Source organism: Allosphingosinicella deserti (assembly GCF_003012735.1).
Classification (GTDB): Bacteria; Pseudomonadota; Alphaproteobacteria; order Sphingomonadales; family Sphingomonadaceae; genus Allosphingosinicella; species Allosphingosinicella deserti.
The window spans coordinates 1-57048 of the sequence record NZ_PXYI01000007.1 but is presented as its reverse complement, the minus strand read 5'-3'; the positions used below and the strand labels follow the sequence as shown (position 1 = coordinate 57048).

Sequence of the window (57048 nt, the reverse complement as noted above, 5' to 3'; positions counted from 1 at the left end):
GGCCAGGGCGCCGGATTCTACGTCGACGCCACCCAGGCCCCGTACGATGCCCATTATCGCATGGAGCGCTACATCGTCGAGGAACTGCCGGAGATCGTCGCATCGGCCTTTCCCATCGACCGCGACCGCCAGGCGATTACCGGCCACTCGATGGGCGGGCACGGCGCGCTTACCCTCGCCCTGCGCCATCCTGGCCGCTACCGAAGCGTCTCCGCCTTCGCGCCGATCGTCGCACCGTCACAGGTGCCATGGGGCGAGAAGGCGCTCGGCGCCTATCTCGGACCGGATCGCGCGGCTTGGCGCCGGCACGACGCCGTCGCGCTGATCGAGGACGGCGCACGCGTGCCGGAAATCCTCGTTGATCAGGGCGGCGCCGACACGTTCCTCGAGCGGGAGCTTCGCCCGGACCTGCTCGAGGCCGCGTGCCGCGAGGCCGGTATTCCGCTCACCCTGCGCCTGCAGCAAGGCTATGATCACAGTTATTATTTCATCTCGACCTTCATGGAGGATCATCTCCGCTGGCACGCCGCCCGGCTGACGGCATGAGCGCGCCGTCTGATATGCTCCGGACGATGATCGACGCCGCCCTGGCCGCGGGCGAGGAGATCGCCTGCATCTATGCGGCGGGCTGCACGATCGAGGAGAAGAGCGACGGATCGCCGGTGACGATCGCCGATCGGCGCGCCGAGGCGATCATCCTCGATCGCCTCGGCGCCGCTTTTCCCGAAATCCCCGTGCTTGCCGAAGAGGAAGCCGCAGCCGGGCGCATTCCCGAGCTGGACGGACGCTTCTTCTGCGTCGACCCGCTCGACGGCACCAAAGGCTTCGCGCTGCGCAACGGCGAGTTCACCGTCAACATCGCCTTGGTCGAGGCCGGAGTGCCGGTGGCAGGAGTCATCTACGCGCCGGTCCCGGATCTGCTCTATTACGGCGCCCGCGCCGAAGGCGCGTTCCGCGCCCGCGGCGGCGCCCCGGCCGAGGCGATAGCGACCCGCGCTCCCCCGGCACATGGCCTCACCGGCATCGGCAGCCGCAATCACGCCGCGTCCGACACCGACGCGCGCGCTGCCCGGCTCGGCATCGTCGACTATCTGCCCTCGGGCTCCTCGCTCAAATTCTGCATGCTCGCCGAAGGCTCGGCGGACGTCTATCCGCGCTGGGGCCGGACGATGGAATGGGACACCGCCGCCGGCCAGGCGATCCTCGAAGCCGCCGGCGGCCGCGTCCTCGCCCTCGACGGGGATCGCGAAACCGGCCCCTTGCGCTACGGCAAGGCTGACCGCGGCTTCGACAACCCCCATTTCATCGCCTGGGCTCGCTGACCCCGCGCGCGCGGATCAGCCGAACCTCCTCTGCTATTCCTGAGCCTCCCTCGATCGGGAGGTTGGTGGGGGACTTCCACCGGCACTGCGCCCGTGGTCTGGCGAGCGACCGTGGGTCCTCACTCCGTCCCCACGGAACGCCGCAACGACGCCACGCACAGCCGAGCCGTCTCGGACCCTACAGTCCCCACCACGGCATCGTGCCCCAATAGGAGCTCACCCGTTCCTGATAGTCGCGATCGATCGGACGGTCGGTGTCGTCGAGGCGCATCGCCGGCGCCTTGGCGAGCTGATCCTTGGTCATGTCGACGACATAGCCGTCATGGTCGACATCGTAGGTCAGCAATTGCCAGGGGATCGGGTGGACGTGGGTGCCGACGCCCATGAAGCCGCCGAATTCGAGCACCGCATAGGGCACGCTGCCGTGCCGTTTCTCGATCATCACGCTGTGGATCTGCCCAAGCCGTTCGCCGGACCGACCGAAGACCGGCGTTCCCTCGACCCGCCGCGACGAGATCAGCTCGTGCCCGTAATCGATGCTCTGACCGCGTGGATCGATCCTCTCCTGCAGCGGCTCCACGACATGATGTTCGCCCATGACGCTCTCTCCTCGGCGCATCCGGCCGCAGAACCGCTTTCGTCGCCTCAGGTCGTTGCCCCGAGGTAGAAGCGGCAGAAGCGCCCCGGCCGAAGCCGGGACGCTCCCGAAGCCGCCATGCGGCGGTGCTTGTGCGTTTCTCGACCGGTTCCTGTGGAACGAACCGGAGTGCAGAGAGTTCCGCCGCGCGGGGTCCGGCGAGGAAAGTTCCGCATCGATGCGCTGCGCGTATTGGCCGCCCGGCTTGAGTGCGCTCGAAGGGCGCGCTATCCGATTTACGTAATCGTAAGGGAGAGGATATGGCCGAGGCCTATATCGTCGCCGCCGCGCGCACTGCGGGCGGCAGGCGCGGCGGCGCGCTCAAGGATTGGCATCCGGCCGACATGGCCGCCGAGATCCTCGACGCGCTCGTCGCGCGCGCCGGCATCGATCCCGCCGCAATCGAGGATGTCGTGATGGGCTGCGTCGGACAGGCCGGCGAGCAGGCTTTCCACGTCGGCCGCAACGCCGTGCTCGCGTCGTCGCTGCCGCAGAGCGTCCCGGCGGTGACGATCGATCGCCAATGCGGATCGTCGCAGCAGGCGATCCAGTTCGCGGCTCAGGCGGTGATGAGCGGTACCCAGGACGTGGTGATCGCGTCAGGCGTCGAATCGATGACTCGCGTGCCCATGGGCCTTCCCTTCACTTTGCCGATGCAGCAGGGGATCGGCACCGGTCCCTTCTCGAAGCGGATTCAGGACAAGTTCGGCGTGACCATGTTCAGCCAGTTCGACGGCGCCGAGATGATCGCCGAAAAGTACGCTTTCTCGCGCGAGATGCTCGACGCCTTTGCCCTGGAGAGTCATCGCAAGGCGACCGAGGCGGCGACGGCCGGAGCGTTCGACGACGAAATCGTTCCGCTCGAAATTCTCTCGGCCGACGGGATGACGAGTCTCCACCGGCGAGACGAGGGCATCCGCGCGGACGCCACTCTGGACAGCATTGGCTCGGTCAAGCTGCTGCGCGAGGGCGGCCGGATCAGCGCCGCCAACGCTTCGCAGATCTGCGACGGGGCGAGCGGCGTGCTGGTCGTCAGCGAACGCGCGCTCCAGACTCACGGCCTGACCCCGCTCGCCCGCATCGTCAATCTCACCGTCACCGGCGGCGATCCGGTGATCATGCTCGAGGAGGTGATCCCGGCGACGCGGCGCGCGCTCGATCGTGCCGGCATGACCATCGGCGAAATCGATCTCTACGAGGTCAACGAGGCTTTCGCGCCGGTGCCGATGGCGTGGCTGCAGGAGATCGGCGCGGATCCCGCGCGGCTCAACGTCCATGGCGGCGCGATTGCGCTTGGACATCCGCTCGGCGCGTCGGGCACCAAGCTGATGACGACCTTGCTCTACGCCTTGAAGCGACGCGGCGGTCGCTACGGCCTGCAGACGATGTGCGAAGGCGGCGGGCTCGCCAATGTCACGATCGTCGAAAGCCTCGGCTGAGAAACGTCCTCAGGCCTCCAGCGCGGGCTGACGGGTGTCAGGCGGCGAGCGCCTGATCTACGGCCGGCAAGCCCTCCCAGGCAACGGCAGTGGCAAGCCTGTCCGCCTCCACGACGGCATCGGCAATGGCGTCGCCCAAGGGCCCCGGTGCGGTCCAGCCGCAGCGTGCACAGCTTTCGTCGTTTCTCACCATGCCGTGGATGCCCCACGGCCGCTCGGTCGAACATTCAAGGCTCATCGTCACATCCCGCAAGCGTACAACCCCTCTACACGTCGGATGTATAATTATGCATTGAGGTGCATACAAGTAGTTGATGCACATTAGGTACTAGTACGGACCGCCCGCGGTGGCTCCGGGTTCAGTTCGGCCGTCCGCCTGGATTGGCCAGGCTCGGGCGCTGATCCGCCCATTGCTGGTCGTCCTTCTTCCACTGCCGCAGCATGCAGCCCGTCGATCCCCCGGGCCCGACCGCCGAGCAGCTCCCGATCCCGGTGTCGCCATGATCGAGCAGGCTGTTCCGCTCGCGCGAGACGCTCGCCGTGCTACCGCCGGGATCGAAGCGGTCCGGCGGCTCCGGAATACGATAGGGCGAGCGCTTCTCCTCCCGCCGGGCGCAGACGACGATCTCCTCGCCAACCCCGCTGCGGCACGGTCGACCGAGGCTCGGAACGATGGGGCGGAGCAGGTTCGGGCCGAGCGCTGGGGCTTGCGCCTGCGCCTGCGCCCCTGCGGCGATCGTCACGAACAGGATCGCCCCCGCTCCGGCACCCACGATCGATCCCACCATGTCGTCCCCCTGCTGACCGCGCAAATGGAGCGCAGGCGCGATGAACCGCCGGTGAAGACCGGACCGGCTTGCCGCGGCGTCACGCTTGCCTCTACAGCGTTCAGCCTATCGGCAGAGGCCGGACGGGATGCCGCGCCTCGGGAGGAACCTGCATGAAGCTCGACACCAGCATCTCCGCAATCGTCACCGGCGCCGCCTCGGGGCTCGGCGAGGCGACCGCACGCGCGCTCGCCGCACGCGGCGTCAAGGTGGCGGTGTTCGATCGCGACCCGAACAAGGGTGCGCAGGTCGCATCCGAGATCGGCGGCATGTTCGCCGAGGTCGACGTAACCTCCGATGCGGCGGTCGAGGCGGGTTTCGCAGCGGCGCGCGCCGCGCATGGTCAGGAAAGGATCCTGGTCAATTGCGCGGGGATCGTCAATGCCGCCAAGACGGTCGGTCGCGACAAGGCGACGGGGGCGCCGAAGCCCTATCCGATCCAGCAGTTCGAGCTTGCCGTGCAAATCAATCTGATCGGCACGTTCCGGATGATCGCCCATTCGGCGCTCGGGATGGTCGGCCTCGATCCGCTCGAGGATGGCGAGCGCGGTCTGATCGTCAACACCGCCTCGGTCGCCGCGCAGGACGGGCAGATCGGCCAGGCGGCCTATTCGGCATCGAAGGCGGGGGTGCTCGGCATGGCCCTGCCGATCGCACGCGATCTGATGAACGACGGTATCCGGGTCAACACCATCCTCCCCGGCGTGTTCAAGACCCCGATGGTCGCCGGGATGCCGCAGAACGTCCAGGATGCGCTCGGCGCACAGGTGCCCTTCCCCAAGCGCCTCGGCCAGGCCGAGGAATATGCGAGGCTGGCGGTGTTCATGGCCGAGAATCCCTACATCAACGCGGAAGACGTCCGCCTCGACGGCGGCATCCGAATGGCGCCGCGCTGACGATAATCACGGATCGCCCTTTGCGCCGGGGCAGGAGCGTCCGGTTACACCCAGAAGTCCGCCGCATTCAGCTGATAGCCCGGCGTCGCGACCACCAGGATCGACAGATCCGCGACGCGGTCGCCATTGGTGTCCCCCTCGACCAGCCAGCCATTGGGGGTACCGGCAGCGGCTGACACCCGCAGCTCGCCCGCGCTGCCGCCGAACGCGGCGGCACCGACGAAGCGGAAGTTCTGGTTGCCGTTGGCGGCGACGCCGTCGGCATCGATCGGCGTCAGGTAGATCTGGTCGCCCTTGGTGAAGCCGATCCTGTCCTGCGCGGCGGCGGTGGATTCGTCGGTCGCGCGATACTCGAACATGTCCTTGCCGGGTCCGCCGCGCAGATTGTCGCCGCCGGTGCCGCCCCAGAGCCGGTCGGCGCCGGCGCCGGCCAGGATCGTGTCGGCGCCGCGGCTGCCGCGGATGTTGAAGCTGCCGTCGGTCTCGGCCGCGCCGTTGAACACGAAACTCTCGCCGGCGAGCAGCCCCTGGGCGTTGACCACCATCTGCTGTCCCGCCGCGACATTGATGTCGTTCATCGTGAGATTGTAGGCATTGGGCGTTGCGGCATTGCCGGAGCTGGCCAGGGCCAGCTTCTCGATCGAGACGAGATCGTCGGCCTCGAACCTGATCGTGTAGGTGCCGGCGAGCGTCACCGTATCGGTGCCGACGCCGCCGTCGAGTGCGTCGGCGTTGGTGAACGCAGCCCCCAGGTAGAAGAGATCATCGCCGGCATTGCCGCTGACCCGGTCGTTGCCGCCATCGTCGAGCGCCAGGAGATCGTTGCCGTCGCCCATGATCGCCAGATTGTCGGCAGCGTTGAAGCGGACACCCTGCCCGGCCGTCGAGGTGCCGGCGAAATTGTCGACATTGGCGGCCAGCACGTAGAGATCCGTGCGGGTCCCGATCGCCGTCCGTACAATGTCGATGCCGTAGCCGACCTGCTCGAGGACGATGTCGTCGACACTGTCCACGATGTAGGTGTCGTCCCCAAGGCCGCCCTTCAGGACGTCGCCGCCGCCACCGCCTTCAAGATGGTCGCCCCCCGCACCGCCATCCAGAAGATCGTCGCCGGCTCCGCCTTCCAGGAAGTCGGTTCCCGCGCCGCCGATCACGGCGAAACCACCATCGCGTTCGGCGCTGCCGTTGAAGCGCAGCGTTTCGCCGGCGGCGAGCGCGGATGCATCGATCGACAGCAAGGCGCCCGCTGCAACGTTCGCGTCTGCCATCGCCAGGGCGTAGGACGTGCCACCGACCAGGGTCAGATGTTCGATGCCGCGCAGCTGATCGGCGCCGAGAGTCAGCGCCGAAGCGCCGACATAGACACCGGCCAGGACCAGCGTGTCGGTGCCGCTGCCGCCGTCCACCTGGTCACCTGCACCGAATGCACTGCCATAAGCGAACAGATCGTTCCCTTCGCCCCCGAAAACGCGATCGTTGCCGCCTTTGGTCATATCGATGCGATCGTCGCCCGACGTCCCGAAGCGCAGGTCGGAACCGGCCGTGTCGATCGTCAGCAGCTTGCCGATGTCGAGCCGTCCGCCCGTCGCCGTGACCCCGGCGAGCGATGCGGTCGCAGCCGTGGAGGCCAGCAAGTTGGCGCGGATCTCGGCGGCGCTCGCGTCGGACACCGCGGAATAGAGTGCGATCGCACCGGTGACGTGCGGCGCCGCCATGGATGTGCCGTTGAGGTTGCCATAGCCTCCGCCCGGCAAGGTCGAATAGATGGACGATCCCGGTGCGCCCAGGTCGACGCTGACGCTGCCGTAGTTGGAGAAGCTCGAGCGTCCGCCCGTCCGCGTGATCGAGGCGACGGCGATGACCGCATCATATCCGGCGGATGTCGTACTGCTGTAGTTCGAAGGGTAGTTCGCGACGACATCATTGTTGTCGCCGATCTGGTCCGGGCCGCCGTTGCCGGCCGCCCCGACGAACAAAATGTCTTCCGCCGCGCCCCGGGCGATCGCATCGGCGATCGGCTGCGAGTAGCCGCCCCCGCCCCAGCTGTTGTTGGTCGCTGCGAAATCCTGCAGCGTCGACGCCTTTGCCGCCGCCGTGAAATAGTCGATCGCCTGCAGCGCCGCCGACGTCGATCCGTTCCCCGATGCGTTCAGGAACTTCAGCGCGACGAGCTGGGTCGACCAGGTCACGCCGGCGACGCCGATGCCGTTCCCGCCGCTGGCAGCGATCGTTCCCGCGACATGGGTGCCGTGGCGATTATCATCATAGGGATCGTTGTCGCCATTGGCGTAGTCCCAGCCGATCAGGTCGTCGACATGGCCGTTGGAATCATTGTCGACGCCATCCTCCCAGCGCACGTCGGCGAGCAGATCGCCGGCGTCGATCCGGGCATTGCCGTTGAGATCGGAGACGTAGAGCGAGTTGGCGGCAGCGTTCAGGTCGAGGAAGGAGATCAGCCCATCGGCATTGGCATCGGCCAGCGACGCGCGGAAGGCGGGCGGAATCTCGAGCGGATTGAGCCAGATGTTGAGGTAGAGATCCGGATGGGTGTAATCGATGCCGGAATCGATCACCCCGACGACCACGCTCGCCGATCCGGTGTAGCCGGCGCTCCACGCCTCCCCCGCCTGGCTTCCGAAGGCATTGGCCGGGCTGGTGGCGTCGCCATACATGCCCCACAGCGATCCGCCGGTATAGCCAGGGTCGTTGCTGACGGCGTCAACCGTCAGCTGACCATCCACGTGGGCATTCCGCACGGCGGAGGCGCCGGAGAGAATGTTCAGCGCTTCGGCCGCCGGGAGATCGCCGGGAAGCCGTACGCGCAACAATGCCGAGCCCTGATCGTCGCCACCCGGCGCATGCACCCACAGGATTTCGGTCGCACGGATGGAGGCAAGGACCGCATCGACGGTCGCCGGGTCGACATCATGCGCAAAGGCGACAAGCAGGTCCGACCCGAGTTCCCGAGAATCGCCGCCGGCCCTCGAAGCATCATCGAGCACCGCCACGAGGGGTGTGCGGGGAGCGCTGCCAGGGCTTGACGAAGCTGCGCCCACGGCATGCCATGTCGCGAACCGGGTCTCGAACCCTTCCGCAACGGCGTCTCGCATGAGGTCGTCGCGCAAACGCGTGATCGTGGGCCGGATGTATCTGTGCATGATGTCGTGATCCGATGCGCGGCCAATCGCCCCGCTTTCGGATCACGACATTAACGATCCGTCACCAGGCCCGGAACTCCGGGCAAGTGCGTATCCAGGCATCCGGATGCCCGGCCTCTTGAGAGGACAGGGTTGATCGGATCAGAAGCCGCCCACCCCGCATTCAGCGTATCGCCCGGCGCCGCAGCACCGCTTCCACGAAGCGCGACCTGGGAGACATGCATCGCCGCCTCGGCTGCAACCCGGCCGGTCTGCACCGCACCGTTCATGTAACCGGGCCAGGCGTCGGACAGCCACTCGCCGGCGAACAGCAGCGGCCCCGCACCGCTGGCACGCGCCGCCTGACCCTCCTCTTCGACCGTCAGCAGGCTGCCGAAGCGGGTGAGTTGGCCGGGGCAGAAGCCGATATAGGCGCCGCGCGTCAGCGGATCGTCACCCCAGCGGGTGCGGCGGACTCGGCCGTTGGGCTGCGGCAGCCCGGGTACGACGCGCGCCGCCATCGCGGTGTAGCGATCGCGCAGCACGGCCGTGTCGGTTCGGGCCTCGGCCGCGACCTGCGCGCCGCCGAGAAAGTAGGTCAGCGCGCCGGGACGATCGGCCGCGCCCAGCCGCGCCGACGCGGCGTCCCAGGCCTCCGAAAAGCCCTCGCTCGCCCAGATCGCACCGTCGCCGCCGAGCGTGTGGCGCCAGGGCTGCCGATCGTAGCCGACGATCACTTTCTCGTTGGCGCCGAGCCGGACCTCGTCGATAAGTTCGCGCCAGAGCGGCGGCAGCGGCGCGTCGATCCGGATCTCGCGAAGCAACGGGGCCGGCAAGGCAAGGATGACGCGGTCGGCATCGGCCTCCTCTCCGTCTGTGAAACGCAGACGGACTGTCCCGCCGACCATCTCGATCCGGTCGAGCCGCTTGCCCGTCCGGATCGACGACGTCATGGGCCGGGCAAGCGCCTCCGCGACGCGGCCGGTCCCGCCCTCGACGAGATAACGCTCGTCCGAGAGGCTGAGGCGGGTAAGCCTCCGGCCGTCGACGGTGGGCAGGTTGAACAGCAATTCCAGCGCCGACGCCTCCTCCGGCTCGAGCCCGTATTCCGTCCGGACCCCGGCCTCCAGCGCATCGCGCGCGTCACCCCGCGCAAGGCCGTGACGATCGAGATAGGCGCTGACCGACAGCGCATCGATCTCCCGCGCGACGCTTTCATAGTCGCGGTCCAGGCGATCGGAATCGGCGGTGATCGTCGCTGCGATCCCGCGCAGGGCTTCGGCGAGCGCCGCCTCCGGCACGGCAGCGCCGTCCCGGCCGATCTGGACCTCGCGGCCTCCCCCGGCGGCGCTGCGATCGATGAGCCGCAGGCCGAGATCGCGGACCAGGCGGCGCATCTCGCCATGGTCGGAATTCACCAATTGTCCGCCTTCGTCGAACGCATATCCCGGTGCGAACACGCCGGTGACGCTGCGCGTGCGGCCGCCGATCGCTTGGCGCGCCTCGTACAATGTCGCGTCGGCGCCGAGCGCGCGCAACCGCCGCAGCGCGGTCAGGCCGGCAAGCCCGCCGCCGATCACGATCACCTTGCGTCGCGATTGCGCCCGGGCAAAGGCCGGACTGCGTGGCAGCACCAGCCCGGCCGCGCCTCCGCCCAGCGCGGCGAGCAGAGTGCGGCGGCTGATCCCGTCGCGACCGACCGCAGCCGGCGCCTCTCCTGCGGCTTCGAGATTGCGCGCCCGTGCCTGATCGAGCGCGCGCCAAAGTCCGATCGCTCCCCGCATCGTCCCCCCTTTCGTGCCGCGACCGGGCGCGGCACCCTCGAATGATTTCAGAATGTCCGGGCTTTGGAAAGGCGAACGTGTCGGCGCGATTGTGTCGAAGTCGCCGCGTGAATAGAAGCAGACGGGCAACGGCCGGCCCGATGCCCCGCCGAAGGAGACGCATCCGCCGATGGAAGATCTCTGGCTCAGCCGCGCCAAGCGCCTGCAGGCGATCGCTTCGACCGGACTCGGCTTCTGCCGCGATCCGTTCGATCGCGAGCGCTACCAGGAAATCGCGGAAATCGCCCATGCCATGCTCGCCGACATCGGCAACGTCCCGATCGACCGGATACCCACTCTCCTCTCCGACTTCGCGCAGGGCTATGCGACCCCCAAGGTCGACGTTCGCGGCGCGGTGATCGAAGGCGGGGAGATCCTGCTGGTTCGGGAGCGCAGCGACGGACGCTGGACCCTGCCCGGGGGCTTTGCCGATGTCGGCCGCTCCGCATCGGAGAACGTCGTCAAGGAGATCGAGGAAGAAGCCGGGGTCAAGGTCCGCGCCCGCACCCTCTACAGCCTCCGCCACAAGGCCAAGCGTCCCTACGAACCGGACGCGCGAGATTTCTACAAGATGTTCTTCCTTTGCGACCGCCTCGATCGGGCGCTGCCGCAGCCGGGGCTGGAGACGCTGGACGTCGGTTTCTTCCCGCCGGATGCATTGCCCGAGCTCTCGCTCGGGCGCATCATTGCGAAGGACATTCACGATGCCTTTGCGCATTCCGGCGAGATCGTCTTCGATTGAGCGCGCAATGCCGGCGCATACGGGCCGCCCCACTCGCCCTCAGGCTTGGCGCGATGCTAAGCTGACCCATTCGCAAGAAAAGGCACGCGCATGAAGATCATCGGAAGCTATGTCAGTCCCTACGTCCGCAAGGTGCTCGCCTGCCTCGCGCTCAAAGACCTGACCTTCGAGATCGATCCGATCACGCCCTTCTTCGGCAATGACGAGTTCGAGCGGCTGAGCCCGCTGCGGCGCATTCCGGTGCTGATCGACGGCGATGTCACCCTGTGCGATTCCTCGGTCATCTGCGCTTATCTCGACGAGGCCTATCCCGGCCATCCGTTGCTGCCCGCCGACACACGGGACCGCGCGCGGGCGCGTTGGCTGGAGGAATATGCCGACACACGGCTCGGCGACGTCTTCATCTGGGGCCTGTTCTACCAGAAGTTCGTCCACAAGGCGGTTTGGGGCGAGGCGGGCGACGAAGAACGGATCGCACGCACGCTCGAAGTGGATGCGCCGGCCGCGCTCGACTATCTCGAGGGCCAGCTGCCGGAGAGCGGCTGGCTGTTCGAAACGTTCGGGCTCGCCGACATTTCCATCGCAACCTACTTCCGCAATGCGTTCTACGCCGGCTTCGAAGTCGATGCCGGGCGATGGCCTCGCACCGCAGGCTTCGTCGAACGCGCGCTCGCACATCCCACCTTCGAGCGCTTCCTGCCGTTCGAACGCACACAGATGAGCACCAATCCGGAAGGCCGCCGCAAGGCCCTGCTCGCCGCCGGCGCGCAGCTCACCTCCGAAACGCTGGGCCTGCGCGCGCCACGCAAGGGCGTCATGCGCCTGTAATGCCTGCTGACGCGTCGCCGCGACGCAACGTCCCGTCTCGTACGCGCATGTCGAAACGGAATGCGATCCGGCCGCGCCTCAGCCGAACCATGGTAACGGGATTGCGACACCGATGACGGATCAGGACTCGTCACCACAGGACGATGCGGTGGCGGAAGCCGCGCTGAGGGTGGTCGAAATCGCCGGCGGCCATTATGCCGCGCGGGCGCTTCATCTCGTCGTGGATCTCGGCCTCGCCGACATGATCGCGGACGGTCGTCTCTCGTGCGTCGAAATCGCGGCCGCCAGCGCGATGGACGAACGCGCAATGCTTCGCATCCTGCGGCTGCTTGCGGTCCACGGCGTCTTCGTCGAACCGGCGGAGCGTGTCTTCGCGCTGGGGGCCCTCGGTCAGGCGCTTCGCGCCGGTCGCAAGCACGGTGCCGCCGCCGCGGTGCGGATGCTCTCCCGATCCGGAATGTGGGAGGCGGCAGGCAATCTCGGAGAAAGCCTGCGCACCGGACAGCCTATGCTCGAATCCCGGCGGCAACGGCCGCTCTACCAGGCGAATTCCTTCGCCCGCGCCGAGGCGCTCGCCGCCGCCATGGCGGGATTTCACGCCGGCATGCACGCAGGCGTCGCCGCGGGCTACGATTTTTCGAATGCCGGCCTCGTCGTCGACATCGGCGGCAGCACCGGCCTTCTGCTGGAGGCGATACTCCGGGCGCATCCCCACCTCCGCGGCCTGCTCTTCGATCGCCCGCCTACGGCGCCAGTCGCCAAGGAACGCCTCGAGGCCGTCGGCCTCGGCGATCGCTGCGGGGTTCTCGGCGGAGACTTCTTCCAGTCGGTTCCGGCGGGCGGCGACATCTACCTGCTCGCGCACGTGATCCATGACTGGCCCGAGTCCGACGCGGTTCGCATCCTGACGAATTGCCGCCGGGTCCTGGCCTCCGAGGCACGCCTGCTGATCGTCGAGCCGGTGTCCGGGGACAGCGTTGCAGAGCTGCACGCAACCTTGATTGATGCGATCCTGATGTCCGCCACCGGCGGCGGTTGCCGGACCTTGCAAGAGCATTCGGCGCTGCTCGCACAAGCGGGACTCGCCCTGCGCACCGTTTCGCCGATCGGCCGCATTGCCTCGTTGATGGAAGTCGTCGCCGCGGACTGAAACGCTCCCATCCTGCTTTAGGCCGCCCCCATCCTGCTTCAGGCGAGGCCGAGAGCGCGGTCGGCCGAGTTGGCGCGGCGTCCTGCAAAGACCCGCTTTCCACCGGCATCCACCGCATGCCCGCCCCGTCACATCGGCAAGTCGCAGATCGCCGGGACCTTCCGCGCACCATGATCGTTGTCGCGTCACTTCCTGAATCAAGAATGGAGATTCCCGTGATGCTGAACAGCGATCATGACGTGACCGTGCTCAATACCCTGATCACCACCACCATCGACAGCGCCAACGGCTTCGAGCGCTCGGCGGAGGACAGCGAAAGCGGCACCTTCGCGACCATGTTCCGCGAATTCGGCAGCGAGCGCCGCGAAGCGGTCGGTGCCCTTCAGGAGCGCGTTCGCGCGCTCGGCGGAACGCCCAACGACGACGGCTCGCTCAAGGCCGACGTTCATCGCCGCTTCGTCGATCTCAAGACCGCTTTCACCGGCGGCAGCGACAAGGCGGTGATCGAGGAGGTCGAGCGCGGCGAGGATTATATCAAGGACAAATACGAAACCGCGCTCCAGGACGAGCAGCTCTCGACCGAGACCCGCGCGGTGATCGAACGCGCGTACCAGTCGGTGCGCCGCGGTCACGACCGCGCCAGCCAGCTCAAGCACAGCATGCAGGGCGCCTGAATTAGGACGGCGCGGCGGAGCCCCCGCCGCGCCGACCTTCTCCGGCTACCAAGGGGAAGCGCGCGCCAGCAACGGCGCGCGCTTTTCGTTTGCGCGGCGGCCTGCCTGACCTGCCATGCCCCGCTCAGGGCTTTGCAGAGCCGAAAGCGTCGATCACGCGCGACGATGGTCAGCCAACCAACCAGCAAAGAGCCGCATTGCGTCACGGGAGCGCGTCGCTGCCGCCGGTCAGCGAAGGCGCGCCAGCATGTCCTCCATGTCGGGCGCGGGCGCTTGGTCGTCGAAGGCGGACTGGAGCAAGGTGCCGACCGCTTTCTGGTCGGCCTCGTAGCGCCCTGCTCCCGCTTTTTCGTAGACCGTCTCGAGCAGGAAGCGCCGCCGCCCCCGCGCCCTGATGAGGTCGCCCGCCGGGAAGCTGACTGCGATGCGCAGGCCGGCGACCGACGACGCATTGCGCAGCGTCCTCCTGGCCGACGAGAAGACATGCTGGGCGATCTCCCGCGGCGCCACCGCACCCTGCTCCTCGATCGCCGACAGGCGGTGGAGCGTGTACAAGCCCATCGCCGCCGAAAGCAGGAAGAAGAATTCCCAATGGCTGAAGGCGACGCCGAGCAGTTCGTCGACTCCCGACGGGCTCTTCCATTCGAGGTTGAGCTCCAGCCGCCGCCGCGAAAAGAAATCCGCGGTCCAGCCGCCGATGATCGGCGCCACGCCCGCCGCCACCGCCCCGACCAGCGCATTGGTCGCCATGTAGCTGGTCGCCGACCCCTCCGGACTCATCTTCATGACGATGTTGCCGGACGCGAGCCCGACGCCGGCGCCGGCCGCGCCCATGACGATGTGGAGCAGCAACAGATAGGCGGCGCGCGGCGTCCCCGGCCCGAGCTCGCTGGCAAAGGCCATTGCGGCGATCGACAGGATGAACAAAGGCGTCGCCGCCGCCAGCACGCTCTTGTTGGTGAAACGGTCGCTGAGCTGACCCCAGCCGCGCACCACCATGATGTTGGCGATCTGGCTGGCGAGGGTGAGCAGCAGCACGAAGCTCATGCCGAAGCCGAGCTCGCGGACGACATAGACGGTGAAGAACGGAGTCGCGAGGTTCACCGCGAACTGCCAGCTGGCGAGATAGCGCAGGATGTTGCGGAAATTGCGGTCCCTGAGCGGCTGCCAGAGCAATTTGCCGAGCGAGGCGGAGGGGCCGGGCGGGCCCATCATCGGCTCGGGCACCCGCGCCAGCGAGACGATGCTCAGCAGCCCGCAAGCGAATCCGAGCAGATACAGGCCGCTGAAGATCATGTTGCCGAGCGCGGCGGAGGATTCCGCCTGCTCGAGCGCCAAAGCGGCGGTGATCGTCGCGCCGGCGCTGACCGCGGTTCCGACCAGAGTGCGGCGCGCGGTGAAGCCGCCGAGCACGTCGGCGGGGATGAGGTCGCGGATCCAGCTGTTCCAGCTGCACGCGGCGACCGCGTTGAGCCCGTAATGGAGCAAAGCCGCGGCGAGCAGGATCGCCGTCGCGAGGTCGCGATCGCCGATGAACGGAACGATCGCGTACAAGGGCAGTGCGAGCCGCGCGAGAAACAGCGAACTCACCGAGATCAGCCGCCGCCGTCGCACGCGTTCGACCAGCTTGACCGCCGGCGCCTGCAGCACCTGGGTGATCAGCGGGATCGAGGCGAGGAGGCCGACCTGCACCGTCGAGGCGCCGATGTGCAGCGCCAGCGCGAGCAGCACCACGCCGCTGTTGATCGCACCGATCGCCGTGCCGGCGGCCGCGTCGATCAGCAGATTGGTGACGGCACGCACCCGCTGCTCGGCCGTGACCACGGCCTGCGGAGCGAGGAAGCCCAATCCATTCGGCATGACGAGGTGGGCAGGATCCACCGCTTGCAACTCCCGGATACGCGTGGAGACAACGTGCGGACGGCCATTTAGGAGTCCGCGCGCCGCTCCGAAACCCCGTAAGACGCGAAGAAATCGCCCTCCCCGCTTTCGGTACGCCGCGTCGCAGAGCATGATCGGCTCAGGCTGAAACGGCCTCATCCGTGGATCATGCTCTCGTCCCTGGTTCAGGCTCTATTCCCGGAGGCGGAAGCGATCCCCCTCATAGGTGCGCACGGCACCGTCCCGCTCCAGAGTTCGGCTCCGTCCCAATTCCGACTTGCGGCCGGAATCGTGGTCATCCTCCGGCCTTGCGGTTCGTGGGTCGGCACGCAATCATGCTGCCGAACATCACTATCAGGAGCATGACCGCCCGTGGCCGATGAAAAGATCAAGGGACCCGCGTCCTACTTCCCGTCGATCGAGAAGACATACGGCAAGCCCATTGCCGAATGGCAGGCGCTGATCCGCAGCCGCCTGCCCGCCCGGCACATGGAATTGGTGGCGATGCTGAAGAGCGAGCACCAGATGGGCCACGGCCACGCCAATGCGCTGGTCGCGCACACGCTGGCGGCGGAGGAAGGCTGAAGCCGCCCCCGGCGCGGGGCGCCGGACATGGGGCCGCCGCTGGTTCCCGCCCACCGGTGCCTGCCGAGTACGGTCCATCGGACGAGATCCGCTCCCGATCAGGCATTCCGACGATCATGAGCGCGGATCGGCTCCGACCGGCCACCGATAGGCTGAGCGGCTGATGGAATCCTCATCTCGTCTTCATCTTCACCACCGCGAACCGAAGTAGGTGTCACCGCTCACGGGCGGCGGAGCGAGATGATGGATGGTGCCTTCAAGGCTGAGACCGCGCGGTGCCTGGGGGCCGTCTTGCTCCTTCCTGTGGCGGCCTGTCTCGCGTTCATTCTTCTCATTGCGTCTGCGGGCCGCCGACATGGTCGGTCACACGATCGACAACAGTCGCCAATTGGCGTCCGATTCCAGGAAGGCGACTGGCTTCGTGGAAGCCTTTCGGGCGCAGCGTGGCCGGTTGCCCAGCGACGACGAGATCGGTGGATGGTCCGCGCGCGCCCCGCTTTCGAGCCGGCCCTTCATCGTCGACGCGAAGAGCGGCCGATCCGCGGCGGAGGCTCACGCCGCCCTTGGCGTCGCGCCGCGCGGCGGCTTCGTTCTTGCCGTCTGGCGTGGCGAATGGATGGAATATCATGTCTCCTGGTCGGGCAGGTCGACCATGCCGCTCGACGAGGGCGCCTATCATCCGTTCGGCAGCCGGGCTGCCGACCGCTGGATCGGCAGCTTGGGCTTTCCGGTCTGCCTCATCGGAGGCTTTCGGCCTTGGAACCGCAAGAGACATCGGGCGGCTTTGAACGTCTCCCACGCGCCGCTGCTACCGGACGGGTGCGAACTCCGCATGTCCGCCCTGCCAAAGTGCGAAGCTGAAGATGTCGGTCCAGACCTCATCGAGCTGGCTGCGGGTCGATCCGACGCCATGCCCCGCGTCGAAATCGATGCGCAGCAGCACCGGCTCTCCGCTGGTCGTTGCGGCCGCCATCCGGGCGGCATATTTGGCGCCGTGGAATGTCGCCGCGCGCGGATCGTTGATCCCGCTCACGACCAGGGTCGCCGGATAGCGTGTCCCTGTCTTCACATGCTGATACGGGTCCATGTCGTACATGATCTTGAACGACTTCGCATCTGCGATCGGGCCGCCCCACTCCTGGATGTCGGCGAAATTTTGCTCGGACACATAGCGGATCGGATTCATGAACCCGACGTTCGCGACCGCTCCGCTGAAAAGTTCGGGACGCTCGTTGACGGCCTGTCCGACCATCACGCCCCCCGCCGAGGTTCCGAGGATGGTCATCTTCGCCGGGCTGGTCAGCCCCGTCTTGACCAGGGTCTCGGCGACGTCGATTGCGTCGCGCCAGGTGTTCGCCTTGTTTTCCGCCTTGCCGGAATAATGCCATTTGCGGCCGAATTCACCGCCACCCCGCACATTGGCGCCGACATAGACGCCGCCGCGATCGAGAAATGGGATCATCTGGCTGCGATAGGAAGGCGTCAGCGAATAGCCGTAGCTGCCATAGGCTTCGATGATCAACGGGTTGCGCCCATTGGCCTCGATCCCCTTTCGGGCGAGCACGGTATAGGGAATGCTGGTGCCGTCGCGCGCGGTCGCCGTCAGCGTCCGAGCCTCGTATTTCGCCGGATCGAGCGCCGCCGGCGGCTTCACCAGCCCCAGGTCGGTCAGCCGCGCCCCGTCGAGGCGATACGGCGTTGCCGGCGCGAACCAGCCGCCCAGGCTGATGAAGGCGGCCTCCGAACTCGGGTCCGCCTCGATCCAGCGGATCGTGCCGCTGACCGGAAGGGGCAGGCGCTGCGTGCGCCCGTCGCGGCCGACCCGCCACAAGGCCGATTGTCCGCCCTCCAGCGTCTGGACGAGCACGGAGCTATTGTTCGCGGAGATGGTCTCGATCACCGGATTGCCGGGGATGGCGATTGCTCTGGCGGACGCCAGGTTCGGCGACTTGGCCGAGGTCAGCAGCAGCCGGCCGTTGCTGTCCTCCTTGCGCGACACCAGCCACAAGGCGTCGCCTGCCCAGCTCAGGTCGACGACCAGGTCGTCGAAGTCGGCGACGCGCGTCCAGGATGGTTTGCCGGCGACAACTCCGGACAGGTCGGCGCGATAGACCGCGCGTTCGCTTCGGCCGTCCCACACGCCCAGCAGCGCGGTATCCGATCCTGGCTTGACGAACACGCCCTGGAACTGGTCGGCGCGCAGCGGCACGGGCGGTGCGGCGCGATCGACGAGAACCTTGTCGGCGCCGGTCTGCCCAAGCTTGTGCAGCCGCGCGGCATTGTTGACGTAATAGCTCGGCGTGCCCTTCTCGCCAACGAACGCCAGGTAGCTGAACCCGCTCTCGTCGGGCAGCCAGCCGAAGATGCCGAAATCGGTATTCGAGATCCGATCGGGCAACAGCCGCCCGGTCGCCGTCTCGACGACGTGGAGGATCGACGCCTCGCTGCCCCGCTTCGAAAGACCCACGGCCACGTAGCGCCCATTCGGAGAGGCCTGCCACCAGTCGATCACCTGATCTCCGCCTGCGATTTTTGCAGGATCGATCAGGACTCGCTCGGCCTCCTTTCCGGTCTGGACATAGAGCAGCGAATCCTGCGCACCCGCGTTGCGACGCTGCACCAGCCGATGGTCGCCCGCCTGCACGATCTTCTGCACGGCGGTGACCGCACCCGACAAGGCCTCCGCGTCCCTGAGGAACTGGGCCCGCCCCGGGATCGAGCCGAACGTCGTGCGCGACGCGTCCGCCTGCGCCTTCAGCCATGGCATCCAGCGGGGATCCTTGCCGCTTTCCATCCAGCGATACTCGTCGGTGACCTTGGTGCCGTAATAGTCGTCGGTCACCGGCTCGATCGGCGCGGGCGGCGGCGCCGCTACCGCGGGTGCCGTACAGATGATGGCAAGTGCCGACAGGCCGGTACGCACGATCGACGAACGAATCATGGCTCGCTCTCCCCTGAGACTGTCCCAAACTTATCGCCACGCGCGGCAAGGTCGAGAGACTTCCGCTCGCGGCGCATTTCCGCCCCGCTGATCCCATGGTTTGCGGCTCCGCGCAGGCCCAGGGCGCGAGGCTCTGCGCCCAACCGTCTTTGCGGACTCGCCCCGCCCGCATTACACATCACGCTCCTGCCCGATCCGAAAGCACCAGGTCCATGAGCAAGCAATTCAAACTGTCCGCCGAGCAAATCCGTCCCTTGGCGACCGGCCGCGGCGGAGCCATCGCGAGCGACAGGATCACGGTCGAAGGCCGGCAGGTCGGTTACATGTATCGTAGCCCTCCGAACGACAGGTTCGACAGCGGTTGGGCATTTCTCGCCGGCGACGAGGACGACGCGTACATGGACGACGCCGACAAGCACGGGATCTATGACGTGAACACGATCGCCAACTACGATCCGGACATCATCCCGCTGCTGGACGCCCCGCCAGGATCTGCGTTCATCCGCACGGAATCAGGGCTGGTGCCGGATCCGGACGGCCCGCCGTCCGAATGAAGCCGCAGCCGCTGGTCTGCAGTCCACACGACCCTGCTACTCCCGAGCTGCGACAGCGAAGGTCAACGCTCCAGCTTCAGTCTGACCAGGGGCCTCGGTCTGTGCCAGCTCGACCCCGTGGGCAATCTCCGCGCTCTCCGAGCACCTCGGTGATCGGCTCCGCTCAGAGCTCCTTGATCAGCCGGATCGTCTCGGGGCGATAGCCGGCCTTTTCATAGAAGCGGCATCCCCGCTGGTTGCTCGCGAACACATCCAGTGCAAGCCGGCGGAAACCCATGCTCTTCGCCCACGCCTCGGCCGCATCGAGGAGTGCTTGACCCACGCCTTCGCCCTCGACTTCGGCAACGACCGCGAGGAGCGCGACGTAACCGCAGACGTCGTCCGAAATGTCGTCGACACCGCGCCTGACATGCACGTAGCCAAGCCGCTGACCCTCGGTGCGGACAGCGATGAATGTCGCACCAGGCTTTGCGTCGTCTCCCCAGGCGGAGCTGGTGAAACGATCCTGAAAGGCGACGACCTCATCTTCGGAATGGGTCGGAGCGTCGATGACATCGCTCAGACGTGCGTTCAGCCCGCGAATGAACACGCGGTCGGCATCGTCTCTCTCCGGGCGAATCGTGAACTCGGACACCGCTACCCCTTTGCGCGAACTCTATCGCAGGATTGAACGCTTGCCACCCGGCCCCGCCGGGTCCGGGGCGATCACCAGACGTCTGCGCGAGATGGCAGCTTCGCGGGTTTGGCTGATCAGGGCGCCGGCGACACAAGATCGAGATGTCACCCCGCTCCGACCCTTATCACCCACCATTTCCGGATTGCTGCCGTGCGTGCGACATGAGCCTGTGCTGGTCCGCATCACAAGGGGAGGACTGACGTGATGAAGCTCGCTTGGATCTTGGTTGCTTTGCTCCTTTGCGCATCCGGCGCGGGGCAGGCGAAGACCACGACCAGCCGGATGGTCGAGGTCGAGAAGAGTGTCTCGCTCGAGGTGCTCGAATGGGGCGGATCGGGTCGGCCGATGGTCTTCCTCGCCGGGTTCGGCGGGACTGGGCATGACTTCGAAGGATTTGCGGAGAAGTTCACCGCCGATCATCGCGTGGTGTCGATCACGCGGCGGGGATTCGGCGCATCCAGTCATCCGCCCGCAATCGAGGAAAATTATACGCCCGAGCGCCTGGCGCTGGATGTCATGACCGTGATCAGGCGTCTGGAGCTGAAGCGGCCGATCATCGTCGGCCATTCGATCGCCGGCCAGGAACTCAGCGAGATCGGAACCCGCTACCCCCAGGACATCGGCGCTCTGATCTACCTCGAAGCCGCAGAACCGCAGGCTTTCTACGGCCCGCGCTCGAGGGCTGTCTACCCGATCGCAGCAGAGGTCCGGCGCGACCTCGCGCGCCTCGGGACCGCGCAGCCGAGCGACGGCCGAACGTTGGTGGCGAAGCTCAGGCGTGACCTGCTCAGGCTCGCCGGCGGTCTGGACTGGTACGAAAAGGCCTTGGAAGGCGCACCCGACCGTCCCGCCGAGTCACAATCGAGCCCGCAAATGGCGTTGCAGGCCGCGGTGATGAACGGTTTCCGGCTCTATTCGAAGATCGACGTTCCGATCCTTTCCGTCGTGGCCGTTCCGCCGCGTTGCGACTCGGATTGCGACGGTGAGCGCTACCGGCGCCGTGTGGCGGAGACCGCGACACAGGCAGACGACTTCGCCCGCGTGAACCCGCACGCCCAGGTGGTGCGCCTCCCGAAGGCCGGCCACTTCATCTGGGAGACGAACGCGCAGGAGGTGGAGGAGGCCATGAAGGCGTTCCTTGCAAGGCTTTTCAAGCAGGATTGAGCGCCTCGCGAGCGTCGCTTTCCCCCCGGTTCAGCCGGTCCGGCCCGGCTGCCCGCAACCGCCCCGCCTCAATGCGGACAATGTCCGGCACGTGAGTTGCGCTGGCCGGACGCGAACATTCGCGGCAAAGAGCCTCGCTCGAAGCGGAGATGCGAAGATGTCGAGAAGGGTCCGGTCAGGCCTGCTGCTCGCAGCGGTGTTCGTGCTGCTCACGGTGGATCAGATGACGAAGCTCTGGGCTTACTCTGCGCTCACCGCAAGCAGCAGCATCTCCCTCCCGGGGCCGGTCGATCTCACCCTCGTGTTCAATCGCAGCAACGCCTTCGGACTCATGCCGGTTTTTGGCGAGGTCACTCGATGGATGCTGGTTGGGCTCAACGTGGCGGTCGCGTCGGCGCTGGCCTATCTTGTCTGGAGCCGCGAACAAACGCGGGCGGCATTTCTTGCCTGTGCGTTCATCATCGCGGGCGGCATCGGCAATGCCATCGACCGCATGTGGCTGGGGGCCGTGATCGACATGTTCGATGCGTCGGAAGTCGGCTTCAACTGGGTTTTCAACGTCGCCGATGTCTTCATCGACATCGGCATAGGCCTCTGGCTCCTGCACACCTTCCTGGGAAATGCCGAGCGCGATCAGCCAAAAACGGCTTCCACTAGCCACCAGCCGCAGGCCTAGCTGCAACGGCCGGCGTCCACCCTCCGATGTTCCCGCGACGCGTGCGACGAATGTCGGCGTTCGCGCGCGCCGGACGATCGCATCTCCGCCCAGTCAATCGGGAGGGCCGACCGGCTCGAACGCTCGCGAACATCGAAGTTTTGACGCCGGAACACCAGCGAAGAGGGTCGAAGGGCTTCGAACCGGAGCAGGCTCTCAGAGCTGTGCTGCGGGGCAGCGTTACCGACGGCCCTCGATTGCCTTGATCCCAGGGAGATCCCCTGGGTCCGGTGTCGGCGGCAGTGCGCTGTCGTTTGCCCGCCCGAGAAACATTTGGCCCGCGTGACCCATTTCATCGACATAGGCTGGATCGATTGCTTGAACCCGTTCAACGCGTTGCGCCCGCAACTGAGCACGAACCCGCCGCTGCACCCTAAGCATCCACCACATCAGGAGAGGCGGAGCAGCAAGACATAGCAAGAAGATTGCCGACCACATATCGTCCGTTTATCATCTGCCACATCCGGTTACCAGCCAGCTGCCCCGCCTCTGCTTGTGTCCCGTCGTGCCGACAACCGCTATCCAGCTCGTTCGAAGCGCGGAACTGCACATTGGTGTGAAACAGCATTGGGCACCGTTCTCGCGCTCCACGCCGCCGTCGGGCCCGCACTTCGCGCTGCCGGGACGAAGTTGTTCATCTTCGTCCTGCCGACCATGACGGTGTGGCTTTGCCTCGTCGCGCTCGGCGCGTCTCGCGCGAGGGTGTTCGCCTGCTCTCGCCATCGTCGGCGGCGGACAGGAGTCGCGCACCCCATCTCGCCGCGTCGGGAACCCGGCCGGAGGCTCGAAAACATGCCGATGATCCGATCGGATTGAAGTGTCAAAAGCCTGTCCGCAGGACGGGCTATGCGATCCAGACCACAAACCAGTCTCAGGGGTCGTCATCGGCCCGAATCAGGAGGAAAAACACCATGAACAGGAAATATGAAGCCGTGGTCGCAGTCGCGCTCATCGCCTTGGGCACCGTCCCCGCTGCTGCGCAGACGCAGGGGGTCAAGCGAACGGATCTCCAGCGCCACGATCTGTCGATCGAGGGCCGGGAAACTGTTCAGGCCCGGATCGACATCGCCCCGGGGGTCACCGCGCCCTGGCACCGCCACCCCGGCGAGGAGGTCATCTACGTGATCGAAGGCACGCTCGAATATCAGCTCGAGGGCAAGGAGCCCGCCACCTTCAAGGCCGGTGAAGTTCTCTTCGTTCCCGCCGGCGTCGCGCACAAGGCGCATAATCCCGGCACCACCAACGGCGCCGAGCTCGCAACCTACATCGTCGAGAAGGGCAAGCCGCTCGTCGTGCCCGCGCCCGAGGTTGGAAAGCCCTGACAGCGACGAGGCCCGACATCCGCTTCCGCACATCCCGCGTGGAAGCGGATGTCGATCCCGTGTTCGGTCCGCATCACGGACTTGCGCCCTGGCAGCGGAGTCCGGGGTTCCATCCTGTCTGGCTCCCGCGGCCACGAGGCGCGTCGATGACGAACGTCCGCTGATGCGCGGCCGTCTGAAGCCGGCGCCATCATCCCGCCAGATTGTGGGATCGACCGGCTCCGCCCCTTCCCGGACCTTCGCGGCGGGACTATTCTCGATGCATGACATCCGACGAACTCGACCAACTTGCAGCGCTCGAGCAGGCCGCAACGCCTGGGCCTTGGTACGTGCGCGAACTGGACGATGAGGCTTGCATGGGCGCCTTCGCGGTGTCGACCCGGCAGGACACGGGCGGCAATGAAAGCATGCGATCCGGCGCTTGGCCGGGAGAGGAGATGGTCGCAGCCTGCCTCGTCCAATCTCCCGCCTACGTCGTTCCTGCCGACGGTAGACACGAGGAGAATGCGAAACTCATCGCGGTTATGCGAACGGCATTGCCGGAGCTGCTGAGACTGGCCCGCGTTGGATTGGCGTCCGAACGCTGAGGTCGGCTCTCCACCTGCTGCGGCACCGAATTGTGCCCGCCGCCACCATCGCTAGCCCGCTGCAAGCCAGGCATCGCTGCAAACCAGGATGAGATCGCGCCTTGCGGCCGGCATTCTCAGATGTTCTTCGACCGCCGCGCGATCCTTGTCGGGCAATCGCCGGATGATCGCCGCGACACTGCGGCACTGACCCGATCGGGCAAGTTCATAAGCACGTTCTACCGCGGCAGACCTCGTCATCGGCGATGGCATAGCGCCCGCGCGCGGCGCAGGCGAATGGTAGTTTTCGTCCCGCCCCAGACCTCGTCGGCAGGCTCGGCCGGCGCACCATCCGAAGTCTGATGAAACCCGGCATGTCGCGCGCGCGCTCTGCATTCCGCCGGGCGAGCGGCTCCGACCGGTCACTCCCGATCCCACGTCGCTGTTACGGTGCGGGGCAATGGCGGACGAGAGGCGACATGGGCGGCGGCGACGCAGGGAATTGAGGCGGCTTAGTGGGAGCCCGTCAAACGGCTTCAGCCCAGGACGTGGCAAGGAATATTTCCTTATCGCGCTCCGCGTGCTGCCTCTCCTGGTGGCGCTAAAGGTGCTGAGCGATGCGCCTGTAACACTTGCTGGGGCCGTCGCTTTCGTGATCGGCTTTGCGGTTCTCGTGGGTTTGATCGGGATGTTCATCGAGAACGCCGGATTTTGATCTTCCCGAATTTGACTGAAGAGCAGCCAAGCACCTGATTCAGCTGTTCCGCTGGAAATGGTGGACGAGCGCGGCGTCCGCTTGCGCCGGAGAGACGGACAATCGCGCCCCGCCATCGCGAGGGGTGCTCCTCGCGGCAACGACCCATTGCGGAAATCCGCCAGTATGTGCTGAATGGTCCCATGGCGGATTACTTCATCGGAACGACAATACGCTTTGCGCTGCTCGGAGTCATTCCGCTGATCTTTGGATTCGCTTCATCTTGGTCGGACGAGTTGGATTTCATCCTGTCTCTCCTCGTCCTGCCGGCAGCGACCCTGCTTTTGCTCGTCTACGCCGGCTTTTCGTTCGCCAGGGGCATAAAGCTGGCCAGAATCATGCAAACGCCTTGGAAGCAAACGCCTTGGAAGCAAACGCCTTGGAAGAAGGCGGCCGTCGTCAGCGCGGCTCCGCTCCTTCTTATCTGCACATCGGCGCTGGCATCGCCTCTCCTTGCCGCAGGCAGCTTCGGAGGGATTTTGTCGCGGCTGCTGGTCAAGCAAGCACATTACGAGGCCATCATCGAGAAGGCTCGATCAGAAGGGAAGCTTGTCCGGTTCGGAAGAGATCGGGATGTCACCTACAGGGTGGACGTCGGCCCCCGGTCCGCATTGCGTTCGATCCCGCGGGCATTCTCGATAATTGGTCGGGGATAATCTACGATCCCACCGGCGAAGTCATGCTTGCCCGCGGCTTCGATCCGAGGACCGGCCGGATCTTGACGCCCGATCGGATCAGGGACCTTTTCGAGGGAGACTTGGTAAGCTGTCGTCACTTGTGGGGCGATTACTATGATTGTTCATTCACCTAGCGTCACCTTCCAACCGATTCAGCTGTTCGTGCTGGTGACCGAGGCGGGGGGCGCGAACGTCGGCTCCCCGGCGGCAGCCTGACCTCGGCAGCGCTCCGCGCCAGATCGAACCAGATCGACAACGTCCTGCGGTTCCCCCCATTGCCGAGGTTCGTTCGGTGCGGCATTTCAGGGTGGTGAAGTCTGTCGAACCGAAATGGATGCCACCTTGGGCACGACGCCTGCAATGGCTAGGCTTTGCCTGTATGTTCGCTTGGTTCGCTCTCTTGATGTTCGGTGATCCGTTCGAGCGACCCTACGCCACGACGATCTTGGTGGGGCTTGTGACGGTTCCTGCAGCAGTGCGCAGTTACTTCATGCTGCACGCCATCGGACGAGGAGACATAAGCCCACTCACCGGGCGAGAACGGCATTGGTTGACGACTGAACAATGTCGGCTTCCTGCCCTCCCCTGTCGTTGCCCGGCGATCGCCGGGCGCTCCCGCGAATGTGGGTCCGGGCCGCAGCCTGCACTAAACGGCACGGCGGCCAGCATCACGATTCAGTCAAAAGGAACGGCTTGCATGGACACCAGGATCGAATTCAGGGCCTCGCTTCCGAAACGAGCGCTGGGGTGGTTCGTCTGCTTAGGTGCAGCATTTGCATTGATTGCGATGATGTATGCCATCGCGACGCATCCAGAAGCCCAGACACCGCCGGAACTTCTGTCCGGAGCCTTGATCGGCCTGTTCTTGATTGGTTTCATGGTAGCCGGGATTGCTATCCAACACGTATATTGGAGCATCGAGGGCGATGCCATCATCTCACACCGCCTCTTCAAGAACAAAAGATATCCATTGTCGGAGCTGGCAGGTTTTGGACACACAATCGTGATCGTTGCCGTCTTCCCTCTCGCACACGTGGATCTGTATAATCCCGACATGAAACAGATTGCACGACTGCCGATAAGCATCAAGGACTGGCCGAAAGCGGAAGCGCGGCTCGCAGAGGATCTGCGATATGTCGTCAACGACGGAAGCCCGGCACTGCCAAGATACCGCTTCGCCGACACTCCGAAGATCTGATTTCGTGCGGCTTGTTCTCAGCCGGAGGTTCGGCATCGGCCCGCACCAGATGGAGACGGTCACCGAGAATGCCGGATCTCGCGCGGTAGCCTGACTCCATCGCAGGGCATGCGCCCGATGGAGACCGTTGTCCGGCTCGCGACCCATTCCATAGCCTCGCTGCCTGAACCCATTGCACGATCAGGACCCAGGTGCGCTAAAGCGTTGGGCGTAAGCACGTCGGACAGCGCATCCAGCGCCGCTCACCACCTTCCATCAGCAATTCGAAATGGGCAAAGCGGAGGGGCTCCTTTCGGTACTGGCGGCTCCCCCCTCTCTTGAGAAGAGAGCCGCTCCCGGGCACGCTGTTCAGTGGTTCCCCAGGCCGATCTGCTTCAGATTGTTGACGCATTGGGCTCGCTGCGAGCGCTTGGGGGTCCGGCGGGGCTCCACGACACGGCTGCTCCGGCTTTCGCGCTGCGAGGTCTCTGCGGTGGCGTCCCCCCCACCGGTCCTCCCGCCGCCGGAGCTGCTGCCGCCGCCTGAACCGGCCGACTGGCCATGCGCGGGGCCGCCTTGATCCTGCGCGAGTGCGGGCGTGGCGATGACGATGGCGGAGAAGGCCGCCCCGATGATCATGGTCTTCGACATTGAGCGACTCCTCTATCCGGTTCGTCCGGCATCGCGGCCGGCGTGATGGAGCGTCACTAGGTCGGGCAAGTCGCTGCAGGCAGTTGCATCGGAGGGCGGCGAACGGCGCTAGGGGCGTGCAACGGTTGCATTTCGCGGCGCTGGCCCGATGATTGCCACGCGGTCAGGCGGGAGTTGTTTACCGACGGCGGGCATAGTCGGTTTCTCGCATTGCTGCGTCCAATCCGACGTGAAAACTGAGTGGGCCTTCGCCCCCGGCACCATCGTCCGCTGCGGGCGGAGACTCTTCGGCGACGCCGAACTGAAGCTTGTTGCCCTCGCCGCGCTGATTGAAGGCCGCCCTTCCCTGCTCCTCGGTCGTTGACCCGGCGGCCGCCGGGTGCTTTCGCGGATGTCCGCTCCCGCGCAGCAGCCCGAGTTCGTTGCCGGCGTGCGCCAGACTCGAACGTCGATCCAGCGGCGCGCTTAGCGGGCGATGCTTCTCCGGCTATTTGCATCCTCCTCTGATGCACTGCAAATAGGAGTATGACCCGTCGAGTACTGGCTCTGGCCGCTTGCGTCGCGGTCCTGCAATCCGGAGCGGCCGAGGCGATCTATCCCTATGCAGTCTTCTTCGATCCCGGCAGTGCGACTCTGAACGTGCATGGTCTGGCAGCGGTCGAGCGCGCCGCGGAAGCCCTTCGCGTGAACGGTTTTCGCTGCTTGGAGGTCGTCGCGGGGCCGATCGGGTGGGCCGTGCCGGTGCTAACTGGAAACCATCCGGGATGCGTGCTGAGACGGTAAAGCAGCTTTGGTGGAGAGAGGCATATCCTCCGCCTGGATCACGTTGAAGCCTATCGGCGAACACGAACCGCTGGTGCCGACCCGAGATGGAGTTGCCGAGGCTCAAAATCGTTTTGCGATGATCGTCCCGTCCTGCCAAGCGGTGCGGTGACTTCTGCATCGGCAACGAACCGATGTCAGCTCAATCGAACTACCCGCCGACGTCCTCGCCCACATCGCAGGCCACCCCGGCTATCGCCTCGGCGACCTGCTGCCCTGGAACTGGCGCCCACCGCACCCGCTCTCGCCGCCTGACCAATCAGGCCGCGGTGCTCGCCGGATGCTTGCATTGCGCGGGCGAGGGCGACGTTTGGACGGCACGGGATCGACCTGACGACGACACCGCAATGCGACGCCTTGCGGGCGATCCGCCAATAGGCTGCTACGGACGCCCTTCGGTGAGCCGAAAACAGCGCGAAAGGCGCTCGACGACAGATCGGTAGCGTTGCGCCGCGGTCTTCGGATAGGTCAGCTTAAAGGTAATGAACTGACCCTCTCGTGCAAACGTCTTGGCGTAGAAGAGCTGTGACTCGCCATCGGTGCCGGAGACGACCGTCCACCCGGGCCTTGAGATTCGGTACGTGATCTTCCCGTAGCGCCCGATGTGGGATCGAACTTGCTGCACGGCCTCGGCGGCGAGACTTCGATTCAAGATGTTGTTGGTGCCGAATGCGCGTAGCTCGGCCCCATCTCCTGCCTTGAAGATTTGCCCATCGCCGTTGTCTGCTTCGCCCTGCGCCCCGAGCAGGTTCGCCGGGTAGCAGATGGCGAAGCCGTAGCGCACATTGGTATAGGTCTCCCAACCGTCGGGCAGAGCGGCGGCAGGCGCTGGCTTGGCGGCTGTGGACAGTGCCAGCGCCGCCACGAGCAAATGGGCAGGCATTCGAGATCCGATGCCCTGCTGGTCGGGTGCGTGTCAACGTCCGGCGTCCGCCCTGCCATGTCGTTCCCTCGGCGAGTGCCTGGGAACGTCCGGATCCGCGCAGCAGCCTGACCAGGGCTGCGGGCATGCGCCGGAGCGGGCGCTACGACGCGCTTATGACCCTTCGCGGCCTTTGTGCAGCGGCCATTGTGAGCGGTGCGGGACGTCGGGACCTCAGGTGCATCCGAAAGCTCGATCGCCTGTCGGAGTCGTCACGAGACCCGCGTCCCGGGGACGCTCCGTATACCCCGCTCAATCATGGGCGGAGCTCCTGCAGTCGGAGGATTCGTCCGCATCCTCCTTGGATCATTGCAGCAAAGCCCCGGCGCGATGATCCAGTGGAGCACCACCGCGATCCGCTGATCATAGAAGGAAATCGTACGCACCCAACAAATGCGGTTGAGTACCGCTCTGCCACACCACCACGAGAATGGACATGTCGGCCAGGCCGTCGCCACTGGTGTCCGCCTCCACGACGATGGAGGAATTGTCGACGCTCCAAACTGTGGCACGGAGCTCGCCGGCGACGCCACTGAAGGCCTCGCTGCCGATGAAGAGGAAATCGGTGTCGCCGTTCGCCGTGTCCTGATCAGCGTCGATCACCGTCAAGTCGATCAGATCACCCGATTCAAACGCCAAGATGATGTCGCGCGACTCGACCTTCGACTCGTTCGTCGCGCGATACAGGAAGACGTCTCTGCCAAATCCGCCCTGAATTCTGTCGGCACCGAGATTGCCCCAGATCAGATCCGCGCCGCCGCCGCCGGAAATGGAATCCCCGGCCAGGCCGCCCCGAATATCGTAACTGCCACTGCTCTCGTTGAGCGCGTGGAAAGTCAGCTTCTCGCGCGCCGACAGCGTCTCTGCCGACACCACCATCTTCGCCCCAGTACCGAGGTTCCCGTCGCTCATCATGAGATTGTAAGCATTAGGCGCCGCTGAGTCCGTCGAGCCGTTGAGCACGAGACGCTCGATCCCGACGAGGTTGGCACCCTCCAACTGCAATTCGTAGCGCCCCGACAGCGAAACCGTGTCCTGCCCGGCTCCGCCGTTTACCGCATCCAATAGGGTGAAGGCGTTGCCGAGTTGAATGACGTCGTCTCCGCCGCCGCCATTGATATTGTCGTTGCCGCCCGTCGCTGCGTCGACGAAATCGTTCCCGGCGCCCAGGCGCGCAAAATTGTCCCCCCCGTTCAGGCGCACGCCTTGGCCGGTGGTCGAGCTACCCGTGAACACCTCGACATTGCTCGGCATGACATAGATCTTGGTCATGTCCGTCGCGGCGCCGACGCCCGTGCGAATTTCGTCGAATCCGCCTCCGCTCAACTCCACGACCACGTCGTTCAGGCTGTCGACGAAGTAGATGTCGTTGCCGGAACCGCCCGTCATCTGGTCGTTGCCCGTACCGCCGGTCATCTGGTCGTTGCCGACGCCTCCGAAAAGCTGGTCGTTGCCGGCATCTCCGTCGAGTATGTCGTTTCCGCCGAGGCCCTCGATCAGGTCACCGCCGAGGCCGCCCCGCAGCGTGTCGGCGGCTTCCGTGCCGACCAGGGTGATACCTGCCGGCACCTCGCCCGTCGGAGAGAATCCATCGAGACTGGCGCTGGAGAAAGATGAAATGCTGCGGCCCTGGAACGTGACGAGGGTCCGGAAGCTGTCGCCGCCGCCATTCGTATCGAATTGCAGCAGGGCATCGGCGCCGCTCTGGACGAGCCGCGCATAACCGGATCCGAACGGATTGGTGCCGTCCCAGGTTGGCGCTGCGGCCTTGAGGAGGCTGGCGAACTCCAGGCGGTCGCCGCCGACTTCCCCCTGGAAGTCGCGAACGATGATCTGTCCGTCGCCGGCGAGGAGTTCCGGGGCAATCGGATCGAGCAGCAGCACGTCCGCGCCGGTCCCCAGGGTTACGTCGGCGGTGCCGCGGAGACCGCTGAGACTGATCCGGTCATTCTCGCTGCCGCCGTCGATGACGAAGTCGCCGCCGCGTCCTGCCTCGATGCTGATGTGATCCTCGCCCGCGCCGCCACGCGCGATCTTGACGAGCGTATCTGCGGCCTGGATCAGAATCCAGTCCGCGCCGGCGCCTCCATCCAGCTCGTCGGCCCCGGCATCGGCATACAGGAAATCATAACCGCCTTGGCCTCTGACGATGTCGTTGCCGCGGCCGCCGCGAAGGCTGTCATTGCCCTCGCCGCCCTCGACCACGTCGTCGCCGATCTCGCCATCGATCGTGTCCTGGCCCGCGCCTCCGCGCAGCAGGTCATTGCCTTCGGCGCCACGGATCGTGTCGTTGCCACCGGCACCGTCGATCGTGTCGCCCCCCGCGCTGCCCGCGAGGATCTCGTCGGCATCGGTGCCGATCTTGGAATAGGCCGGATGCTCCGATCCGTCCGCGTTGAAGCCGCCGAGATTGGGCGACTGGAAATCGGCGGCATTGGCCCCCTTGAACACGAACAGGGTCTGGTAGGCCTGCGTGTTCCCCGTACCGTCAGTGTCGATGTCGAGCACCGCATCCGGCCCCACCTGGCGAAGCCGCAGGAAGCCGGCTGCGAACGGGTTGGTAGACCGGTCCCACGACGCAAGCGCCTCGCCAAGGAAGTCGATCCAGTCGATGCGATCGCCGTCGGCACCAGGCTGGAAGTTCAAGAAGGTTATGAGGGCGCCTGGAGTGATGCCGCCGGCCTTGATCTCGAGGAGGTCCGTTCCGGCACCAAGGTCGATTTCGGCCTGCCCACTCAGGTGAGCCATGCGGACGAGATCGTCGCCGGCTCCCGTGGCGATACGGAAGGTCGTCCCGCCGCGGGAGTCGATCTGCACGCGGTCGTCGTCCGCGCCCGTATCGATTACCTGGTGATCGCCCGACAGGCTGCCCACGTAATCGACCTGGTCCTTGCCACCGCCGCTGGTGATGGTGTCCGAACCTGCGTCGATCAGCACGAGGTCGATACCGTCGCCGCCGATGACGACGTCGTCACCAAGGCCGCCTTGCAGCCAGTTGCCGTCACCAGCGCCGCCTTCCAGGCGATCATTGCCCTCCCCGCCATAGAGGCTGTCGGCATCGTCACCGCCAAGGAGGATGTCGTCCCCGGCCTCGCCGTAAAGGCGATCGTGCCCCGCTCCCCCGCGGATGACATCGTTGCCGGCGCGTCCCTCGACACGATCCTGACCTCCCAGAGCCTCGATGACGTCGTCACCCGCGGTGCCCAGCAGAATATTGTCTCTCCAGTCGCCGGTGATCTGGGTTGCAACCGCCATCGACTCAGGTCCGGATTGCACTTCGACAAGCTTGCGGGAAACATTGGCGGAACGCTGGATCGTGGCCATTCGACACCCTTTCTTAAGCATACTTTTGCGCGGCTAAAGATTTCCGCTTCGATAGCAAGTGCTTTTTTCAAGTCACTGTTTTCGTAGATATTTACCCATCCCAAACGACCTTCGGTGTGCAGTGAGCAGGGCGCCGGGTTTCGCGAAGCAGGTCACCCACGTCGACGCGGAAGATGCTGATTCAATCTTGGATACGAGGACCGATACGCGAAGCCGTCGCTTTGCGGCGCTCACTTCGGGCGAACGGTTGCACCGCGGACGAGCGCGATGCCCTGCAGGATGTTCTCGATGACGAATTCAGGATCCTCGTGGGGCAGCCCATGCCCGGCGGTTGCGGCGATATTCTGTCGCGCATTCGACGACAGCGAAAGGAAGCGCTTCTGGAGCCGCTGGGTCGCCGTTTCCAGCCTCATCGCCAGCGGTTCGGACAATCCGGGCACCATGCGATAACGCGGGCTATGCGTCGCGACGACCACCGGCCTGGCACCGAGTGTCGACAAGCTGCGCGCCTGCGCCGCGCTTGGCACAAAGGCCAGCCTCTCCTCGTTCCGCGTCGGATCCTCGGCCATGCTGGTCAGGAAAGCACGGAGTTCGGTGATCGCCTTTTCCTCGTCGGGAGCGTAAGCTGGCAGCAGTGCCAGCCAAGTCTCGATCTGGTCCGGGTGCGTCGAGGAGAGCAATACCAGGCCCGCGGTTTCAGCTGAATAGAGGCTGGCAAAGACCTGCGCGTGAAGCCCGCCGATCGAATGGCCGACGAGCAGAAAGGGCCCCTCGACGCCGGCTTTGCGCAGCGCCTCGTGCAGATCGGCCGCCGCATGCATGCTCGTGCGCGGAAAGTCGGTCGCGGGATCGCTGCCGCCAAGACCTGCGCGGTCATACAGGCAGATGCGGGTGGTCGTCGCGATCCTGCCGGCTATACGTTGCCACCCCTCGTCTGTGGCGGGTGCCGTACCGAGTCCGGCGTCGACCACAATGGTGGGGTGGCCCGTTCCCCGACAGGCGATATGGATGGACCGGCCGCCGACATCGAACCGGCCGCCCGTCTCCCGCGCCTCGCTCCTGGCTTCAGACATCAACAACACCATCGTTGCAAGAAGCGACAGCTGACCGAGCATAGGACGGCGCAACATCTATCTCCTCGGGCAGGAAGTCCGTTGTGGGCAAAATGCGGGCGGATCGCGTTGCTCATAGCTCGGATACAGTCGCCGGCGAAACCATCCGTGTGAGCGCCCGGCTGAGCAAATGCAGGTGGCGCAGGCGCGGAGCAGAGTGACGCGGACACGCAGCCGCCTGGCCCGCGAAGCTTGCAACCGCACCTTCACGCCTGTTCATCACTCTCTCCCGCAACCGCCACACAATGGAGATCGGCCCGGGCCCCTGCCCTTCTCGCGCATCCTGGTCGACCCTTTCCGGACATTGAGCCCGCCGCCCATCGACGGGAAGCGGCCAAGTTGCCGCCTGTCTCCGGCGAGGCAGATCGCCTCACTTGAACGCATCATCAGGGGTCTCGCAAGGGGACCCGGGATCGAGGATGGCGATGGTTGGACAGGCCTCGGCCTGCGCTGTCTGTGAGAGCGGCCCTGGGATCGGATATCAACGCGACGGTATCGACAACTTTCCACGTGCTTGGACCGCCCGGAGAGCGGTTCTCTGATGCCGCGATGCACATCCCGTGCTTCGAACGCTGAATGGCGAGGCCGGCATTTGGACAGGCGTGTAACGCTGTGCTTGAAGCCAGTGCGCTGGCGGATGTCGGAAGACGGCGAACATTGCCTCGCTCATCCACCCTGCCCTGCTGTTCCTGCGCGGTCGACCGGGTCCGCCCCGCACCGGGCATGCGGCTGTGCTTGAGCGCCGATGGCGTTTCGCCCGAGCTCTTGCCGCGACCCTCGGCTGAGCGCGTTGTGCAATATCGTTCAAGACCCACCAATCTTCATTCTGCATTCCCATCGATGTCCATACCGGACGATGGAGATGGAAGATGGTGCGCCTTTCTGTTGCGACTGCCGCATTCTTGTTGGTTGTCGCCAGCGCCGCTCACGCTGAACCGGCGCCTTCGCCCGAGGCAGTGGTGCGGGCCTACACGGAAGCGGCCAACACGGGGGATCTGGAGCGCTTCCTGAACCTCTATCATCCGGATATCCGGAAGTTCCGTTTCCCTGGCCTGCTGGCGTCGGAAGGCGTCGCGCATAATCGGCAGGCCTATGCCAAGTCTTTCGCCGCCAATCCCGATCTCCATGTCAAGATCGTTGAGCTCATCAGCCTCGGCGACAAGGTTGTCGTGCACGATCGTGTCACCGGCCTTTCCGGAGGCAAGACATCGGATGAAATCACCGCCTATCAGGTGGAGAATGGACGGATCACCAACATCGTCTATATCGAGCGTATTGCCCGTTAACTGGGGTGAGCGCCCGGCGATCTGGCCGCAGGCATGCGCCTCCCGACCTTCTGTGGAAGCCGCAGCGCCGAAGCGACATGCCTCTGCGCTGCGCCGGTACAATTTGCTGCCGTTTCTGACCGGACCACCTGCTCTCGGTTGAACGGGTGGGTGGCCGTGTCACTCAATCCATCTGGTCAGAGGCGATTGCAGGCTGCCATGGCGAACGTCCGGTAGCGCGCAACAGGCCGCTTGTGCACTTCGTCGAGATTGGCCGGGTTCCTGAAGGGGCCTGCAACCCGCTCTGGACATCGAACCGCGGCAGTCTATCGTGAACAAACCAGGGAGGCCTCGTGTGAGCACAGCGTTTTGGAAAGCGCTCTACACCAGCGGGCATGATGCCGGCTTCGTCAGGAAGCAAACGGACGGATGGCTGCTGACAGGAACCGCTGTTTACCTGAACGAGTCGAAGCCGGTCGCCGTCCGGTACGGCCTTGATCTCGCTGCTGACTGGTCGACGAGACGTGGATTCATTGATGGTATGATCGGTACGGAGGCGGTCGAACATCGGATCGAACGGGACGAAAGAGGCTGGCGACTGGACGGTGAACCTCAGCACGGACTGGAGGACGCACGCGATCTGGATTTCGGCTTCACCCCGGCCACCAATCATCCGCAATTGAAGCGAATGGCATTGCAGATCGGGCAGTCGGCCCGCATCACGGTTGCATGGTTCGATCTCGGTTGCACCACGCTGAGCCCCCTGCCCCAAATATATCACCGCGTATCGGAAGACGCTTACGCCTACGACTCCCCTCAGGGTCCGTACCAGGCAACTCTGCTCGTCGCAGACAACGGCTTTGTTCGGGATTATCCCGAACTGTGGCAGATGGAACTCCACGGCGAATAGGCCGGGAAGTCACCGCCTTACGCAGGATCACGTCGAGACGCCGTCGAGCGCCAGGGATCGATCTCGGCGATGAAGCGGCCAAACCCGGGGGTCCGGCGGGCGGTTCAGCCGGACGGGTTCGCGCGTTCTAAAGTCCGGTCATGGCGCGCCCTACGAACGGGAAGGTCGGACGACCAGCAATCATCGGGCGCGTCGTAGCAGCAGGATCGTATGATCCATCCAGTTTAGAACCAGTTGGTCGTCGCCGACGGGGAAGACGATGCCCTCGTTCGGTCCGAATGACGTCGGCTCGGCGGTGTCGCATTCCCAATGGTGCGCCGGTCCGACGCGATCGAGTGGGATGTTCAACGCCGACCAAGCCGGACGGAAGATTTGGGCGAGCTGACGGACGTTCGCGGCGGTCCAGATGATCGACCAGGTCGGGCTCTCGCACCGGGCCGATCCGGCGATCGATCCAGCCTCGCCAATCCAACCCACCGCGTCCTCGTCGAATTGTAGCGTCCTGTCGATCCAGCGCCGGTCGGGCGTGAAGCCCGGGGGCGCGGTAGCATCGGCGGCGACGCGCTCGACGATCCAGCGACCGTGAAACTGCTCGGCGGGAAGCTCCGTGCCGGGCAACGCGTCGTCGCCAACCCCAGGGAGAGTGGCTGCAGCGGGTTCAACCTCGAGGCCAGCAGCAGCAGCAGCAGGCGGGCTGGGATCGGAGGTGACATTAGGGCTGGGCAGGTCCGCAGTATTTGCTTCGGGAACCACGGCGGTCACGGCAGCTTCCGTGGTGTTGGCCGGGGCCGCATCGTCTCCGCAGCCTGGAAGCGCAAAGATAAGCGTTCCTGCCGTAAGGACACGGATCATATTCGGAGGCGTTCCCTTCTCAGCGGTTGACCAGGACATAGCCGAATGAGGTTTTCCTACCAATGGCGTCGAGGAAATCAGCATGATCGCGCTTACGGATCGTCTGACGACCCGCGGAACCGGTCATGCTGTTGCCGCCCTGGTGGATGTACATGGTGCGCTGCGCGCGCGACTGGCGCTGCTGATGGCGACAAGGGCGCTGATCGGCTGGCGCAGCGCAACGGCTGTCACGATGACCGGGCCCTCCAGCGCGTCCCTCCATGACAGTGGAAAGGGTCGCCCAAATAAGCGATGATCCGACGGTCACGCTGCCGCCCATGGCACCATTGCGTCGTCAAGCCAGCCTGTACGGCGCCGGATCTCCAAGCTCCTTCACGAGCTGTTCCCTTGCTTCCGAGGTCGCTTCGCCGAGGATAGTCCCGAGAGCCGCGAGATCCTCTTCACGTTCGCGGGCAAGAGCCCTCAGGATCCTATCGTCCGTCCCCTCGGCGATGCGAGGCACCAAGGTCTCGGAAGGAATGTTCAAGCGCGCCGCAAGAACGCGCATCGTCCGTGCGCGCAGCCGAAACTCGAAGTCCATGAGCCTTGCCGTCTCCCGTTCCTCCTTCTTGAGCAGTGCGCCTCGCAGATCCCATGCCATCTCCAAGCCCTTTCAGACGCAGCATTGTCACGCACCTCTGCTGCGAGTAGAACGATGTTCTAGCAAACTTTAGAACGATATTCTAGGATGAGCGAGAGACGCCGATCGATATCGATGGCCGCACGGGCATTGTTCCTTGAGAAGGGGTTCAACGCTACCAGCATCGCCGACATCAGGGATGCGAGCGGCGCCACGACCGGAAGCATCTATCACGCCTTCGGAAGCAAGGAGGGCATCGCCCTGGCGCTGGTGACGGAGGCCGTCGGCGCCTGGACGAGGGCAACCCTCGACGCTCAACGATCCGAAGATGCGGAGGGTTTGATCCGCGGCACCGTGGAGGGTCTGCTGGCCTGGGCAAGGTCCGATCCTGCCGGCTTCCAGATCCTCGATCATATTCGATCTTTGGGCGAGCAAGGTCAGGCAGGCGACGGAATAGGAGCCTTCCTGAAAGAAGGACGCGCTGCGAGCCGGGTAACGCTTGTGCGCTTGAGCGCGTGCGGCGAGATCGCGATCGGTGACCCCGATTTGGCGCAAGCACTGATCCTTGGTCCGGCGTTCGAATATTTGAGGGCAGCCGGGGCGTCGATACGCGAAGTTACCGAGCAATCTGCACAACTGCTTAGCGACGCAGCCTGGAGCGCGATGAAGCCTGCCTAGCCTGCCCGACGGCGCATACCGCCCCCAGATTCACCCAGGGCCTTACAGTGCCTGCGCCGCCCCGATAGCGCCTCCAGGTGAATGTCCGACGGAGGTGGTCTGTCGTGCGGCAGTCTGGGAACCACCGGATCCAGCGGTTGCCGCTGCGATCCCTGGCCGCGGCGGCGGACGTCTCACGAATAGCTGGCGATCGCGGACGCGACCGCCGTCTGCGGTGACAGGCATCGGAGATCAGCCGGCCTCCTCCGCGGAGCCGCGGCTCGCCTCAGCGCGAGGGTGTCGCGCTGTTGCTGCTCCGCCAGGCCTGCGGCGTGACGCCCTCCCAGCTCCGAAAGGCACGGTAGAATGAGGTGGTGTCCTGAAATCCCAGGAGGCAGGCAACCTCCGCGACATCGGCGGACGGGTCGGAAAGCAGCGTCTGGCCAAGTTCCCTTCGCGCCTGCTGCACCAGCGCGCGGAAGCTGCTCCCCTCATCGGTGATGCGCCGCTGCAACGTGCGTTCGCTGGTTCCGAGGTCGCGCGCGACCGCGGCGACGTCCGGGCGTCCACTTGCCAGGCTGCGCTTCAGCAGGGCCTTGACCTGTTCGGAGAAGGAGCTGCGCGGCTGCAGGCGGCCGAACGCCGCCTCGAGCGCGGGCGTGATGATTTCGATCAGCTCGGCATTGCTGCCCGGAAACGGGTGATCGAGATCGGACGCCTTCAGGACGAGCGTGTCGCGCTTGCTTTCAAAAACGATCGGGCAGCCGAAGAACGCCTCCTGTCCCGCCGTCGGCGTGCCGCTTCGGGTCAGCTCCAGCCTGAGCGGAGCCAGCCGCCGACCGGTCCCGCGCCGGCCCAGCGACAGCATGAAAGCAAAGCTGATGTCGACCGAGAGGTCCGGTTCGGCTTCCGCAGCATGGAACCAGTGCTTGCTGATCTGGACCTCGGAACCCCGCTCCTCGACGGCAATCCGCTCCGGCATGGTGAACTGCTTGAACCGCGCGACGCGGCCGAGCGCTTCCCGGAAATCGGATGCGTAGCAGGCGGCCACGAACATCGGCTGGTGTCCGACTGCCTCCGTCGCCTCGACGAAGCGAAGCCAATAGTCCGGATCTGCAGCGAGCTCCGACATCGCCGTCCACAGCGCGAACAGCTGCGCCGTGCTCAAGAAGCGGCGGGTGTCGAGGTGGAGGGTCAGCGGCAGGCGGGCCTGCCGCAGCACCGCGACCGGGCTGAGCCCGGTCGCCTCCAGCGCCGACCAGAAGGAAGGCTGCAGGCGGCACTTGTCGGGGAAACCGTTCGTCATGGTCCGCACCCCTACGAGAGACGAGCTCGGTTCGAAAGGTCGAGGCCACGACGCAGCCTCTGCACCGTGCCCTTGCGTCGGTGCGCCGGGCCGACCTCCTCGGTCGGCTCCGGCGCGCCGGCTCAGCTCATTTGGCTTCGACGGATGCATGGCCCGCGCAATGCGCCGCGAGCGCCTGTTTCGCCGCCGGCCAGGCGTCGTCGCCGTCGTACAAGGCCGAGCGCAGATAGGCCCAGGTCATGCGAAGGACGATCTCCATGCGCTCCGGGTCCTCGTCGTCGGTTTCCCTGGCGTCATAGCCGGCAATCCCGCCGAGCCCGTGCTTGCCGCCGATCATGGTCAGCAGGGCGTCGGCGCCCGGGCCGTCGTGAAAGGCGTCGGCGTGCCAGGCAGGGCCACGGACCGTCAGGTGCGGAGAGGCGTCCTCGTCGCCGACGACCACCAGCGTCGGCGTCGTCAGATGCGTAAAATCCGGGTTGAAGAAGCTGTAGCGGCTCGCCGCCATCTCGCTCAGCGAAGCGCCGCCATTGCCTGGCGCCGCCAGCATGATTCCGGCCCGGATGCGCGGTTCGCGCACGTCGACATTCTGCGCGTCCGGATCGTTCGCATCCGTCAGCCGGGCGCCCAGCAGCAGGCCCGCGGTCTGGCCGCCCATCGAATGGCCGATGACGGCGATGCGATCGCGGTCGATGCGGCCGGCGATCGCCGGGACGGCGGCCTCGATCGCACCCAGCTGGTCGATGATCGCGGTCATGTCCTCGACACGGGAACGCCAGAACAGCGGACCTCCCGGAGCATCGGCCGGCATGCCCGCGACCTTGGAATTGAGGTGGGTCGGCTGGATCACGACGAAGCCATGTTCGGCGTAGAAGTTGACGAGCGGCCCATAACCGTCTTTCGACGGAATGTAGAGCGACGGCCCGTGGCCGTGGGAAAGCAGGACCACCGGCAGATTGTCGCCGGTGGCGGGCGCCGTGATGCGCAGCGCGAGCGGGATCGGTCGTGATGGGAGGTCGAGGATCACCGGGTTGACCGATATCGTCTGTCGCGGCTGGCTGACCGGGATCAGCAGGGCGTCCTTGATGAGATTGTTCATGCGTCTAACTCCATCTGCCCGGGCCGTTGTCGCTGGCCTGGTGAAACCGCGCTAAACGGCTCACCGCTTCGGAGCATTGGCGCATCACGCCAATCGATTGGCAGACGACGCCAAGCCGTTGGCAGAGCGTTCGTGTGCTGGCTCGACCGCCTGGAAAGGGCCTCCCGGCCAACTTCCCCGGTTCGATATGTCCTCGGGCCGCGGTGAGGCCGCGTCCGGATTGTCCCATGTCCACCGATTGAGCTGTTCCGGTAGGAAGCGGGTGCGGGCGAGGCCTCCGGTTTCGCCGAGCAGGCTGACGGACTCGAACCACGTCATCCATCAAGCTCGAACGAGCCTTCGCCTGCGCGTCACGACGGCCGCGCCGACCCCGATGCTCAGACGGGCTCGCCGAGGGCGGCTATCGCACCGGGCGTCGAGTGCTCCGCTGGACTCCGACCCGTCTCGAAGACCGGACCGGCACCGCCCGCTGAGGCGATGGCCGAGCGCACCGCGATCGGACGGATGAGCGGACAGGGCGCGCACGGTGGCTGCGCGCGGGTCGTCCGACGTCACGTATCAGGCGGGCCGATTGGCGAGCACGACGTCGAGCAGTCCGGGGAAGCGTCGGTCGAAATCGTCCCGGCGCAGCCTGTTGATCATCTCACGGCCCGCTTGCGTCGTCTCGATCAGCCCCGCCGCGCGCAGCAGCTTCAGGTGGTTGGACAGCGTGCTCTTGGGAATGGACTCGCACGGCGCCGCGCCGGTGCAGCTCAGCCGCTCGGTGGCGGCCAAGCGCGCCACCATGGTCAGCCGATTGGGATCGGCCAGTGCGTGCAGCGCCAGATCGAGCGGAACGTCCTCCAGCCTGGGATGGGTGAAGCGGGGCATGAGCCGGATATAGGATCGCTCCGCACATTTTAATAGTTCGGCTATCTTGAACTATCGAACCGTCGCGCCATCTTCCGCCCTGCCGACAGCGCACGAAGCCGTGATCGCGGGCCACAATTTTGGAGAAGTCTCATGTCACTTCAGGGCAAGAAAGCGCTCGTCACCGGCGGATCGCGCGGCATCGGTTCGGCCATCGCCAAGCGGCTCGCGGCCGATGGCGCTGTCGTTGCAATCACCTATGCCGGCAACAAGGCGGCTGCGGATGCCACCGTCGCGGCGATCGAGAGCAAAGGCGGCACCGCCTTCGCCTTTCAGGCCGACGCCGCCGACCCGAACTCGCAGCGCGCCGGCATCGAGCAGGCGGCCGCCGCCCTGGGCGGGATCGACATCCTGGTCCACAATGCCGGCGTGGCCGAATTCTCCGTCGTCTCGGAGGATAGCGACGAGACCTATGATCGCCAGTTCGGCGTGAATGTGAAGGGCCTCCACGTCGGCACGAGGGCGGCGCTGCCGCACCTCGAAGACAGCGGGCGGATAATTCTGATCGGCAGCATTTCGGGCGAACTCGCCTTTCCTGCGACCTCGGTCTACAGCGCGACCAAGGCGGCGGTGGCGGCGCTCGGGCGCGGCTGGGCGAAGGATCTCGCCTCGCGCAACATCCTGGTCAACACCGTGCAGCCGGGACCGATCGATACCGACATGAACCCCGCCGACAGCGAGTTCGCCCAGCAGATGATGGGCGCCATCCCGCTCGGCCGCTACGGCAAGGTCGAGGAGATTGCGGGCGCGGTTTCGTTCCTCGCCGGGCCGGATTCGAGCTATATCACCGGCACCACGCTCAACATCGATGGCGGCGCAGCGGCGTAGGAAGAGCAATCGGCCTCTCCGCTTTGGCTTGGCGGAGGGGCCGACCGATCCTCGAGGGCGCACCTCATGGCAGCTGCCGCGCGGATCGCCCTTCAGCAGACGTTGAGAGGCTGCGGTTGGCGCGCCTGACCCGCTATCAGGCGCGCACGCCCTCGTCATACTTGCGGTGCATGCAGCGCATGGTTTCGAGCTTGCTTTCGGCCGAGCCGAACGCCCCCGCCAGGCCGCAATCCGTCACCAGCAGGCGCATTGTGGCGGGGTCATCCGCCTTGAGTTGCCGCGCCCAGGCCCTGAGCTCCTTGGCCTCCGGCGAGGCAAGAGCCTCGTCGTCGGCAGCTTCGGCTTGGCACGCGGTCAGGATGCCGGCGGCGAGGGCGAGTGTGATGAGCTTGTGCATAACCGCCACCTAAAGCGCGAACGATGAAGGAAGCTTAACGACGGCGGTGGCGGCGGACGGCTGTTCGACCACCGGCGCCGCATCGCTCCTGTCGGTCGTCTACCCCGCCGTGTCGCTGCCGCCGCACGCGGCCAGGCCACCGGGTGACGTCGGCTTTGGCTCAGCGGTCTGTCGTCGGCGCCAATGTGGTAAGATCAAGAACGACGACCGACTCCGCCCGCAGCCCCTCATCGCAGCGGACACGATACGCCAGGAAATGCCCTCTTCCGTTCATCATCCGCGTACTGGCATCCGTCAGCGGTCATCGCCCTCAGCGCCCGGACATTTACGAGTGCTTTCGATCGCTTCCGCCGCTTTCCTATTCGGCTATTGCGGGTCGCCTCGACAAGGATGTGAGCAGAAACAATGGGCAGACCCGGCTATCGCGAAGCCGTCGATCGCGCGGACATCCTGTCCGCCCTGTCGGAGTTCGACCCGCACATTGCCGGCACACCCCCGCTGAACCTCGATATACCGACGAGCGATATCGATATCCTCTGCCATGCGCCCGATTCCAATCGCTTCGCATCAGCAGTCTGGAACGCGTTCGGATCGCGCCCGAAATTTCGCATGTGGCAATGGAGCGGAACTGATCGTCCCGTCCTGGGGACCTTCGAAGCGCACGCGTGGGATTTCGAGATCTTCGGCCATGTAGACCCGGTAGCCGAACAGGCCGGATGGCGGCATTTCGTCATGGAACGGCGCCTGCTCACTCTGGGTGGCCAAGGCCTTGCTTCTGCTGTGATGGCGTTCAGGCGAAACGGCCTGAAAACCGAGCCGGCTTTCGCGGCTGCGTTGCAGCTGGCCGGCGACCCCTATCGGACCTTGCTGGACATGGAGGATTGGACGGACGACGCCTTGTCCGTGGTGATCCGCCGAGCCATCGCATGACGGCTTACATCGCTCTTTGCCGCAAGCATCAGACCCCGCGAACCACCGACCACCGCCATAGCCGCCAGGTCGCATTTCTACCCAGATGCGAGATGAGGTTCCACTATCCCGCTGAGGGTTGCGTAGGGCGATCGAAAACCGGCCCAAGGTGAAAGCGCTCGATGAAGCGCGGTATGTAGCCGTACCCGTCTTCTGTTACTTCGAAGAACCTGGCGGGTGGAGGAAGCCCGATATCCACGCTCCGGGCCCAGCCTAGGCGCTCGAAATTCTCCCACATCGTGCAGTTTGCGCTCCCTTCGGCGGTGGCCAATCGACCGCCCGGATGTTTGAGTATGAAAGAAAGTGTTGAAAGATCTCCCGGCGAAAGCGTCTCCCAGGCGAGCAGGATGTGCCTCACCGCCTCGTCCTCGTCGCTCGTCCACGCCATCGCCTCACCTCCAGCGGAGCTTGCTAGGTGCATGGGGTTAACAAGGTGTTGGGGCGATCTCCTGCTGCGCCGGATCGATGCTCAGAGACAGGTTTCCCTCCATTGTCGTCTCCGAAGATTTCCGGGCGCTTCTCGGAACGGGTTGCGATCTATCTCACGCACTGGGCCAGTTGTGCGCGGATGGGGACTCGTCGAAGCCGCTGCGGATGAACAGCATCCAGCCTGTTGTCCTGTTAGGCTCTGAGCAACGATTGCCGAACGCCGCTTCAGATGTTCGATACGCCGAGCTCTGCGGCATGGACTGCTCGCAGTATCTGCGGTTCGAGGTCCCATTCGCCGACGCGGATTCCTTGGCCTAGGATCTTCTCCGAGGCGAGAGGATGATCCGCGGGTTCGATCCCTTCACCGATCCAGCGCCCGAGCCAATCAGGATGCTGGATCGGTGGCCTGAGACTTGGCCGTCAGGGTTTTCAGGCGGGAAAAACATCCAGACGCCCGGGCCGCCGGTGCGGATCGTGGTCGCTCGAGGAAGGGCACGCGCCAGTTATGGGTACATACGTTCGACACGTGAACGGCTCCAATGAATTGCCGGAGGACGATCAACCGGCTCGACCACTGCTTCACCGCCAAATTGGCGCCGGGGCGGCCTACGCCCGCTTTGGCGAGGCAGGCTGACGATCGCACCGCCGCCACCATCAGGACCGATGCGCGACCGCGGTCGCCCCATGGCGGCCATGTACTTCATGCCCGGCTGGACATTTTCACCGTGTGTCGGATGAGCGCGGCAAAGAACCGGAGTCGTCCACCCATACTTGTACAAAGCGATTCTGAGGCTCGGAGACGCCCGCAGGAGTGGCAACGAGGAGGTCTTTGCCGCCTAGCGCTTCAACGCGAATCGGCGCCGTCAGCCCGCGATCGCGCAGATAGCTGGCAACGGTCTGCGCGCGCAGACGAGAGAGTGACGAGTCATCCCGCTTCGCCTCAGCCAAGTCACTGTGGCCGCTGACCACGACGGGGCATGTAGCCGGAGCGTCATAGCTGGAGGCGAACTTGTCGAGCATCGCCTTGCCGTCGTCGTTGATGTGTGTACTGCCCGGATCGAAAAAGGCCCAAGCCCAGCGATCGACGATCACCAATCCATGCGGCGTTTCGAACCCGCTGCAGCCGCGCGAATGATTCTCTTGAGGCTCCGCCGGCGCGGAGAGCAACATGAGAAGTGCCGCCATCATGATGAAACGATACCGCAACGCGCCTCAGGGTCAATGCCGCCTTTCCAACCGGTTCGGCTGTTGGCGCCGGCGACGGAGGCCGCATCCGCGAACGTCCGTTTTCGCGCGGCAGCCTGACATCGGCGCCGCCAGGCGGTCAGATCGGGATGTTGGGCCGGGTCCGACCCAGGGCCGCCACAGGCGCGGTCGTCGATTGTGGTTCAAGATCGCCGCACACGTACCAGCGCATCGTCCACAGCCCGCCTCTGCAACGAGGCTGTTCAGCCGATTTGCTGCGGCGCTGCGTCACGATCACAAAGCTTCGGCCTCGATCCGCATCGCCTCGGCAAGCCGCGCGAGATAGTCGAGCAGAACCGCGCGCTCCTTGTCGCTGTAGGAGCGATGCAGCTCCTCTAGGCGCCTGTCGAGGTTGTGCAGGCGAGGCCAGACACGTGCGTTCGCCGCCGCCGCAACCGGTGTAACAACCACTCTCCGAAGATCCGCACTGTCGACGGCGCGCTCGACGAAGCCTGCGCGTACCAGGCGATCGACGATCCCTGTTACGGCACCGGTTGTGAAGCCAATGGCGCGGGCAAGCTCCCCGGCCTGCATGGCACCGCGTGCAAGCAGCAGATCGAGACAGCGATAATCGTTATACCCGAGGCCAAGGCGCTCCGCCATGCGCCTGTCGAAATCGACCATAGCCTCGCTTGCCGCACGCCCCGCGGAGTCGAATTGCGCGTTCAAACTGTTCGACGGCATTGCTTTATCTCACGAGATAAGATACTCCTCCTATGATGTCGAACCCCGCTCATCAGGTCCAGCCCTGGCCCGCCGTGACATTGCTGGTCGCCTCGCCGCTGATCGGTGAATTCCTCCTGGGGAACATGGCGATCGACATGCTGTGGATGCTGCCGTTGCTTTGCTTGCTATACGGCACCGGGGCCTTGCTCGTTCGCGAATTCGCACGTCGCTTGGGTTCCGGTTGGCCCGGGATACTGATGCTCGGGCTCGCATACGGGATCATCGAGGAGAGCTTCGTCACGCAGTCCCTGTTCGATCGCAATTTTCTTGGCCTTCGGCTGCTGGATTACGGCTACCTTCCAGCGGCCGGCATAGGCGCCTGGTGGAGCGTCTTCGTCCTCGCTCTTCACGCGATCTGGAGCACCGGAGCCGCCATCAACCTCAGTGAGGCACTCTGGCCGAAGCACGCGGGATCACTCTGGCTGTCGTCCCGGGGTCTCGCCGCAACGATGCTCGCTTTCGCCCTCGGTTGCATCGGGGTGGCTTTTGCCTCCGGGGCCCGGGCCGCCGCATCGGTCGCCCAGCTAAGTGCAGCGGCGGCGATTGTGATTCTGCTCTGCGCCGCAACCTGGTTCCTGGGGCGACGCCGGGCACGTGTCGCGCGCGCGGCGAGACGCGCCCCTTCCGCCGTCACGGCGGGTATCAGCGCCTTTACGCTGTTGTCCCTCTTCATGCTGACCACCTGGACGATGCACTCCGTCTCCGCCATCGTGAACGTCGGCGCGATGGTCGGCCTGCTGCTCGCCCTGGCTCTTCTGATACATTATTGGAGCCACGCTGCGGGTTGGAGCCCGCTGCACCGTCTGGCGCTGACCGGAGGAGCGCTGCTGACCTATGGGTGGTGGAGTCTCCTGCTACCCGCGATGGTGACGACATCGACGCCGATGGTCGATACGATGGGCAACATGCTGTTCCTTGGTGGGGCGCTGGCTTCGATCGTGCTCGCCTGGCGCCGGACCGTCCGGGGCTTCCGATCCTCGTCGGTCGACTAGCCGGAGAACAAGCTCGACAACATCGCCCTTTCACCCCCGCCTATCATGCCTATGGAAGCAGCCTTCGCTGGGGCTTAGCCCAACTTTTCCCTTCCACCCTCCCCTGTCGTTCCTGCGGTGGCTGCTCGGAGCCGGGGCGACGCCGCAGCCTGACGTTCGGCGCCGGCTCGCGCCGCGTCCCATGCTATGGCGTGCTCCGACCCGTTGCCGCCATACGAAGTTTGCATCATGCTGTCCGCATGAAAGCCTACGGCATATCTCCGGTAATCGACCTCGCTGATCCTGAGGATTCTCGCGTACAGGCCTGCATCTCCCTTGTGACGGACATTGTCTGCCAGGCGCTACGTGCCCGCGGCGACTGCTTCCACTATGCTGTCGACTGGCGCGATCCGGGCGGGCCGGAATGGAGCACATGCACCGAGGATTTGGCGAAGCCACAGGTGCACACGTTGAGTGATCCTCGAGAGATTGCCCGCTTGGTTCGGATGTCGGTTGATCCCTTTTCCGGAAAAGCAGCGATCATTCGATCGATTGCGACGTGTCGCGCAGTCACGTTCGGCTATGATGGGCAGGCGTTTCTCTGCCTGCGCCATGAGGATGACCCACCAACTTCGTCCGATCCCTCGCTCGTCACGACTGAGGATCGGTCGGACCTCCTTGCTGATACAGACTATTTCGACGGATTTCTGCCCGCGAACTAAGTCTGGTTGCCACCCTCCCCTGTCGTTCCTGTTGCGATCGCCGGCGGCCGGCGAAGGTCCGCTTCCGCGCGGAACCCTGACGCTCGCCGCCGGCATGCGCCATCCGAGGACCTAGGACGTGCTTCGGACCAAAGCGGACATTTCGCGATTGCTCATATAGCTCAGTGTCGCCATCCTCGATCGCCATGGAAAAGGACCTCGACCTCATCAACCGGGGCGATCGCAAAGCGAGGGTCGAATTTTTCGACCATGGCAATGGCTTCTACTCGTTCGAGGAGACCGAGGAAGCTGTTGATGATCATCCGCAACTTGGGCCTTTGACCTACTGGCGGTCTTCTCATCTGTCGGGGCTGTACGCCAGTCGTGCGGCTGCGGAGCGCGACGCTCGTTCGATGATTCCATGGTTGCGAGCGGTCGATGCGCCAGAACTATGATCCAGCGTTTCACCGGTTCTCAGCTGACCGGATCATTTGCGCCGACTGCCATGTGCAAGGTTTGCTATTCACCCCGAGGCTGTTCCCGCTGCCATCCGGCATAACGGGAACGTACTTTCGGCTCTCGCTCGGAAGCCTGACATTTGGCTCAGCGGTGCACCAGACCGAGACGATGGACCAGGTCCGACCCTCTCCGGCTGTTCCCGACGCGATCGCCAGGCGACCCGGCGAAGGTCCGCTTCCGCGCGGCACCCTGCCGCTCGCCGTTGGCGTGCGCCATGTGGGCACCTAGGACGCGCGTCGATCCATTGCAGACGTTCCCGACAAACCTACTATGTGTCCGTACGCACGAGGAAGCATAGAGCATGAGCGATCAGCCGCATTCAATCACGCCGTGCTGTTTCTGCGGAACATCCGATTTCTCTGATGCGGATCCGGCGTACCTCCGCCTCGAAACGGCGAGCGGCCTCACGACGAGTTGGCCCTGCCACACTTGCTGCTTCGAGAAGCGCTTGCCAGATATGCCGCCGGCTCCGCACACCGACCAGTTGGAACCGGAGTCGCCCTCCGAAACATGGCGGCCGGGTATGGAGTATTTCGGCGTCGAGTTCCGCCGTCCGGGTGAGCTGATCACGTCCGTCACGACGTTCGGCTTGGACGAGGATGATGCGCTGGAAAGTGCGCTCGCAATCTTTGACGATTTTCCGGAGGGTGACCCGCGCTCTTACGGCGACCCGCTGGAGGTTCGCATCGGAACGGTAGCCCAAGAGCTGACGTTCTCAACAGGCTGGCGCAAACTTCAAAGCTGAGCGTCCCTCATCCACCCCATTCAGCTGTTTCCGCCGCAATCGGCCGCCGCTGCGACGTACGTCAGGTTTTCAGCGCCAGGTGGACGATTGCGCCGCCAAGGGCTGCACGGGATCGCTAAGACGCGTCACGGCCATGGCGGGGGTCCCGGCTCAACGCACGAAGAGGTTGGGCCTTTGCCGCCTTGCCTGCTTGGCTGCCCGCACGAACTCGGGTTGGTGAAGTTTGCCGTAGCATCGCGTAGCTCGTCGAGCACCGCGTCGAGAAGTGGCAGCTTTACGCTCGGGTCCAGCTCCCTTGCCCTCTCGAGTGCCTCGTCCGCCTCCACGAGGAGGGTCGCTACGCGCAGCAAGTCATACGAGTTCAGGTTTGCCGGTTGCGCAAGCAGACGTTGCGCCCGTTCAAGGGAACTGATGGCCTCATGTAACTGACTTTCTGTATGGCCCATAGGTTGATAGTGCCTCGCCGGCACGGCTCGGGCAATGTCTCGAATCCACCCGATTCGGCTGTTCCCGACTCCATCGGACGCCGCGGCGGCGAAGGTCAGCTTTCGCGCGGCAGCCTGACCTTGGCGGCGGGCACGCGCCAGATCGGGCTCTACAGCCGGCTGCGACCCTTTGCAGACATTTCGCATCGCGCTAAGAGATCGCCATGAGTATCAGGGAGCGCTGTTTGTGACGACGGTCGCCCCCCGGGTCCATCTTGTCGAAGCGGGCTCGGAGCCCACAGATCAAAGAAAATGACTTCATCGAGCTTCAGGCAATCGGCTCGCCCAATCGGTCGCGCCCATGGCTGATTTCCGGCTTAAGCCGACGGTTGGCCTCATCCCCGGAATGACGATTCAGTTCGCGGAGGGGCGGTGGACCGGGCGGTCGGAGAACGAGATCGGCGACGGCGTAGCTGTCACCGACGAGGCCTTCAACTCTATTGCGCCGCTCGTCCTAGCAACATGCCCCGGATGGACGCCAGACCACCGGTACGGCGTCTATGAGCTAGGCGCCACAGCTTGTTCCGAGCTGGTACAGGCGCTCCGATTGGAGGCCGATCGTCTACGGGAGAGCACTGGCGAAGCACGAAGCAAAGCCAACCTGCTCCATGGTCTCGCTAATTGGCTCGAGCCTCGGTGCGAGGCACGGCAGCCGCTCAGCATTCTAGGCTACTGACTTCCGCTTTCCACCCCGTCCGCCTATTCCTGGCCCGATCAGAGGAGACCAGGACGAACGTCCGATTTCGCGCGACGTCGAGACAAGGGCGTTCGGCCGCGCTCGCCCAAGCGGCTACAGCGCGGATCGACCCAACTCGGACCTACGCCAGCGGCTCTCGAATATCAGTTCTTGAAGCGTTCGAGCCATTGTTCAGCCACGCGAAACTATTCTAGGCTGTCATGCGTGTGCAGCCTCGTGCTGGGATCCCGCACCAGAAAGATGCGGCCCGGGTTGAAGGATTGAGCGTGACTTTCCGTGTTGCCGGCGTTCTGATGGTGATTGCTTTTTCACCCGGCGCATGCTCTCCCTCAACGCCCAAGATTGACGTTCACGATAATGAGCTAGTTCCTTCTATGATCCGTGAAGGGGGAATGCTCAGGACTGAAACTCGGGTATGCATCGGAGTTAAAGGAATAGGGTATTGCTTCCCGCGAGTTGACTATTATCTAGCCGGCGGAAAAGGGGTCACCAATGACAATGAGGCGGCCATTATATTAGAGTTTCCGGCTGACAAGACTCTTGGAAAATGCAATCCAGAGCCGCTGGTATTCAAAAATACTCGACTCTTCTTTCACGGAAGCTACTCTCCCTCCCTTGATAAAATCAGGATTGAGTCTTATGAGACCGTTTATGTGCCCGATCCTGCAAGGCACTTCATTGGATTCTCAGCGCAAGAGTACCTGATTTGCACCCCGCCCGACTCCGTTCACGTCGGCACCTGTGAGTTCGTCAGTCAATCAGCTCGTGGGACGGTTCAAACGCAAATACCCTTCAGCTGCCGCGCGAGACTTCCTGTTATAGCTCGATACTTCGAGCGTTATGTACTCGCTCACGAGGTCCAGTAGATGCGCCGGAGTTCATTAGCGGCGCATTAGCGGAAGGAATGCAACCGACACCCGCCGGCCGCAAACGTCCGTGTTCCACCGCACCCGGCAGTTTCCGGCGGCACCCGGCGCCGGCACAGGCTACGTCCGCTTACGCCACGCAGGCTGACGATCGCGCCGCCACCGGCAGGATCAGGGGCTACAGCGCGGATCGACCGATAGTGTTGAAAAACTCCCGTTGCACTGACGACTGGGCTCTGATTCACTGCTCCTGAGCAAGACGGGAGGCGAGCCGATGATGGGTGAGCGGACGGTGATGCAGGAGGCGCTGTTCTACGGGTTCAGCCTGGAGCGCCATGTTCCGGACGACCACCTGCTGAGGCATATCGACCGGTTCGTCGACTTGTCGAGCATTCGCGAGCATCTGCGGCCCTTTTACAGCGAGACGGGTCGGCCCTCAGTCGATCCGGAGTTGATGATCCGCATGCTGATCATCGGCTATACGCACGGGATCCGCTCCGAACGGCGGCTGTGCGAGGAGGTGCACCTCAACCTTGCTTATCGCTGGTTCTGCCGTCTCGACCTCGCTGCCGCGGTGCCGGATCATTCGACATTCTCGAAGAACCGGCATGGTCGCTTTCGTGACAGCGATCTGCTGCGGCGCTTGTTCGAGGCGACGGTCGAGCGCTGCATGGCCGAGGGTCTGGTCGGCGGCGAGGGCTTCGCGGTCGACGCCAGCCTGATCAAGGCCGATGCCAACCGGCAGCGGGGCGTCCCTGGCAGTGAGGGGCTTCCCGCGGACGCGACGAGCCATGCGGTGCAGGAATATTTGGCGGTGCTCGACGATGCCGCGTTCGGCGCGGCGACGCCGGTCGCGCCGAAGTTCATTTCGATCGCCGATCCCGCCTCGCGCTGGACTGCGGCCGAGGGCGGCTTTGCCTATTTCGCCTACTCGACCAACTATCTGATCGACCTCAAGCATGCGGTGATCATGGATGTCGAGGCGACCACGTCGATCCGGCAGGCCGAGGTGACGGCGCAGCGGCGGATGATCGAACGAACCCAGGATCGCTTCGGCGTGTGGCCGCAGAAACTGGTGGCGGACACCGGTTATGGTTCGGCCGAGAACCTGGCGTGGCTGGTTCACGAGCGCGGCATCGAGCCGCACATTCCGGTCTTCGAGAAGTCGTCACGCAGCGATGGGACATTCTCGCGGTCCGACTTCACCTACGACCACAAGCGCAACGTCTACATCTGTCCGGCCGGCAAGCAGCTGATGCACTATCGCCGTGCCTTTTCGACGCCGCGCGTCGGTGTCGATGAGCATGGTCTGATGCGGTATCGCGCCTCCCTGGCAGATTGCCGCGCTTGCGCCCTCAAGGCGCACTGCTGCCCGACGCAGCCACAGCGAAACGTGCAGCGATCGATCCACGAGGGTGCACGCGACATGGCGCGCGACATCGCCAAGACCGATGCCTACCTGGTCTCCCGCTGCGAACGGAAGAAGGTCGAGATGCTGTTCGCGCACCTCAAGCGCATCCTGAAGCTCGATCGCCTGCGCCTCAGGGGACCAAATGGAGCCAAAGACGAGTTCCACCTCGCCGCCACCGCCCAGAACCTCCGCAAACTCGCCAAGCTGATCCCGAGCGGGGCTCCTGCGATGGCAGGATGAGGTCGACTGCCTCTCATTACCTGAACGTCCGCTCTTGTTAGAAGCAGACGTTTTTCAACACTATCGACCCGTTGCGGACATTCAGTTCGCAAAGTATCAATCGCTAATGACCATCCTTCTAGCATTGGCTTTCGCCGGTTCAAATGTCCCGGTTCCGGTCACGCCTCCATCTACCTGGGTCAGTTACCCCCCTTCAGCCCTGCGAAATGGTGAGCAGGGCGTCGTAGGTTACGAGGTAAACGTAGATGAGGCTGGGAAACCAACCAACTGCCGCGTGATCGCGTCGAGCGGCTTCTCCTCCTTAGATGCTGAGACATGCCGGCAGATCTTGCGGCGGGGCAAATTTCATCCCGCCACCGGCGCTGGCGGCGCTGCAGAGCCGGGCACATACGCCAGCAGCCTAAGCTGGTCTTTCCAAGACCAATAACCCGCACCCACCAACGTCCACCTTCCACCCTGCCCTGTCATTCCCGCGCCGATCGCCGGGCGGTCCCACGAATGTCGGGTTCCACGCGGTGGCCCGACGTTGCGCGCCAGCGTGCGCCAGGTCGAGCGCTACAGCGCGGATCGACCCTTTCCGGACATTGGCGAGATCAGTAAGCCAGCCGTAGAGGCGGTCGTGTTATCCGGGGAGAGACATGTTGGGTGATGAGATAACAGGGCAGATGACATGAGCCCGCCGACGTCCAGTGACGGATTGCACTTGCCGCCATCCGCTGATCCGATCGTCCCGCCCGATCTCACGGAAGGGGGCAACGCGTGGTACGAACCGCCGGTTCGACCCGTGGCGGGCCATGGTCGCTATTCTGTCCTTGCTATGGACTGGACCGCCCCAAGCATTGATTTCGATTGGCCGAACATGGCATCGACTTCTGACCCTTCGCCTTCCCAAGGCAAGTTCGAGACTTTGCCCGAAGCGCCGCTGTGGCGCACGAACGAACCTGAGCCTGATGATTTCGCGGAAGTGATCCACGGGGCGACGTACACCGTCTCCAGGCGCGTCCTTGATGTTTTCCTGCGTCACGACCCCGGATCGCTAAAGTACCAGGAAGTGAAGATTCGCTTCAAGGACGATGCACCCTCGAGGCGAGACCATTATTGGATACATGTCACTCGGCGTGTTCCTGCCATTGACTTCGCCAATTCCAGAGTGCGTTATTACTGGCCATCTGGTTCGCGGCCTTATCCGGGCGATTTTGGTCCCGTGCGCCTTCTGCCTGACGCTCACGCTTTTCCGTATTTTTGCACATATCACACCGGTCCGAACACGATCTTCATCTCCGACGAAATGCATTGTGACCTCTTGAAGATCGATCCTCCGCTCGCGCATTTCGTCGTGAGAGACGTCGCTGGAAATGTTCCATTCTAGCAATCGATGGAACGCGCCGGAGCTACCTACGATGGTTCGGTGGGATCCGCTTGCCTCGGCGGCCACTAGGCAGCGACTTCTGCAATGCCTAGAGTCTCGGACCCACCGTGTCAGGTGTCCCCGCCGGCTATGGAGCCGGCGGCCGCAAATGTCCGCTCCCGCGCGGCAGTCGGACGTTGACCCCAATACGCGGCCGGGTCGGGACGGAATGCCGGGTCCGACCCGAAGCCGACATTGACATGGACGCGGGCTTGCACGGTTCGTACCATCGGACATGCGCTACGATCTGGATCTTTTGAGAGAGTTTTGTGCCGAGATCGGGCTTGATGCAAAGGCGCGAGACGATCGGCTACTGGAGGTCTTTCTCGGCGGTGGAGCAGTCCTCTGCTTCCAGAACTTCGACCGGGATGGAGACTGCCTGATCGGGTTCACGGATGTGCCGTGGCATGGCCACGGGAACCTGACCTTCAACGACGCTCGCGGCTACCACGTCGAACTGGATCCGCTCGATCTGCTGAGCGGGCTCCGCTCTGGAGACGTTTTGGTCTGCGAGCGACAGCTGAAGGGAACGCTGGTCGACCGTTGGCTCGTTCATAAGCTTTATAACGATGAGTTCGGCGAGCTCGAGCCAGGCGAGCGCATCATCGTCCGCCGCGCGTGCTGCGGAGAAGCTGACGGCTGTCGCGGCTGATGTCGGGTTTCCACCGATTCGGCTGTTGCCGGTCCGATCGCCAGGCGACTCTGCGAAGGTCCACTTCCGCGCGGCGCCCCGACATCCGCCACCGGGGTGCGCCATGGTGTACCCTAGGACGTGCTCCAACCCTTACCAGACGATCCAAACCGATCTAAGCTCGCTTGATGAGACCAGATCCGCAGCGCGTGCAGAAAGAGACCAGGGGCTTCACAACTAAGAGATCCGCAACGCTTGAAGCCGACTTGGACATCCTGCTTGGCGATCTCTGCCGTCAGTGGGGCTTCTGCAATCGCTTGTCAGGAAGCGATCTCGTCGATGGCGTACGTCCTTTATCCGCTGACGAGTTTGCTACCGCGATGTTATCGGCCGAAGGCTTCGATCCAGAGGTGGAATCACAGTGGCGAAGGAGCTTCAAGCGAGTGTTCACGGCGAGGTACGGAACATCCGTCGTCTCGGCTGCCGGATACCTTGGCGCATAGCTTCGAACGTCGTCTTTCCACCCTCCCCGGCTGTTCTTGGCGCGATCGCCAAGCGCCCCTGCGGAGGTCCGCTTCCGCTCGGCACCCGGACGTTCGCCACTGGCGTGCCCCACGTGGGAACCTAGGGCGTGCTCCGACCCGTTGCCGACATCCCAGGTCCGTGCGAAGATCCCTCAATGGCACGCCCTGCGATGCTCCTCCTACTTCTTGTGGCCGGCTGCTCTTCCGGGAATGGAGGACCGACGGCCTTAGATGTGACAGCCGCGCAGGCTCGCTCAGAGCTGGGTTCGACGGCGCGCTGGCCGCTCGATACGGGGCTCTCCAGAGACAAGGTGCAAGCGATACGAGACGGCGCATACCGCTTCTGCCGTGACGTGCACCCCGATGACACGAAGTGCTTCACCCAACAGGACAGGTCCATCTTCGCCGTGAACCAGGCTGCACGGCTCTGGCGAAGCTACCTGGCCGAGCCCTCGAAGCACGGCTCCTTTCCTTACGCTCGAGCCCATCAGAATCTACCTGACGCGTTCCAAGACATCGTAGACTACTGTTGGTCGACCTACGTCGATGCGGGAAAACGTGATGCACGCATGCTAGGTCCGTGCCTGATGAGCGCGGTTGGAGGCGATTTTTTCGGCGTTGTCCCGGTGGCCTGAACTTTCGCGAACCGCCGCGCACAGCATCGTCTAGAATTCACCCCGTCCGGCTGTTCCCGCCACGGTCAAATACCGCGGCGCGAACGTCCGGTATCGCCGACCAGGCTGACAATCACAACGCCGGGGCTGGGATCGTCGCTGCGACGCGCTCCGACCCTTGGATGCCGTAGGCTATAGCCGGATTTCCTTCACCGGTCCGCCGAGCTCGGCCTCCCACGTTTGCGCCATGTTCAGCACGTCTTCGAACGGTTCATTCGCGTGCGATGTCGTGCATAGAAATCGGTCCGGTTCAGATCCGTCACCGACGACAATCTCGTCCACTATGTCCTCAAGCCGGGGCGAGCCGGGACCTGCGATCGCGAGCAGAGACACGCCGTCCCGGAGGCATCGCTCCACGAAGCCGTCCAGCAACGCCTCGTCGGACACGGGAGAATGGAGGATCAGCTTTCGAGCGAGCTTCATGGAAACGAGGCTATCCCCTTGAATGTCGCATTTCCACCCTCCCCTGTCACCTCCGCGGCGATCGCCGAGCGCTCCCGCGGATGTCGGCTTTTGCGCGACAGCCTGACGTCGGTGCCGCCACGTCGTCAGATCGGGACGCTGAACAGGCGGACCCGTTGCGCACATCCGCCCGACATGGAATGTGCGCGCGATGCCAAGCCCGTTCGCCATTTTCTGTGCCGATCCATTGGACCCTCGGTCCGTGGAGCCGTCGTATGCTATTGAAGCTGAGGCAGCTCGCGACGCCGGCTTCACGGTCGTGAAGCTGGATCATGACTATCTGGACCGTCAGATCGACGCTGCCGCGGCCTTGCGAAAGGCGCGGTTCGAAGAGCCAGGGAAGGCAGTGTATCGTGGCTGGATGATGAGCGCTGATGCGTATCAGGCCCTCTACACCACCCTAGAAGCCCGTTCGGTCAGCCTTATGACCTCTCCATCTGAGTATGCTGCATGTCATCACGCTCCAGGTTCTTATGCTCGCCTCGCCGAGTGGATGCCGCTGACGATCTGGATTGAGGATGGATCACGCGATGACAATCAGGCTGTCCAAGCCGTCGCCGCTGCGTTCGGCCACTCATCCGTCATCCTGAAGGATTGGGTAAAATCGCAGGCTGCTGGCTATTGGAGTGAAGCATGCTTCATTGCCGACGCGGCGGATCCCCGCGCTGTTGAACGGACCATCTCCCGATTCCGTGATCTTCAAGGGGACAGCCTCGTTGGAGGCTTGGTGTTCAAGCGATACGTGCCGCTCCTGCCGTCGGGCATGCCCGCTCATGAGTATCGGGCCTTTGTGATCAAGGGTTACCTGGTGGGTTGCTGGCCTCGTTCAGCTGAAGCGGCCAATCTTGAGCCGCCGCCAAGGGACCTCCTCGAGCAGGTCGCCGCGCATATTCCCAGCCCGTTTGCCTCCGCCGATTTTGGCCGCGATGAGAGCGGCCGCTGGTGGCTGCTTGAAGTCGGCGACGGCCAGGTATCAGGGCTGCCTACCGCTACGGCGGCTAAGCCGATTTTTCAGAAACTATCCGCCGAATGAGCCGATCCCGCTTCACGTGAATGTCGCTTTTCCATCTGTGGACGCCCCCATCAGCGCAAGCGATTTTTCGTTGGGTATTTGGCACGTGATCGGATGCTGCCATCTGTCCGGCTTCTCGATGCAGCGATGTGAGCTGCGAGCCTGTATGGGAGTTC

53 protein-coding genes (1 of these 53 only partly in view) are annotated in these 57048 nt (G+C 64.6%); 29 read left to right on the top strand and 24 right to left on the bottom strand.

The genetic code is table 11. From position 1 onward, the window contains the following. Together fghA and cysQ are read left to right on the top strand one after the other, a co-directional pair. Positions 1-546 carry the 3' portion of an S-formylglutathione hydrolase gene (fghA, locus tag C7I55_RS19660; protein WP_106514741.1) on the top strand. It extends 297 nt beyond the left edge of the window, so 546 of the gene's 843 nt are visible here — the last part of the coding sequence; its start codon lies off the left edge, out of view; its stop codon occupies positions 544-546. Continuing rightward, entirely contained in the window at positions 543-1322 is a 780-nt protein-coding gene (gene cysQ / locus C7I55_RS19655; RefSeq protein WP_106514740.1) for a 3'(2'),5'-bisphosphate nucleotidase CysQ, read from the top strand. The genes fghA and cysQ overlap by 4 nt, the downstream gene beginning before the upstream one ends. A gap of 178 nt (positions 1323-1500) precedes the next feature. Here the strand turns inward: cysQ and C7I55_RS19650 are convergent, their stop codons facing one another. Further along, positions 1501-1920, bottom strand: a complete 420-nt coding sequence (locus C7I55_RS19650; RefSeq protein ID WP_106514739.1) for a PRC-barrel domain-containing protein — start codon at positions 1918-1920, stop codon at positions 1501-1503. Between the two features lie 299 nt (positions 1921-2219). Between C7I55_RS19650 and C7I55_RS19645 the strand changes: the two genes are divergently transcribed. Further along, entirely contained in the window at positions 2220-3398 is a 1179-nt protein-coding gene (locus tag C7I55_RS19645; RefSeq protein WP_106514738.1) for an acetyl-CoA C-acetyltransferase, read from the top strand. A 37-nt stretch (positions 3399-3435) separates the two neighbouring features. Here C7I55_RS19645 and C7I55_RS19640 read toward each other — a convergent pair whose 3' ends face one another. Both C7I55_RS19640 and C7I55_RS19635 read right to left on the bottom strand, forming a co-directional pair. Continuing rightward, positions 3436-3636 carry a hypothetical protein gene (locus C7I55_RS19640; protein ID WP_106514737.1) on the bottom strand — a complete coding sequence of 67 codons (201 nt, stop codon included), beginning with the start codon at positions 3634-3636 and terminating at the stop codon, positions 3436-3438. A 121-nt stretch (positions 3637-3757) separates the two neighbouring features. Next, positions 3758-4186, bottom strand: a complete 429-nt coding sequence (locus C7I55_RS19635) for a hypothetical protein (RefSeq protein ID WP_106514736.1) — start codon at positions 4184-4186, stop codon at positions 3758-3760. Positions 4187-4338: 152 nt separating this feature from the next. On the opposite strand from C7I55_RS19635, the gene C7I55_RS19630 reads away from it, so the two are divergent. Beyond that, entirely contained in the window at positions 4339-5121 is a 783-nt protein-coding gene (locus tag C7I55_RS19630) for an SDR family oxidoreductase (protein ID WP_106514735.1), read from the top strand. Positions 5122-5165: 44 nt separating this feature from the next. On the opposite strand, the gene C7I55_RS19625 is transcribed toward C7I55_RS19630, so the two are convergent. Beyond that, positions 5166-8129, bottom strand: a complete 2964-nt coding sequence (locus tag C7I55_RS19625) for a S8 family serine peptidase (protein ID WP_199192938.1) — start codon at positions 8127-8129, stop codon at positions 5166-5168. 200 nt (positions 8130-8329) lie between these two features. Further along, entirely contained in the window at positions 8330-10042 is a 1713-nt protein-coding gene (locus tag C7I55_RS19620) for a flavin monoamine oxidase family protein (RefSeq protein ID WP_146151089.1), read from the bottom strand. A 169-nt stretch (positions 10043-10211) separates the two neighbouring features. Between C7I55_RS19620 and C7I55_RS19615 the strand changes: the two genes are divergently transcribed. The 4 genes from C7I55_RS19615 (at position 10212) to C7I55_RS19600 (ending at position 13475) form a co-directional block, all read left to right on the top strand. Then, positions 10212-10823 carry an NUDIX hydrolase gene (locus C7I55_RS19615; RefSeq protein WP_106514733.1) on the top strand — a complete coding sequence of 204 codons (612 nt, stop codon included), beginning with the start codon at positions 10212-10214 and terminating at the stop codon, positions 10821-10823. A gap of 90 nt (positions 10824-10913) precedes the next feature. Further along, positions 10914-11651, top strand: a complete 738-nt coding sequence (locus tag C7I55_RS19610; protein WP_106514732.1) for a glutathione S-transferase family protein — start codon at positions 10914-10916, stop codon at positions 11649-11651. A gap of 112 nt (positions 11652-11763) precedes the next feature. After that, a complete protein-coding gene (locus C7I55_RS19605; RefSeq protein ID WP_106514731.1) occupies positions 11764-12801 on the top strand; it encodes a methyltransferase in 1038 nt (345 codons plus the stop codon). 218 nt (positions 12802-13019) lie between these two features. Next, the gene (locus C7I55_RS19600; protein WP_106514938.1) at positions 13020-13475 is read left to right on the top strand and encodes a PA2169 family four-helix-bundle protein; all 456 of its coding nucleotides are present in this window, start codon (positions 13020-13022) and stop codon (positions 13473-13475) included. Between the two features lie 228 nt (positions 13476-13703). On the opposite strand, the gene C7I55_RS19595 is transcribed toward C7I55_RS19600, so the two are convergent. Continuing rightward, entirely contained in the window at positions 13704-15356 is a 1653-nt protein-coding gene (locus tag C7I55_RS19595; RefSeq protein WP_158266510.1) for an MFS transporter, read from the bottom strand. Between the two features lie 372 nt (positions 15357-15728). Between C7I55_RS19595 and C7I55_RS19590 the strand changes: the two genes are divergently transcribed. Continuing rightward, complete coding sequence (locus C7I55_RS19590; protein ID WP_106514729.1) at positions 15729-15941, top strand: DUF4287 domain-containing protein; 213 nt, start codon at positions 15729-15731, stop codon at positions 15939-15941. 331 nt (positions 15942-16272) lie between these two features. Here C7I55_RS19590 and C7I55_RS19585 read toward each other — a convergent pair whose 3' ends face one another. Then, on the bottom strand, positions 16273-16569 hold the full coding sequence (locus tag C7I55_RS19585; RefSeq protein ID WP_106514728.1) for a hypothetical protein: 297 nt from the start codon (positions 16567-16569) through the stop codon (positions 16273-16275). A gap of 180 nt (positions 16570-16749) precedes the next feature. After that, positions 16750-18882 (bottom strand): prolyl oligopeptidase family serine peptidase, encoded by a 2133-nt coding sequence (locus C7I55_RS19580; RefSeq protein ID WP_106514727.1) that lies wholly within the window; start codon positions 18880-18882, stop codon positions 16750-16752. Positions 18883-19094: 212 nt separating this feature from the next. On the opposite strand from C7I55_RS19580, the gene C7I55_RS19575 reads away from it, so the two are divergent. Next, complete coding sequence (locus tag C7I55_RS19575) at positions 19095-19436, top strand: DUF2185 domain-containing protein (RefSeq protein ID WP_106514726.1); 342 nt, start codon at positions 19095-19097, stop codon at positions 19434-19436. Between the two features lie 163 nt (positions 19437-19599). Here the strand turns inward: C7I55_RS19575 and C7I55_RS19570 are convergent, their stop codons facing one another. Then, positions 19600-20070, bottom strand: coding sequence for a GNAT family N-acetyltransferase (locus tag C7I55_RS19570; protein ID WP_106514725.1), 471 nt, complete (start codon positions 20068-20070; stop codon positions 19600-19602). Between the two features lie 246 nt (positions 20071-20316). Here C7I55_RS19570 and C7I55_RS19565 point away from each other — a divergent pair, with 246 nt between their 5' ends. From C7I55_RS19565 to C7I55_RS28260, 5 genes are all read left to right on the top strand, one after another. After that, entirely contained in the window at positions 20317-21276 is a 960-nt protein-coding gene (locus C7I55_RS19565) for an alpha/beta fold hydrolase (RefSeq protein ID WP_106514724.1), read from the top strand. Between the two features lie 157 nt (positions 21277-21433). After that, on the top strand, positions 21434-21952 hold the full coding sequence (gene lspA / locus C7I55_RS19560) for a signal peptidase II (RefSeq protein WP_106514723.1): 519 nt from the start codon (positions 21434-21436) through the stop codon (positions 21950-21952). A 950-nt stretch (positions 21953-22902) separates the two neighbouring features. Then, the gene (locus C7I55_RS19550) at positions 22903-23313 is read left to right on the top strand and encodes a cupin domain-containing protein (RefSeq protein WP_106514721.1); all 411 of its coding nucleotides are present in this window, start codon (positions 22903-22905) and stop codon (positions 23311-23313) included. A gap of 1463 nt (positions 23314-24776) precedes the next feature. Beyond that, positions 24777-25289, top strand: a complete 513-nt coding sequence (locus C7I55_RS19540; RefSeq protein ID WP_106514719.1) for a hypothetical protein — start codon at positions 24777-24779, stop codon at positions 25287-25289. A 718-nt stretch (positions 25290-26007) separates the two neighbouring features. Then, positions 26008-26508, top strand: coding sequence for a hypothetical protein (locus tag C7I55_RS28260; RefSeq protein ID WP_106514718.1), 501 nt, complete (start codon positions 26008-26010; stop codon positions 26506-26508). A 348-nt stretch (positions 26509-26856) separates the two neighbouring features. Here C7I55_RS28260 and C7I55_RS19530 read toward each other — a convergent pair whose 3' ends face one another. From C7I55_RS19530 to C7I55_RS19510, 4 genes are all read right to left on the bottom strand, one after another. After that, positions 26857-27138, bottom strand: a complete 282-nt coding sequence (locus tag C7I55_RS19530) for a hypothetical protein (RefSeq protein ID WP_106514717.1) — start codon at positions 27136-27138, stop codon at positions 26857-26859. Positions 27139-28342: 1204 nt separating this feature from the next. Then, positions 28343-28843 (bottom strand): hypothetical protein, encoded by a 501-nt coding sequence (locus tag C7I55_RS19520; RefSeq protein WP_106514715.1) that lies wholly within the window; start codon positions 28841-28843, stop codon positions 28343-28345. 402 nt (positions 28844-29245) lie between these two features. After that, complete coding sequence (locus C7I55_RS19515) at positions 29246-32206, bottom strand: calcium-binding protein (protein ID WP_269845226.1); 2961 nt, start codon at positions 32204-32206, stop codon at positions 29246-29248. Between the two features lie 230 nt (positions 32207-32436). Beyond that, a complete protein-coding gene (locus C7I55_RS19510; RefSeq protein WP_158266509.1) occupies positions 32437-33321 on the bottom strand; it encodes an alpha/beta fold hydrolase in 885 nt (294 codons plus the stop codon). Positions 33322-34187: 866 nt separating this feature from the next. On the opposite strand from C7I55_RS19510, the gene C7I55_RS19505 reads away from it, so the two are divergent. Both C7I55_RS19505 and C7I55_RS19500 read left to right on the top strand, forming a co-directional pair. Next, entirely contained in the window at positions 34188-34604 is a 417-nt protein-coding gene (locus C7I55_RS19505) for a nuclear transport factor 2 family protein (protein WP_106514712.1), read from the top strand. Positions 34605-34938: 334 nt separating this feature from the next. Continuing rightward, a complete protein-coding gene (locus C7I55_RS19500) occupies positions 34939-35493 on the top strand; it encodes a putative glycolipid-binding domain-containing protein (RefSeq protein WP_158266508.1) in 555 nt (184 codons plus the stop codon). A gap of 180 nt (positions 35494-35673) precedes the next feature. On the opposite strand, the gene C7I55_RS19495 is transcribed toward C7I55_RS19500, so the two are convergent. Genes C7I55_RS19495 through C7I55_RS19485 form a run of 3 tightly spaced genes read right to left on the bottom strand, consistent with a single transcriptional unit; the run spans position 35674 to position 36985 of the window. Continuing rightward, positions 35674-36345, bottom strand: coding sequence for a hypothetical protein (locus C7I55_RS19495; protein WP_106514710.1), 672 nt, complete (start codon positions 36343-36345; stop codon positions 35674-35676). A gap of 19 nt (positions 36346-36364) precedes the next feature. Further along, positions 36365-36664, bottom strand: coding sequence for a hypothetical protein (locus C7I55_RS28255; protein ID WP_158266507.1), 300 nt, complete (start codon positions 36662-36664; stop codon positions 36365-36367). Positions 36665-36679: 15 nt separating this feature from the next. Continuing rightward, complete coding sequence (locus tag C7I55_RS19485; protein WP_106514708.1) at positions 36680-36985, bottom strand: hypothetical protein; 306 nt, start codon at positions 36983-36985, stop codon at positions 36680-36682. Between the two features lie 87 nt (positions 36986-37072). Between C7I55_RS19485 and C7I55_RS19480 the strand changes: the two genes are divergently transcribed. After that, a complete protein-coding gene (locus C7I55_RS19480; protein WP_106514707.1) occupies positions 37073-37642 on the top strand; it encodes a TetR/AcrR family transcriptional regulator in 570 nt (189 codons plus the stop codon). Positions 37643-37907: 265 nt separating this feature from the next. Here C7I55_RS19480 and C7I55_RS19475 read toward each other — a convergent pair whose 3' ends face one another. From C7I55_RS19475 to C7I55_RS19465, 3 genes are all read right to left on the bottom strand, one after another. Then, complete coding sequence (locus C7I55_RS19475; protein ID WP_106514706.1) at positions 37908-38927, bottom strand: AraC family transcriptional regulator; 1020 nt, start codon at positions 38925-38927, stop codon at positions 37908-37910. A 127-nt stretch (positions 38928-39054) separates the two neighbouring features. Then, on the bottom strand, positions 39055-40023 hold the full coding sequence (locus C7I55_RS19470; protein WP_106514705.1) for an alpha/beta hydrolase family protein: 969 nt from the start codon (positions 40021-40023) through the stop codon (positions 39055-39057). Positions 40024-40581: 558 nt separating this feature from the next. Further along, a complete protein-coding gene (locus C7I55_RS19465; RefSeq protein ID WP_106514704.1) occupies positions 40582-40893 on the bottom strand; it encodes an ArsR/SmtB family transcription factor in 312 nt (103 codons plus the stop codon). Positions 40894-41025: 132 nt separating this feature from the next. Here C7I55_RS19465 and C7I55_RS19460 point away from each other — a divergent pair, with 132 nt between their 5' ends. After that, a complete protein-coding gene (locus tag C7I55_RS19460) occupies positions 41026-41760 on the top strand; it encodes an SDR family oxidoreductase (protein ID WP_106514703.1) in 735 nt (244 codons plus the stop codon). A 136-nt stretch (positions 41761-41896) separates the two neighbouring features. On the opposite strand, the gene C7I55_RS19455 is transcribed toward C7I55_RS19460, so the two are convergent. Beyond that, the gene (locus tag C7I55_RS19455; RefSeq protein WP_106514702.1) at positions 41897-42157 is read right to left on the bottom strand and encodes a hypothetical protein; all 261 of its coding nucleotides are present in this window, start codon (positions 42155-42157) and stop codon (positions 41897-41899) included. A gap of 405 nt (positions 42158-42562) precedes the next feature. Here C7I55_RS19455 and C7I55_RS19450 point away from each other — a divergent pair, with 405 nt between their 5' ends. Further along, positions 42563-43087: a DUF4269 domain-containing protein gene (locus C7I55_RS19450; RefSeq protein ID WP_106514701.1), complete on the top strand. Its 525-nt coding sequence runs from the start codon at positions 42563-42565 to the stop codon at positions 43085-43087. Between the two features lie 103 nt (positions 43088-43190). Here the strand turns inward: C7I55_RS19450 and C7I55_RS19445 are convergent, their stop codons facing one another. The 3 genes from C7I55_RS19445 to C7I55_RS19430 all read right to left on the bottom strand — a co-directional run bounded on the left by C7I55_RS19445 (position 43191) and on the right by C7I55_RS19430 (position 45484). Next, positions 43191-43514 (bottom strand): hypothetical protein, encoded by a 324-nt coding sequence (locus tag C7I55_RS19445; RefSeq protein ID WP_106514700.1) that lies wholly within the window; start codon positions 43512-43514, stop codon positions 43191-43193. Positions 43515-44275: 761 nt separating this feature from the next. Next, positions 44276-44761 carry an OmpA family protein gene (locus C7I55_RS19435; protein ID WP_106514698.1) on the bottom strand — a complete coding sequence of 162 codons (486 nt, stop codon included), beginning with the start codon at positions 44759-44761 and terminating at the stop codon, positions 44276-44278. A gap of 273 nt (positions 44762-45034) precedes the next feature. Next, a complete protein-coding gene (locus tag C7I55_RS19430; protein ID WP_106514697.1) occupies positions 45035-45484 on the bottom strand; it encodes a MarR family winged helix-turn-helix transcriptional regulator in 450 nt (149 codons plus the stop codon). Between the two features lie 32 nt (positions 45485-45516). Here C7I55_RS19430 and C7I55_RS19425 point away from each other — a divergent pair, with 32 nt between their 5' ends. The 8 genes from C7I55_RS19425 to C7I55_RS19395 all read left to right on the top strand — a co-directional run bounded on the left by C7I55_RS19425 (position 45517) and on the right by C7I55_RS19395 (position 54221). After that, positions 45517-46518 carry a hypothetical protein gene (locus tag C7I55_RS19425; RefSeq protein WP_106514696.1) on the top strand — a complete coding sequence of 334 codons (1002 nt, stop codon included), beginning with the start codon at positions 45517-45519 and terminating at the stop codon, positions 46516-46518. 239 nt (positions 46519-46757) lie between these two features. Continuing rightward, a complete protein-coding gene (locus C7I55_RS19420; protein WP_106514695.1) occupies positions 46758-47219 on the top strand; it encodes a hypothetical protein in 462 nt (153 codons plus the stop codon). A gap of 185 nt (positions 47220-47404) precedes the next feature. Beyond that, positions 47405-47653, top strand: a complete 249-nt coding sequence (locus C7I55_RS27820; protein ID WP_146151085.1) for a hypothetical protein — start codon at positions 47405-47407, stop codon at positions 47651-47653. 365 nt (positions 47654-48018) lie between these two features. Then, positions 48019-48462 carry a hypothetical protein gene (locus C7I55_RS27815; protein WP_146151084.1) on the top strand — a complete coding sequence of 148 codons (444 nt, stop codon included), beginning with the start codon at positions 48019-48021 and terminating at the stop codon, positions 48460-48462. A gap of 2322 nt (positions 48463-50784) precedes the next feature. Beyond that, positions 50785-52161, top strand: coding sequence for a transposase (locus tag C7I55_RS19405; protein ID WP_106514692.1), 1377 nt, complete (start codon positions 50785-50787; stop codon positions 52159-52161). A gap of 106 nt (positions 52162-52267) precedes the next feature. Beyond that, positions 52268-52588 carry an energy transducer TonB gene (locus tag C7I55_RS29500; protein ID WP_146151083.1) on the top strand — a complete coding sequence of 107 codons (321 nt, stop codon included), beginning with the start codon at positions 52268-52270 and terminating at the stop codon, positions 52586-52588. A 243-nt stretch (positions 52589-52831) separates the two neighbouring features. Beyond that, entirely contained in the window at positions 52832-53530 is a 699-nt protein-coding gene (locus tag C7I55_RS27810; RefSeq protein ID WP_146151082.1) for an imm11 family protein, read from the top strand. Between the two features lie 274 nt (positions 53531-53804). Further along, positions 53805-54221 carry a hypothetical protein gene (locus tag C7I55_RS19395; protein WP_106514690.1) on the top strand — a complete coding sequence of 139 codons (417 nt, stop codon included), beginning with the start codon at positions 53805-53807 and terminating at the stop codon, positions 54219-54221. 1309 nt (positions 54222-55530) lie between these two features. On the opposite strand, the gene C7I55_RS29000 is transcribed toward C7I55_RS19395, so the two are convergent. Next, complete coding sequence (locus C7I55_RS29000) at positions 55531-56031, bottom strand: hypothetical protein (RefSeq protein ID WP_233222314.1); 501 nt, start codon at positions 56029-56031, stop codon at positions 55531-55533. On the opposite strand from C7I55_RS29000, the gene C7I55_RS19380 reads away from it, so the two are divergent. Beyond that, entirely contained in the window at positions 56012-56893 is an 882-nt protein-coding gene (locus tag C7I55_RS19380; RefSeq protein WP_106514687.1) for an ATP-grasp domain-containing protein, read from the top strand. The two genes, C7I55_RS29000 and C7I55_RS19380, sit on opposite strands and share 20 nt — an antisense overlap. Positions 56894-57048: the final 155 nt, after the last annotated feature.

Coding starts and splice junctions, on each gene's coding strand:
- cysQ (WP_106514740.1), top strand. CDS start 543: ATGAGCGCGCCGTCTGATATGCTCCGGACGATGATCGACGCCGCCCTG.
- C7I55_RS19650 (WP_106514739.1), bottom strand. CDS start 1,920: ATGGGCGAACATCATGTCGTGGAGCCGCTGCAGGAGAGGATCGATCCA.
- C7I55_RS19645 (WP_106514738.1), top strand. CDS start 2,220: ATGGCCGAGGCCTATATCGTCGCCGCCGCGCGCACTGCGGGCGGCAGG.
- C7I55_RS19640 (WP_106514737.1), bottom strand. CDS start 3,636: ATGAGCCTTGAATGTTCGACCGAGCGGCCGTGGGGCATCCACGGCATG.
- C7I55_RS19635 (WP_106514736.1), bottom strand. CDS start 4,186: ATGGTGGGATCGATCGTGGGTGCCGGAGCGGGGGCGATCCTGTTCGTG.
- C7I55_RS19630 (WP_106514735.1), top strand. CDS start 4,339: ATGAAGCTCGACACCAGCATCTCCGCAATCGTCACCGGCGCCGCCTCG.
- C7I55_RS19620 (WP_146151089.1), bottom strand. CDS start 10,042: ATGCGGGGAGCGATCGGACTTTGGCGCGCGCTCGATCAGGCACGGGCG.
- C7I55_RS19615 (WP_106514733.1), top strand. CDS start 10,212: ATGGAAGATCTCTGGCTCAGCCGCGCCAAGCGCCTGCAGGCGATCGCT.
- C7I55_RS19610 (WP_106514732.1), top strand. CDS start 10,914: ATGAAGATCATCGGAAGCTATGTCAGTCCCTACGTCCGCAAGGTGCTC.
- C7I55_RS19605 (WP_106514731.1), top strand. CDS start 11,764: ATGACGGATCAGGACTCGTCACCACAGGACGATGCGGTGGCGGAAGCC.
- C7I55_RS19600 (WP_106514938.1), top strand. CDS start 13,020: ATGCTGAACAGCGATCATGACGTGACCGTGCTCAATACCCTGATCACC.
- C7I55_RS19585 (WP_106514728.1), bottom strand. CDS start 16,569: ATGATATTCCATCCATTCGCCACGCCAGACGGCAAGAACGAAGCCGCC.
- C7I55_RS19580 (WP_106514727.1), bottom strand. CDS start 18,882: ATGATTCGTTCGTCGATCGTGCGTACCGGCCTGTCGGCACTTGCCATC.
- C7I55_RS19575 (WP_106514726.1), top strand. CDS start 19,095: ATGAGCAAGCAATTCAAACTGTCCGCCGAGCAAATCCGTCCCTTGGCG.
- C7I55_RS19565 (WP_106514724.1), top strand. CDS start 20,317: ATGAAGCTCGCTTGGATCTTGGTTGCTTTGCTCCTTTGCGCATCCGGC.
- lspA (WP_106514723.1), top strand. CDS start 21,434: ATGTCGAGAAGGGTCCGGTCAGGCCTGCTGCTCGCAGCGGTGTTCGTG.
- C7I55_RS19550 (WP_106514721.1), top strand. CDS start 22,903: ATGAACAGGAAATATGAAGCCGTGGTCGCAGTCGCGCTCATCGCCTTG.
- C7I55_RS19540 (WP_106514719.1), top strand. CDS start 24,777: ATGGCGGATTACTTCATCGGAACGACAATACGCTTTGCGCTGCTCGGA.
- C7I55_RS28260 (WP_106514718.1), top strand. CDS start 26,008: ATGGACACCAGGATCGAATTCAGGGCCTCGCTTCCGAAACGAGCGCTG.
- C7I55_RS19530 (WP_106514717.1), bottom strand. CDS start 27,138: ATGTCGAAGACCATGATCATCGGGGCGGCCTTCTCCGCCATCGTCATC.
- C7I55_RS19520 (WP_106514715.1), bottom strand. CDS start 28,843: ATGCCTGCCCATTTGCTCGTGGCGGCGCTGGCACTGTCCACAGCCGCC.
- C7I55_RS19515 (WP_269845226.1), bottom strand. CDS start 32,206: ATGGCCACGATCCAGCGTTCCGCCAATGTTTCCCGCAAGCTTGTCGAA.
- C7I55_RS19510 (WP_158266509.1), bottom strand. CDS start 33,321: ATGCTCGGTCAGCTGTCGCTTCTTGCAACGATGGTGTTGTTGATGTCT.
- C7I55_RS19505 (WP_106514712.1), top strand. CDS start 34,188: ATGGTGCGCCTTTCTGTTGCGACTGCCGCATTCTTGTTGGTTGTCGCC.
- C7I55_RS19495 (WP_106514710.1), bottom strand. CDS start 36,345: ATGATCCGTGTCCTTACGGCAGGAACGCTTATCTTTGCGCTTCCAGGC.
- C7I55_RS28255 (WP_158266507.1), bottom strand. CDS start 36,664: ATGGGCGGCAGCGTGACCGTCGGATCATCGCTTATTTGGGCGACCCTT.
- C7I55_RS19485 (WP_106514708.1), bottom strand. CDS start 36,985: ATGGCATGGGATCTGCGAGGCGCACTGCTCAAGAAGGAGGAACGGGAG.
- C7I55_RS19480 (WP_106514707.1), top strand. CDS start 37,073: ATGAGCGAGAGACGCCGATCGATATCGATGGCCGCACGGGCATTGTTC.
- C7I55_RS19475 (WP_106514706.1), bottom strand. CDS start 38,927: ATGACGAACGGTTTCCCCGACAAGTGCCGCCTGCAGCCTTCCTTCTGG.
- C7I55_RS19470 (WP_106514705.1), bottom strand. CDS start 40,023: ATGAACAATCTCATCAAGGACGCCCTGCTGATCCCGGTCAGCCAGCCG.
- C7I55_RS19465 (WP_106514704.1), bottom strand. CDS start 40,893: ATGCCCCGCTTCACCCATCCCAGGCTGGAGGACGTTCCGCTCGATCTG.
- C7I55_RS19460 (WP_106514703.1), top strand. CDS start 41,026: ATGTCACTTCAGGGCAAGAAAGCGCTCGTCACCGGCGGATCGCGCGGC.
- C7I55_RS19455 (WP_106514702.1), bottom strand. CDS start 42,157: ATGCACAAGCTCATCACACTCGCCCTCGCCGCCGGCATCCTGACCGCG.
- C7I55_RS19450 (WP_106514701.1), top strand. CDS start 42,563: ATGGGCAGACCCGGCTATCGCGAAGCCGTCGATCGCGCGGACATCCTG.
- C7I55_RS19445 (WP_106514700.1), bottom strand. CDS start 43,514: ATGGCGTGGACGAGCGACGAGGACGAGGCGGTGAGGCACATCCTGCTC.
- C7I55_RS19430 (WP_106514697.1), bottom strand. CDS start 45,484: ATGCCGTCGAACAGTTTGAACGCGCAATTCGACTCCGCGGGGCGTGCG.
- C7I55_RS19425 (WP_106514696.1), top strand. CDS start 45,517: ATGATGTCGAACCCCGCTCATCAGGTCCAGCCCTGGCCCGCCGTGACA.
- C7I55_RS19420 (WP_106514695.1), top strand. CDS start 46,758: ATGAAAGCCTACGGCATATCTCCGGTAATCGACCTCGCTGATCCTGAG.
- C7I55_RS27820 (WP_146151085.1), top strand. CDS start 47,405: ATGGAAAAGGACCTCGACCTCATCAACCGGGGCGATCGCAAAGCGAGG.
- C7I55_RS27815 (WP_146151084.1), top strand. CDS start 48,019: ATGAGCGATCAGCCGCATTCAATCACGCCGTGCTGTTTCTGCGGAACA.
- C7I55_RS19405 (WP_106514692.1), top strand. CDS start 50,785: ATGATGGGTGAGCGGACGGTGATGCAGGAGGCGCTGTTCTACGGGTTC.
- C7I55_RS29500 (WP_146151083.1), top strand. CDS start 52,268: ATGACCATCCTTCTAGCATTGGCTTTCGCCGGTTCAAATGTCCCGGTT.
- C7I55_RS27810 (WP_146151082.1), top strand. CDS start 52,832: ATGAGCCCGCCGACGTCCAGTGACGGATTGCACTTGCCGCCATCCGCT.
- C7I55_RS19395 (WP_106514690.1), top strand. CDS start 53,805: ATGCGCTACGATCTGGATCTTTTGAGAGAGTTTTGTGCCGAGATCGGG.
- C7I55_RS19380 (WP_106514687.1), top strand. CDS start 56,012: ATGCCAAGCCCGTTCGCCATTTTCTGTGCCGATCCATTGGACCCTCGG.
- C7I55_RS29000 (WP_233222314.1), bottom strand. CDS start 56,031: ATGGCGAACGGGCTTGGCATCGCGCGCACATTCCATGTCGGGCGGATG.